The following is a 57,480-nucleotide window of genomic DNA, read 5'->3' on the forward strand; positions in this document are numbered from 1 at the left end:
CACGCGCTTTACGGCGACGAGGATTTTCATGGACGTTAGTCCTCCGCAAGTCTGTTGGACGCCACCAGGGGCGCATGACATTTAAAAGGGGCCTTAGCATACCGGTCGCTTTTCATGTTCGGTAGTGCCTTGGTGGCCGATTTTCAATAAATTGGTCGGGAAAACAGGGCGAACCCCTGTTTTTCCGACCTTGGGCCTGCTTCAGGCAACAACCAGCTGGTTGGAGTAGGCTTCCAGGTGATGATCGTCGTCACCGAACTGGTGGCTGATCATGACCAGACGCTTGGCGTAGTGGGCGCCGTTGTACTCCCAGGTCATGGCGATACCGCCATGCAGCTGGATGCACTGCTCGGCCACGTAGCGCGCGGCGCGGTTGACGATGAACTTGGCGGCGGACAGCTTGGCACTGCGCTCGTCGTTGTCCTTGTCGTCGGCCAGACAGGCGGCGAGGATGGCCATGGAGGTGGCCCGCTCCAGTTCGCTGACCATGTCCACCATGCGGTGCTGCAGAACCTGGAACTTGCCGATCGGCACGCCGAACTGCTTGCGGGTCTTCAGGTATTCCAGGGTCAGGTCGCAGGCGGTGCGCATGGCGCCGACCGCTTCACCGCACAGGGCGGCGATGGCGCGGCCGCTCTGGTAGCGGATGGCGTCATAGGCTTCACCGGCGGTGCCGAGCAGTTCGCCTTCGACGTTGTCGAGGAACAGCTCGCAGCCCTTGCGGCCATCAACGGTGGAGTACACGCGACGGCTGACGCCGGCGGCATTCGGGTCGATGATGAACAGGCTGATGCCCTGCTGGTCGCGCACGTCACCGGCGGTGCGGGCGGAAACCAGGATCTTGCCGGCGGTGTGACCGCCGATGACCACGGCCTTGCGACCGCTCAGGTTCCAGCTGCTGCCGTTCTGGCGGGCGGTGGTCTGCACGTCGAACAGGTTGTAGTGGCTGCTCGGCTCTTCCAGGGCCACGGCGGCCTGCAGCTCGCCGCTGGCGATGGCGCCCAGCAGCTCTTCCTTCTGCTGGTCACTGCCCAGCTGGCCGATCAGGCCACCGGCGAGGATGACCGATTCCATGTAGGGCTCCAGGCAGATGCCGCGGCCCAGCTGTTCCATGATCAGCATGGTTTCCACGCCGCTGCCGCCGAAGCCGCCCAGCTCCTCGGAGAAGGGAATGGCGGTCAGGCCCAGCTCACCCAGCTGCTGCCAGAAGTCGGTGCTGTAGCCGGCTTCGCTGTCGCTGAATTCCAGGCGCTTTTCAAAGGTATAAACGTCGCGAACCAGGCGGGCCGCGGTGTCCTGCAGCATCTGCTGCTCTTCAGTCAGTTTGAAGTCCATGGTCGGCTCCTCAGAGTTCGAGAATCATTTTCGAGACGATGTTCTTCTGGATCTCGTTGGATCCGCCGAAGATCGACAGTTTGCGCATGTTGAAGTAGGTGGAAGCCGGCGCCGCAGCGTAGTCGGCCACCAGGTACTCACCGTCGAAATCGCCTTCCAGTTCTTCCGGCAGGAAGGGCAGGGCGTAGGGGCCCAGCGCCTTGCGCATCAGATGGGTGATGGCCTGACGGATCTCGGTGCCCTGCACCTTGAGGATGGAGCTCTCGGCGCCCGGTACGCCGCCTTCGGAGGCCGCGGCAACGATACGCAGGGTGCTCATCTCGGCCGCCATCAGGGACATTTCCACTTCGGCGATCTGGGCACGGAACAGCGGGTCTTCCAGCAGGGACTTGCCGCCCTTCTGCTGCCTGGCAGCAATCTTCTTCAGGTGGCTCAGGGCCGCCTTGGAGGAGCCGATGCCGGCCAGGCCGGTACGCTCGTGGGTCAGCAGGTACTTGGCGCAGGTCCAGCCCTTGTTCTCTTCACCCACCAGGTTCTCTACCGGCACGCGCACGTCGTCGAAGAAGACTTCGTTGACTTCGTGGTCGCCGTCCAGGGTGATGATCGGGCGCACGGTGATGCCGGGGGTGTTCATGTCGATCAGCAGGAAGGAGATGCCGCGCTGCTGCTGGGCTTCCGGATCGGTACGCACCAGGCAGAAGATCATGTTGGCGTGCTGACCCAGGGTGGTCCAGGTCTTCTGACCGTTCACCACATAGTGATCACCGTCACGTACCGCACGGGTTTTCAGCGAGGCCAGGTCGGAACCGGCGCCCGGCTCGGAATAACCCTGACACCACCAGTCCTCACCGGACAGGATGCGCGGCAGGTACTTGCGCTTCTGCTCTTCGGTACCGAACTTGATGATCACCGGAGCGACCATGTTGACGCCGAAGGGGATGGTGCGCGGTGCACCGGCAGCAGCACTTTCCTCGTCGAAGATGTGCTTTTCCACCGGGCCCCAGTCGGTGCCGCCGTGTTCAACCGGCCAGCCCGGTGCATACCAGCCCTTGCGGGACAGGATCTGCTGCCAGCGCTGGTGGTCTTCCTTGGTCAGGTGCTTGCCGAGCTTCACCTTGCTGGCGATGTCCGCCGGCAGTTCCTGCTTGAGGAATTCACGCACTTCATCACGGAAGGCGATTTGTTCAGCTGAGTAATGGATTTCCATGTTGGGTCCTCGTTGTTGTTCAGCTCACGGGTGCCCGCCGGGGGCACCCGTCGATAAGTCAGAGATCAGCGAACTTGCGTCCTTCTTTGGCCAGTTTCTCGAGCAGCGGTGCCGGCTTCCACCAGGCGCCCAGTTGCTCGTGGAATTCGCAGATGCGGGCGTAGACACGATCCAGACCGATCGCGTCAGCATAGAACATCGGCCCGCCCTGATGTGCCGGGAAGCCGTAGCCGTTGATATAGATGACGTCGATGTCGCTGGCACGCTGGGCAATGCCCTCTTCCAGGATCTTGGCGCCTTCGTTGATCAGCGCGTACATGGTGCGCTCGATGATGTATTCATCGGACAGCGTGCGGCGCTCCACGCCCTGTTCCTTCGAGGCGGCTTCCAGAATGGCCGGCAACTCCGGGTTGGGCAGCGGGGTGCGCGAACCCTTCTCGTAGACGTAGAAGCCCTTGCCGGTCTTCTGACCGAGCATGCCGGCTTCGGCCATCTTGTCGAGGATGGTCGGCAGCTTGTACTCGGCAGGCAGGGTCTGGCGCTGACGGGTACGGATGGCCAGGCCGATATCCAGACCGGACAGGTCACGCATGGCGAAGGGGCCCATGGCCATGCCGAACTTGCGCAGGGCAGCATCAACCTGCTCGGGGGTGGCACCCTCTTCCAGCAGGAACTCGGACTCGCGGCCGTACTGGAATACCATGCGGTTGCCGACGAAACCGTCGCATACGCCAACCGGTACGGCGACCTTCTTCAGTTTCTTGCCGATGGCCATGGCGGTGGCCAGCACTTCGTTGCTGGTCTGCTCGCCGCGCACCACTTCCAGCAGGCGCATGACGTTGGCCGGGCTGAAGAAGTGCAGGCCGACTACATCTTCCGGGCGCTTGGTGAACCGGGCAATCTGGTTCAGGTCCAGCGAGGAAGTGTTGCTGGCCAGGATGGCGCCGGGCTTGCAGTGGGCATCCAGAGCCTCGAAGACCTTCTGCTTGACACCCATGTCCTCGAAGACGGCTTCCACCACCACATCCACGTCGGCCAGGTCGGCGTAGTCGGTGATGCCACTGACCAGCGCCATGCGCTTCTCCAGCGCCGCCTCGGTCAGGCTGCCGCGCTTGACGCTCATGCCATAGGTGTCACGGGCGCGCTGAATGGCGGCGTCGCGGGCTGCTTCGCTGATTTCCAGGATCTTGACCGGAATACCGGCGTTGGCGAAGCACATGGCGATGCCCACGCCCATGGTGCCACCGCCGATCACGGCGGCGGACTTGATGTCGCGCACCGGGGTATCGGCCGGCAGACCGTCGACCTTGGAGGCCTGACGCTCGGTGAAGAAGGCGTGTACCAGCGCAGCGCGCTGGGGCGATGCCAGACATTCGGCAAACAGCTCACGCTCGCGCTTGAGGCCTTCGGCCAGCGGCAGGGTGAAGGAGGCCTCGACAGCGGATACGCAGCGCTGGGGCGAGAACAGACCCGGAGTCTTCTTCTCGATCTCGGCACGCTTGGCGGCGACCAGGGCAGCGTTGTCCACGCCTTCCAGCTTGTCGGTGCGCTCGCCGGTGCGGCGCGGGCCCTTGCCTTCGGCAATCAGCTTCTCGGCGAAGGCCAGACCGGCGGCCAGCAGGTCGCCTTCGAACAGTTCATCCACCACGCCCAGTTGTTCGGCTTCGGTGGCGGCAATGGGGTTACCGCTGACGATCATGTCCAGGGCCTTCTCCACACCGACCACACGCGGCAGGCGCTGGGTGCCGCCGGCGCCGGGCAGCAGGCCCAGCTTGACTTCCGGCAGGCCGACCTTGGCGTCCTTGCGGGCGATCCGGTAATGGCAGCTCAGGGCCACTTCCAGGCCACCGCCCAGGGCGGTGCCATGGATCACGGCGATGCTCGGCTTGCTGCCGGCCTCGATCTCGTTGACCACTTCCGGCAGGCTGGGGGACTGCGGCGGCTTGCCGAATTCCTTGATATCGGCGCCGGCGATGAAGGTGTTGCCGTCACATACCAGAACGATGGCCTTGACCTCGGGATCAGCCTCGGCGGCATTGAAACTGTTCTGCAATCCGGAGCGCACGGCGACACCGAGGGCGTTGACCGGCGGATTGTTGACTCTGACAACGGCAACGGCGCCTTGCCGTTCCAGTGTGACGACCTCAGACATGCTGAACCTCCTCTGATCCTTTCAAATGCGTTTCATTGAGCGAAATAATGAAACCATGTTTCGCATGGCAAAATACAAAACTTGCAGAGCGTTGTCGATGCCCCCCGCTAAATGGTGGGGCATAAGGGGCGTTGATGATCAGACGCCCAGTCTTTCGATGTCCCGGGCCAGGATGGCCAGCTGATGTGCCAGCTGGTTCTTGACCTTGTCCTCGGATACCAGATAGGTCGGTGCGCCGCAGGTCAGGGCCATGAGGGTGCCGTCCTGCAGGTGCAGGGGTACGCCGGCGGCATTGACGTTGCGGTCCCAGTCGCCGAGGGACAGGCAGAAGCCGTACTTCTGATAATCGGCAAAGGCCTGCTCCAGCTGCTTCTCCAGCTCCGGCCAGTTGTCCGGGTTGCGGCTGGCCAGCGAGCTCATCACATGGCGCCGTTCCTCTTCCTTCATTGCGGCCAGATAGGCGCGGCCGGCGGCGGTAGTGGCCAGAGGCAGACGGACGCCGACGTCCATGCGCAGCGAGGTCACTTCGGCGGGGCGACAGTTCTCCACGTAGATCATGGACAGGCGATCGCGGCAGGTCAGGCCGACCGAGGTGTTGGTGTTGCGGGCGAACTCGTCGAGGTAGGGCTTGGCCAGCTGTCGGACCCGCAGGTTCGATACATAGGCATAACCCAGCGCGAGCACGCCGGAGTCGAGCTGGTACTTCTCCAGCTGCGGGGAATAGGAGAGATAACCGAGCTTGGTCAGGGTGTAGGTCATGCGCGAAACCGTGGGCTTCGGCAGGCCGGTAATCCGGGCGATATCCTGGTTGCCCATGACCACCGCGCCCTGGCTGAAGGCCCGCAGGACATCCAGTCCGCGCGACAGCGCCTCGACAAATTTGCGGTCCTTTACCGGGCTCTGCTCGATCTGATCGTCGTTCATTGAAAATGCGTACCTTGATAGATGTATCCGTGAAGTCTTTATTGTTATTTCGCTACGCGGAATTTACCTGAGTGCAGACATCCGGAGGCAGATTGTTTTGATTTGTTCAGATGATTGCACAGCTAAGGCGAATAGAATAGCATCTTTTTGGTATTGCGTTTCGCACAGCAAAATAATAGTCCAATAAAGAGGTTCCGATGTCCAGTCCTGAATCCTGCGTTGTTGCCCGCCAGCTGGCCGAACTCGGCCACACCAACCTGTATCACCTGTTGGAGCAGGCCTGTCGTGATTATGGGGACAAACCGGCATTCTCCTGCGGCGCGGATTCGGTGAGTTTCATCGCCCTGCGCGAGCACGCCGATGCCTTTGCCCGCTATCTGCGGCACGAGGTCGGGTTGCAACCCGGTGATCGTCTGGCAATCCAGCTGCCCAACCTGGTGCAGTACGTGGTCACCATCTTCGGCGCGCTCAAGGCCGGACTGGTCATCGTCAATACCAATCCCCAGTACACCGCCCCCGAGACCCGCCACCAGTTCAGCGACGCCGGTGCCCGTGCCGTGGTGGTACTGGACAAGCTGGTTCCGCTGGTCCGTGGCATCCAGGCGGACACGCAGATCGAGCATCTGATCGTGACCAGCGTGGATGACTGGCGCAACCCCCAGGAGCAGAGCGACGCCGCCGACGTGAGCCGTTTCATGAAGGCCCTGGCCGTCGGTCGAACCCTCCCGGAGGTCGAACCCGAGCGTGGTCTGGATGATATCGCCGTACTGCAGTACACCGGCGGCACCACCGGCGTCTCCAAGGGCGCGATGCTCACCCACCGCAACCTGCTGTGCAACGTCCTGCAGGCGGTCAGCATCATCCAGCCGGGTGAAGTCCAGTACGGCAACGAAACGCGGGTGTCGCCGCTGCCGCTGTACCATATCTTCGCCTTTACCGCGAACTGCCTGGCCTCGGTCTTTACCGGCTTCAACAGCGTGCTGATCACCAACCCCCGCGATCTGGACAGCATGATTGTCGACATGAAGCGGCATCGGGTCACCCTGCTGACCGGCATCAACTCCCTGTTCGTGTCGCTGATGGCGCACCCCGAATTCGACAGCCTGGATTTCAGTCACCTGAAATGGGTCAACTCCGGCGGCGCGCCGCTGAACGTGGCTGTGGCCGAGCGCTGGTTCGAGCGCACCGGTGCTGTGGTCCGTGAAGGCTTCGGCATGACCGAGACCTCGCCGGTGGTGGTCGCCTCCACCGCCAACACGCCCTATAAGGAAGGCTTCATCGGTCAGGCGGTAGTAGACACCGAGATGAAGATCGTTGATGACAACGGCAACGAGCTGCCCTCCGGCGAGGCCGGTGAGCTGTGGATCCGCGGCCCCCAGGTCATGCTCGGCTACTGGCAGCGTCCCGAGGCCACCGCGGAAGTGCTGACCACGGACGGCTGGCTGAAGACCGGCGACATCGGTGTGATCGACGAGGACGGCTTCCTCAAGCTGGTCGACCGCAAGAAGGACATGATTCTGGTCTCCGGTTTCAACGTCTATCCCAATGACGTGGAGGACGCGGTCATGCGCCACCCCGGCATCCGCGAGTGTGTCGCCGTCGGCGTGCCCGATGAGCGCAAGGGTGAAGCGATCAAGCTGTATGTCAGCCTGCATGACCGCAATCTGACCGAGGCCGAGATCATCGCCCATTGCCGCGAGCAGCTCACCGGGTACAAGGTACCGAGCTTTGTCGAGATCCGCGAAGATCTGCCCAAGTCCACGGTTGGCAAGCTGCTGCGCCGGGTGCTGCGCGACGAAGCCAGAGCGCAGGCCGGCGCATGAGCGCGCTGACTCTGACCCTCGCCGAGGGCGTGGCGGAAATCGCCCTGGACGATGGCAAGGTCAATGCCCTGTCGGAGCAGATGCTCGAGGCTCTGCTGGCCGCCATCGATCAGGCCCGCGCCGCAGATGCGGCGCTGCTGATCTACGGCCGTGCCGGTGTCCTGAGCGCCGGCTATGATCGCAGGCTGATCGCCGCCGGCGGCCCGGCCTGTGATGCCATGCGTGCCGCCGGTGATCGTCTGACACTGGCACTGCTGGATTACCCGGCGCCGGTGGTGATTGCCAGCACCGGCCATGCCATGGCCAAGGCGGCCTTCATGCTGCTGCTGGCCGACTACCGCATCGGTGCCGCCGGTGCCTTCAATATCGCCCTGAACGAAGTGGCCATCGGCATGACCATGCCCGATGCCGCCATGCCCCAGGCGCGTCGTCTGGCACCGCAATGGCTCAACCGCTGCGCCCTGCAGGCCCAGGTGCTGGACCCGCAGCAGGCGCTGGAGGCGGGGTTCTATGATGAGCTGGCTACCGGCGGTGAGTTGCTGGAGCGGGCCAGGGTGAAGGTGCGGGAACTGGCGGCACTGGATCGCAAGGCTTACCGGGAGACCCGTCTGTTGCTCAACGCCCCGTTGCGGGCGGACGTGATGGCGGCGCTGACCGGCGTTCGCGGCTGATCACCCGGACCGGGCCAGGGCGCCCGGTCCTTCCTTTCTCTATTCCTTGAAATACACTGACTGGGTACTGGTCAGCAGCAGTACGCCATCCTCCGACCACAGGTGGGCGATCTGGTCGGCATAGTTGCGATGCAGCCGGGTAGCCCGCGCCTGCCCCAGCAGGAAGCCGCTGGCCTGCAGCAATTCCTCGCTGGTGGCGTGGAAGTAGTGGGTCATGCTCACGGTACCCGAGGGCGTAAAGCTCTGGCGCAGCAGGAAGACCCGCGGCGCGAATACATCCCCCAGGGCGGTCAGGGAGGCGAAATCCAGCGCCCGCTCGGGGTAGTCGCGCACCCACAGCAGGGACTCGGTCTCCGGCTCATCCTCGGGGCGGCGGGAGAAGGGGACGCCGCGCACGAAACGGAAGTCGTACTGCTTGAACCAGTTGCGGATGCTCAGATCGACGCGCTGCAGGCTGGTCGGTGCGGGCGCCTGGGGCGCGGCCAGCTGCTGTTCCGACAGGGTCTCGCGGCGGTTGGCGAAGAAAGCGGTGGCGCTGGTGACCACCTCGCCGTTCTGCTTCTGCAGCAACAGCCAGTGCTGGGTCGAGCGATTGGTGCGCAGCGGCGTGGCCTCAACCTCGAAGTCGCCATCACCCACCGGGCCGGCAAAGTTCACCGTCAGCGACACCGGGTCCCCCAGACGTTCGGGGTGCTGCAGTACCGCATTGAGCAAAATGGCCGCAGTCAGTCCGCCAAAGGGGCCGACCATGTTCTTGAAGGCGTCGCTGGTGCTTCCTTTATATAGATTGGGCGCAACCGGGGTCAGGGCAATGGCCTGATCGAAGGCATGGCTACTCATTGTTGATTATCCGTTGGCAGGCTTGCTGAGGGTCCCATGCTAGGGGGCGCGGGAAGGGGCGGCAAGGTGATATGACGGCGTGAATCCGCCGTCATACACGGGCTGAGGGCCGCGATGGGCGAGCCGTCTTTCGCTCGCCCAGGGCGTATCAGCCGCGCTGGTAGGTGCCGACCAGACGGTTCATGGCCAGGGTGTGGGGCTCGACCCTGGCGAGCAGTTGCCACATGTCCAGGCCCTCATCCAGATTCGGCTCGCAGTCCAGCGCCAGAATCCAGAAGTAGTACTTGTGCTGACCATGCCCTTCCGGCGGCATGGGGCCACCGTAGGCGCTCTTGCCGAAGTTGGTCGGGCCATCGGTGTGCTGCTTGAAGCCCTCCAGCAGCGAGGTCACATCGGCGGGAATGTTGTAATGCACCCAGTGCACGAACCCGTAGGTGCCATTGGCTGATACCAGCGGCGCATCCGGGTCATGGCAGATCACCGCGAAGCTTTTGGTACCGGCCGGCGCACCGCTCCAGCTCAGCGCGGGGGAGACGTCCTCGCCCTCGCCGGTGTGCTTGCGCGGAATGGCGCCGTCGTTGGCGAAGGCGCTGCTGGTCAGTTGCAGGTCGAGATTCAGGGCAAAACCCATGGGATACCTCCAGGTTGGCGTGAAAGGTCGGGATCAGCGGATCAGGCTGCTGAGCAGCCAGAGGCCGAGCAGCAACCAGATGACACCACGGATCAGACGTTTCTTGATCAGTGAGCTGAAGCCCAGATAGATGAGGAACAGACCCAGAACCACAAAGGCGATGCTGAGCAGGCTGCTGTCCACCCCCAGCGCCCGGGAAAAACCATTGACGAACGCGCTGCTGGCGCCGCTGAGCAGGTTGAACAGCCAGGACAGGGCATCCACGATCAGCCGGACCAGGGTGCCGAAGGCCTGACCGAGCCATTCGAAGGGGTTGGTATCTACATGCATCGGAGCGCTTCCGGTTCTGTTAGCGGGCAGGGGGTAACCATAGCAGAGGTTGGGGGGTGGTCAGAAGGCCGGTGCTGGCTGTTCCCTTCCCTCACCCCCGAACCCTCTCCCGCAAAGGGGAGAAGGGAGCAGGTCGCCGTTACCCGATAAGCACGAGGTAACCCGACGCACGGCCTTCCCCCCTTGGTCCTCGGAGGAAGGGAGACAAGGGCGGTCAGACCCGCTCGATCACCGCTGCCACACCCTGGCCCAGGCCGATGCACAGGCTGACCAGCGCGTAGCGCTTGCCGGTACGCTCGAGCTGGCGCAGGGCGGTCAGGGTCAGGCGGGCTCCGGAGGCGCCCAGCGGGTGGCCGACGGCGATGGCACCCCCGTTGGGGTTCAGGCGCGGGTCGTCGAAGGCGATGCCCAGCAACTTGGCGCAGCCCAGCACCTGGGAGGCGAAGGCCTCGTTGATCTCGATCACGTCCATGTCATCCAGGGTCAGACCGGCGCGGGCCAGTGCCTTCTTGCAGGCTTCCACCGGACCCAGACCCATGACCCGCGGGGCAACGCCGGAAACTGCGCCGGCGAGGATGCGGCCGCGGGGCTTGACGCCGTATTTCTCACCGATGGCCTGGCTGCCGATGATCAGCGCGGCGGCACCGTCGTTGACCCCCGAAGCGTTGCCCGCAGTCACTACACCGCCTTCGAACAGCGGACGCAGACCGGACAGGGCGGCCATGTCGCTGGACGGGCGCGGGTGTTCGTCCTGATCCACTACCTTGTTCGGCTTCTTGCGGCCCTGGGGAACCTCGATGGGGTGGATCTCCTCGGCGAAGAAGCCCTCGGCACGGGCCTTCTCGTACAGTGCCTGGCTGCGGGCAGCGTAGGTGTCGGCCTCTTCCCGGGTAATGCCCAGCTCGGCAGCCACGTTATCGGCGGTCTGCGGCATGGTGTCGTCACCGTACTGCTTCTCCACCTTGGGGTTGGGGAAGCGCGCACCAATGGTGCTGTCGAAGGCGCGGAAATCCCGGGAGTAGGGGCTTTCGCTCTTGGCGATGACGAAGGGGGCACGGCTCATGCTCTCGGCGCCACCGGCGACGAACAGCTCGCCTTCACCAGCCTTGACCGCCCGGGCGGCATCGAGGATGGCGGCCAGGCCGGAGCCGCACAGGCGGTTGACGGTCACGCCGGCCACTTCCTGGGGCAGGCCGGCCAGCAGGCCGGCGTGGCGGGCCAGGTTGCGGGCATCTTCGCCGGCCTGGTTGGTGTTGCCCATGACCACGTCCTCGTAGTCCTTGCCGTCGAAGGGGTTGCGTGCCACCACGGCACGGATCACCTCCGCCAGCAGGTCGTCCGGACGTACCGGAGCCAGGGCGCCGGCGTGGCGGCCGAAGGGGGAGCGCAGTCCATCATAGATATAGGCAGTCATCGAATTACTCCTGGAAATCGGGGGTGGTCAGGGGCAGGTCCAGCTGTACGCGGCGGCGCAGCCAGGGGCTGGGCCGGTAGCGCGGCTCGCCGTACACCGCCTGCATGTTGTTGAGTACGGTCAGTACCGCCTGCTTGCCGTAGTGTTCGCCAAAGCCCAGCGGGCCTTTCGGGTAGCCGAGGGCGAGCTGGATGGCGCGGTCCAGGGTGTCGGGGGTGGCGATGCCCTTTTGCGCGATCTCGCAGCCGAGGTTGACCACGCTGGCGATCAGCCGCTGGATGACAAAGCCGGGGGAGTCGTTGATCACTTCCACAGGTACGCAGTCGGCGCCGAGTGCCTGACGGGCCTGGGCGACCACATCGGCGTTGGCCGCGGGCTGGCGCATCAGGGTGCGGCGCTTGTCCCAGTTGGCGAAGCTGTCCAGTGCCAGAGTGCGCTCGGCGGGCAGGCCCAGACGGGTCAGGGCGGCGGTGCAGTCCTCGCCCAGCGGGGTGATCAGGCAGATCGCCTCGGCGGAGGGTTGCTCGCCGGTTTCCAGGGTGGCACCGGCGCTGGCCAGTACCTGGGCTACCTGGTTGCGCAGTGCCTCGTCATCGCTCTGCAGCCAGTAGGGGCGGCTGAGCAGCACGCTGCCGACGGCCGGTTCAGGCTGCTCGATCTTCTGGCCATCTTCATAGCGGTAGAAACCCTGGCCGGTCTTGCGGCCCAGCAGGCCGGCGGCAACCCGCTGCCCGGCAATGAAGGACGGGGTATAGCGTGGATCATGGTAGAACTGCTCGTAGACCGACTCCATCACCGCGTGGGATACGTCCAGGCCGGTCAGGTCGAACAGCTCGAAGGGCCCCATGCGGAAGCCCGGGCCGTCGCGCAGGATGCGGTCGATCTGCTGTACCGTGGCCACGCCTTCGCTGAGCATGCGCAGGGCTTCGGTACCGAAGGCGCGCCCGGCATGGTTGACCAGGAAGCCGGGGGTGTCCGGGGTGATCGCCGGGAAGTGTCCGGCCTTCTCCGCCAGCTCCACCAGACCCTTGATGTAACGCTCGTCGGTACGCGAACCGCGGACCACCTCGACGATCTTCATCAGCGGTACGGGGTTGAAGAAGTGGAAACCGGCCACCCGCTCGGGGCGGCTGCAGCCGGCGGCGATGCGGGTTACCGACAGGGAGGAGGTGTTGGTTGCCAGCAGGCAGCCTTCGCTGACGATGGCTTCCAGGTCGGCGAACAGCTTCTGCTTGACCTCGAGGATCTCGACGATGGCCTCGATCACCAGGTCGCAGTCCTTCAGGTCGGTCAGCGCTGCGGCGGGCTGCATGCGCGCGCAGGTGGCCTCGAACTCCGCCTCGCTCAGCTTGCCCTTGGCCAGCTGACGCTGCAGCAGGTTGCGGTTGAACGCCAGGGCATCCTCGATGGCCTCAGCCCGGGTATCGAACAGCAGTACCTGCTGGCCGCTGCTGGCGAACAGCTGGGCGATACCTCGGCCCATGGCGCCAGCGCCGATCACGCCAATACGATTGAACATGGAAGGACTCCTCGGTACTCTCTGGTTATCTTGTTTCGCTGAGCGAAACGATATTTCGTTTAAAGAGTTGCGAGATTAAATCCTGCGAGTGCCCAGTGCAAGTCGACCTGCGCATTACACTTATGGTCCGGCATAAGCCACAGCAACCCTCATTATCCGCGCTGCTGCACCATGGCATACTGCACCCCGGTGTCAGCATGGCGCAGGCCAACCTTCGACGAGATTCTCATCCATGAGTGAAGACCAGAAACTGGTAGTTCAGAATTCGGTGACCGGTTTTTTTCAGGAGCTCGGTGGTGAGCTGCTGGAGTTCGAGCCCGATCGGACCGTCATCGGCCTGACTCTGGAAAAGCGCCATCTCAACAATGCCGGCAACCTCCATGGCGGCGTGGTCGCCAGCCTGCTGGACGTGGCCATGGGCCTGTGCGGCACCTGGGCCGCCGATCCGCAGGACCGCCGGGTGGCCATTACCCTGTCGATGAATGTCAACTTCAGCGCACCGGCCGGCGAGGGCGAGCGCGTCCGTGCCGTGGCCAGCTGCCGCAAGCAGGGGCACAAGATTTTCATGGCCAGCTGCGACCTGCTGGATGAGGCCGGCAATCTGCTGGCCTTCGGCGAGGGCGTGTTCAAGAAGGGTGCACTGCGCAGAGATCTGCCGTGATCACCTGGCTGCTGCCTCTGGGTGTTGCGCTGGAGCTGCTGGCGCTGGGCGGGCAGTGGCCGCAGCTCAGCTGGGTCGCCGCCGCAGCCATTGCTTCCTATTATCTGCTGAATTTCCGGCGGCTGCTGATCTACCCCCGGGTGCTCGGCCTGATCACTCTCGGCTCGGTGCTGTTGCTCGCGGTGCTCGGCACCGAGCAGGAAACCTGGGGGCAACTGGCCGCCTCCGGGGCCTACTATGCAAGCTTTCTCGGGGCCCTGGGGTTGATGCAGCTGCTGGCCAGACACCTGCCCCATCTGCGCGAGATGCACAAGGCGCTGCTGGCCGGCCCGGGCCTGTGGCTCTATCCCCGCTACGTGCTGACCGCCGGCAGCATCGGCTCCATCCTCAACTTCGGCATGATGGCGCTGCTCTGCGGCACCCTGCAGCAGCATCTGCAGCGCTACGATCTGGATGAACAACGCCGGCGTGCCGGGATGCGTACGGTCATGATAGCCACCCTGCGCGGCTTTGCCCTGGTGCCGCTGCTGGCGCCAACCAGCGTGACCATTGCCATGCTCACCCGGGAAATGCCGGATATCAGCTGGTCCGGGATGCTGCCCTATGGCCTGGCGGCCTCGCTGATTCTGCTGCTGGTGGGCTGGCGACGGGAGAATCCGGCGCTGGTCGCCCTGCGCGACGAGATCGGCGACAGTACCCCGGCAACCGGTATGGGTCAGTTGCTGATCGGCTCCTTTCTCGGGCTCGGTGCCATCGGTCTGCTGTCCTGGATGACGGTGCTGACGCCCTCCCAGGCGGCGATGATCCTCATCCCGCTGGGCATCGGCCTGTATGTGCTGTGGCGCGAGCGCTCCCCAGCCGAGGTGCTCAGGCAGGTCTCCGGCAACCTGGTGACCATGCACAACGAGATGTTCATCTTCGGCTGCGCGGCCGTGCTTGGCGGTGTGCTGGGGGCGCTGGCGCCGCTGGATGGACTGGCGGACTGGCTGGCGCAGGCTCCGCAGTACAACGCGCTGGTGGGGGTGGCCAGCCTGTTCGGCATCATAGGCCTGGCGATGATCGGCATCGCGCCCATTGTGTCGCTGGCGCTGATGGTCGGTCTGCTGTCACGGCTGGCCGAACTGGGTGTACCCATTCTGACCCCGGCGCTGGGTCTGATGTGCGGTTTCTCGATCGCCATGATCTTCTCGCCGTTCGGGCCCTCGACGCTCATTCTGGCGCGCTTCAGCGGCTCGCGGGCCAGCGAGGTGGTGTTCGGCTGGAATGGGCGCTTCGTCGCCACGGTGCTGCCGTTGCTGCTGATCCTGCTGCTGGTCACCCACTGGCTGCAGGGCTGAACACCTGCGACGGGGCGGTCTTGGTACAATGGACTGCCTGCTGTTGCCTTGAAGGAAGCCTCGATGCCGGAACTCCCAGAAGTCGAAACCACCCGCCGCGGGATTGCCCCTCACCTGCTGGGTCGGCGGGTGACCCGGCTGATCGTCCGCGATGCCCGCCTGCGCTGGCCGATCCCCGAGGATCTGGGGATCCAGATCGAGAATCAGACCTTCACTGCGGTGCGACGCCGGGCCAAGTACCTGTTGCTGGATATCGGTGGCGGTACCCTGATCAGTCATCTGGGCATGTCCGGCAGCCTGCGGCTGGTGCCCGCCGATACGCCTGTGCTCAAGCATGAGCACGTGGATATCGAGCTGGATTCGGGCATGACCCTGCGCTACACCGACCCGCGGCGCTTCGGCGCCATGCTCTGGCAGCGCGCCGGCATGGAGCATCCGCTGCTCAGCCGTCTCGGACCGGAGCCGCTGTCCGATGAGTTCACCGGCGAGCGCCTCTACCAGCTGTCGCGCAAGCGCAGCATGGCGGTCAAACCCTTCATCATGGACAACGCCGTGGTCGTCGGGGTCGGCAACATCTATGCAACCGAGGCGCTGTTCGCCGCCGGTATCGATCCCCGGCGCGAGGCAGGACGGATCAGCCGGGCGCGCTACCTGGCGCTGGCCGAGGAGATCCGAAAGGTGCTGGCGCGAGCCATCGACAGCGGCGGCACTACCCTGCGTGACTTCATCGGCGGTGATGGCAAACCCGGGTATTTCCAGCAGGAGCTGTTCGTCTATGGGCGCGCCGGCCAGCTGTGCAAGCTGTGCGGCACCACCCTGTCCGAATGCCGCCTGGGCCAGCGCAGCAGCGTTTTCTGCCGGCGCTGCCAGAGCTGAGTGGCGGCGGAAGTGTGCGCCGGGTAGCGCTTTGCCACTCGGCAGATTTTCTAATATGCTCAAAGAGCCTACAATGGCGCTGTCGGCACTTCGGGACGGAGTGCCTGAACATAATAATGCCGATTATCGGGCTCACACTCAGGGATACCACTATGCGCCTGTTACGTCACATCACTGCTCTGTTCGCCGGCATGCTGCTCGCCGGTAGTGTCATGGCCGCCGAGGCCAATTACGGTTATCAGGAACACGTCGAGAATCCGGGCATCTTTGCCATGGTCGGTGACCTGATCATTGCCCGCCCGATCGGCGCGGCCATCACAGCAGTAGGTGCGGCGGCATTCGTCGTGAGCCTGCCGTTCACCGCGCTGGCCGGCAATACCGCCGAGGCCGGTCAGGAGCTGGTCGTGCGTCCCGGTCGGGAAACCTTCATGCGCTGTCTGGGCTGCACCAAGGCCGGCTACGGTCGCAAGCAGCGCGACGAGAATCTCTGACAAGGCACTGCGCACCGGGTAGTGCGGTAGTTGGAGCCCGTCTGAACGCTGTCGGGGCGGTAATGGAAAGATCGATCGGGCGGATCTGGTTTCCGGCTCTGCTGCTGTTGTTGCTCGGTTTGATGATCTGGAGTACCGAATTGGCCACCCTGGCAGCCGGGGTCGGCCTTTTTGTCATGGGTATCGGACGACTGGAGGAGGGCTTCCGGGCCTTCTCCGGCGGTGCGCTGGAACGCTGGCTCAAGTGGAGTACCAGCGGCCTGTGGAAGAGCCTGCTGGTGGGCATAGTCAGTACCGCCGCGGTGCAGTCCAGTACCCTGGTGACCCTGCTGGGGATTGCCTTTCTCAGTGCCGGCCTGATCAACACCCTGGGTGGTGTGGGTCTGACGCTCGGCGCCAACCTGGGTACCACCTCCGGCGCCTGGCTGATTGCGCTGGCCGGCCTCAAGCTCAACATGGCGCAACTGTCGATGCCGATGCTGGCCTTCGGTGTCTTCCTCGCCCGGCGCGAGGAAGCCGGCTGGCGCGGTGGTGGCCTGGCGCTGCTGGGCATCGGCCTGGTGTTTCTCGGCATTGACCTGATGAAGGCCGGCTTCAGCGGCTTCGAAGGGGCCTTCGATCTGGCCCGTTTCGCGGTCGATGGGTGGGCCGGCGTCTTCCTGTTCGTGCTTATAGGTGCGCTGGCCACTGTCATCATGCAGTCCAGCCACGCCACCCTGGTGCTGACGCTGGCGGCCCTGGCGGCGGGCCAGGTGAATTACGACAACGCCCTGGCGCTGGTCATAGGTGCCAACCTCGGTTCCACCGCCACAGCCCTGTTCGCCGCCATTGGCAGCAATAATGCCGGACGCCGGATTGCCGCTACCCACCTGATCTTCAACCTGGTCACCGCCGGCGGCGCCCTGCTGATGCTGCATCCGCTGGTGGCAGCGGTCGAGTGGCTGGCGCAGCTGGCTGGTCTGGGGTCGGATGAGCACATGCTCAAGCTGGCCATTTTCCATACCCTGTACAACGTCTTCGGCCTGGCATTGACGCTGCCCTGGGCACTGTTGCTGGTCCGCCTGCTGGAGCGCTGGCTGCCCGACGAGCCGCGACCGCCCGAAGCGGAGGGCCTGCTCAGCGAGCGGCCGCGTGCCCACGGACTCTATGTCAACGATTCGGCGCTGGTGCATGCCGATACGGCGCTCAAGGTACTGGGCCAGGAGCTGCAGCATCTGGCACAGCTGAGTCGGCAGGTGGTGGGTGCGGCCATGTATCTGCCCGGCAATCTGGCCGAGATGAGCGCTGTCCAGTTGCATCAGGCGGTCCGGCAGCCGGTGCCGATGGAGCTGCGCGAGGATGCCGACGCCCTCTACGAGCAGCATATCAAGGGGGTCTTCGCCGATATGGTGGACTTCATGTCCAGGCTGGACGTGTCACTGCTGCCCGAGCAGCAGCACGCCCTGCTCAATACCACCATGGCGGCGCGGGATCTGGTGACCGCGGTCAAGGCAGCCAGGCATCTGCAGGTAAACCTGCGCAAACATATCGACAGTCCAAATCCGGTCCTGCGCGAGGCCTATTCCCGCCTGCGGGAACAGTCCGGTCTGCTGTTGCTCGAGCTGCGCGATTGGGCCAATCATGCCGATAGCGATGCGGCGTATCTGCTGCAGGAGAGTGATGCCAGAGCAGCGCTGTTTACCAGTGACTTCCAGCGCACCCTGCAGCAGCAACTGCGCAACCGTGAATTGGACGGCTGGCAGGCCACCTCGCTGCTGAACGATCTGAATTACCTGGACCGCATCCGCCGTCACCTGCTGCGCGGTCACGCCGGTCTTGGACAGGGGGTGCCGGTGAACGACGAGGAGCGTCTGGAGCAGGCGGTCAATCTGGCCTGACCGGCAGGCGGACGCTGGCCTGACCTTCACCCCGGGGGTCGCTGGCGGCGCTCAGCTCGCCCCGGCGCTTGTTCCAGTGCACTGCCTGCATATCGCCGTAATCTCGACCTACAGGTTTGAGTTCATGGCCCAGCTCCTCCAGCTCCCGGCGCTGGTCGGCACTGAACGCGGCGTCCTCGATCTGGATGTGGTCGGGCAGGTACTGGTGGTGAAAGCGCGGACGGCTTACCCACTGCTGCACCGGCCGCCCGTCCATCGCCTCCAGCACGCCCAGCAGTACCATGCTGATGATGCGGCTGCCACCGGGGGTGCCGAGGATCGCCAGCTGTTCATCGTTCTCCAGCATGGTCGGCGTCATGCTCGACAGCGGTCGCTTGCCCGGGGCAATGGCGTTGGCCTCGCTGCCGGCCAGTCCGTAGCTGTTCTTGCCGTCCGGATCGGCGGCGAAGTCATCCATCTCGTTGTTCAGCAGCACCCCGGTGCCGGGCACGGTGAAGGCCGCGCCGAAGGGCAGGTTGATGCTCAGGGTGGCCGCCACCGCATTGCCCTGGCGGTCGATCAGGGAGAAGTGGGTGGTATTGGTGCCTTCCACAAAGCCCAGCGGTTCGCCCAGCTCCAGACTCGGCGTGGCCCGTTGCGAATCAATCGAGGAGGCCAGTTGACGGGCATGCTCGCGGGACAGCAGGCGTGCCACCGGCACCTCGACGAAGTCGCTGTCGCCTAGCAGCAGGGCGCGGTCGCGGTAGCTGCGACGCATCAGCTCGACCAGCTGGTGGGTGCGCAGGGTTGAGCCCGGCGCGGCCTGTGGCAGGAGTTCCAGCCCTTGGAGCATGCCGGCCAGGGCAATACCGCCGGCCGAGGGCAGGGGCGCGCTGATGATCTCGAAGCCCCGGCTGGCAAAGCGCACCGGCTTGCGTTCAATGACCCTGTAGCTGTCCAGGTCCGCCTGCTGCCAGATACCGCCGGCTGCGCGTACCCCTTTGATCAGACGGGCAGCGACCGGGCCGCGGTAGAAACCACCCAGACCCCGCTCACCGATGGCGCGCAGGGTGGCGGCCAGCTCCGGCTGACGAATCAGCTCGCCGGCCGCAGGAGCCTGATTGTCCCTGAGAAAGATACGCGCCGTTTCCGCATCCTGCTGCATGGCCTGCAGGCGGAAACCGACCAGGGTGCGGTAACTCTCGCCCACCGCAAAACCTTTCTCGGCGGCGGCCACCGCCGGCGCCAGACTCTGCTGCAGGGGCAGCTGTCCGTAGTGCTGCGCCAGATGCACCAGCGCCGCCGGCAGACCCGGGATGCCTGCGGCAAGGGGGCCATTGATCACCCGTTGCAACTGGTTGTCGCCATCCAGATACAGGTCGCGATGGGCTGCCTGGGGCGCGGTTTCCCGTGCATCGAGAAAGCGGTAGTCGGTGCCCTGTTCGCCGCTCAGGCGCAACAGGAAGAAGCCGCCACCACCGATGCCGGAACCGTAAGGCTCGACCACCGCCAGGGTGGCGGCCACGGCAATGGCCGCATCGAAGGCGTTGCCGCCCTGATCCAGAATGAGATGACCGGCCTCGGTGGCCGTGGGGTGGGCGCTGGCGACGGCCTGCTGATCCGGCGCCGCCGCCTGTACCGCCTGGCCCAGTAACAGCGCCAGCAGCGGCAGGGCGGCCAGCGCCTTCATTTGTCGCTGACCAGCAGCTCGTACTTGGCCATCAGCTGCTCCCGGCTCTCGACCCGGTTGGGGTCCAGCGGAATGCAGTCCACGGGGCAGACCTGCTGACACTGGGGCTCGTCGAAATGGCCGACGCACTCGGTGCACAGGTCCGGGTCGATGACGTAGATTTCCTCGCCCTGGGAAATGGCCCCGTTCGGGCATTCCGGTTCGCAGACGTCGCAGTTGATGCAGTCGTCGGTAATCATCAGGGCCATGGGCTACTCCGGAATAAAGCGGGTCAACCCTGGTAGCGCTTGAGCAGCGCTTCGTGCACCACCGGGTGGACAAATTTGCTGACATCCCCACCCAGCGAGGCGATCTCGCGGACCAGGGTAGAGGAGATATAAGAATACTTCTCCGACGGGGTCAGGAACAGACTTTCCACATCAGGCGCCAGCTGGCGGTTCATGTTCGCCAGCTGGAACTCGTACTCGAAATCCGATACCGCGCGCAGACCACGCAGCAGCACGTTGGCCCCGACTTCGCGGGTGAAATGCGCCAGCAGGGTGGAGAACCCCACCACTTCGACATTGCTGTGCTGCTTGAGCACTTCCCGAGCCAGCTCGACGCGCTCCTCGAGGGAAAAGGCCGGGTTCTTCTTCGGGCTGGCCGCCACGGCGACCACCACACGGTCGAACAGCTTGGCCGCACGGCCAACCAGATCCATATGGCCCATGGTGATGGGGTCGAAGGTGCCGGGGTAAAGAACAGTATTCATTGGCGTTATCCTGCCTGTGGGTACCGGAGGGCGAATGGTAGCCTACTGGCCCCGTCGCTGCCACAGGCTGTACCACACCTGGCCGGCCTTCTTCTGCCGATGCAGGTGCCAGTTGGCCGGGTGGGCGAGCTGCTCGGGCGCGCTTTCGCTTTCGGTGTAGATGAGGGCTTCAGCGGTGAGCCAGCCGTTGGCTTCCAGGGCGGCACAGGCCGGCTCCAGCAGGTTCTGGTGGAATGGCGGGTCGGCAAACACCAGGTCGAAGGGCTCGGGCGGCGGGCTGGCCAGCAGTGTCAGGGCGTCCTGCTGGCGCACCTCGGCCCGGTCGCAGTTCAGGGTCTGCAGATGTCCGCGCAGGGTCTGCACCACCTCGCGGCTCAGGTCACAGGCCAGAACATGCCCGGCGCCGCGGGACAGGGCCTCCAGCGTCAGTGCTCCGCTGCCGGTGAACAGGTCCAGGCAGCGGGCGCCTTCCACGCGGAAGCTCAGCCAGTTGAACAGGGTCTCACGGACCCGGTCCGGGGTCGGCCGCAGGCCCGGCTGCTCGATGAAGGTGAAACGGCGGCTGCGCCACTCGCCGGCGATGATGCGCAACTGGCTGGGACGAGACTTGCCGGGCTTCATGGGGTGGGCTCCGCTGCGGTTGCCGGGACGCTCAGGGCGTCTTCTTCGGACTGCACTTCTTCGTCGAGCTGTTCTTCGGGTTGCGGCACAGCAAGGGCCGCCGGCCCGACGGTTACCACCAGCCGCCGCTCGGGATCGAAATGCCGGGCGAAGGCCTGGCGAATGTCTTCGGTGGTCAGGGCCTGCACCTGATCGAGGAACAGCTGCAGGTGGTTGAGCGGCAGTCCGTAGAAACCTATGACTCCGAGCTGGCCGACAATGGCCGCATTGTTGGCCGTGCTCAGCGGGAACTCGCCGCTGATCTGCCGGCGGGTACGTACCAGCTCCGCCTCGGTCGGCCCTTCGCTGATGAAGTGGTCCAGACTCGCGTGGATGACCTCCAGGGCCTGATCCACCTGGTCGGCGCGGGTCTGCATGCTGATCATGAAGGGGCCGGTGGCCTGCATCGGGATCAGATTGCTGCTGACCGAATAGGACAGGCCGCGGGTCTCGCGGATCTCCTCCATCAGCCGCGAGCCGAAGCCGGAGCCGCCGAGTATCTGGTTGCCGACGTACAGGGCTACGTAGTCCGGATCATGCCGGCTGATGCCGTGCTGGCCCACCAGTACATGGGTCTGCTGGCCATTGAACTCGATATGCCGGTGGCTGCTGGTGATCGGCTCGGGAGCCGGGGTGGACTCGGCGGCCGGTCCCTGGGGCAGGGCGTTGGCCAGCCGTTGGGCAATGCGTTCGGCCCCGGCGCGGTCGATGTCGCCGACCAGGGCGATTACCGCATTGCCAGAGCTGTAGTAGCGGCGGTGGAAGTCCTCAAGATCGGCAATGCTGATGCCGGTCAGGCTCTCCGCTGTGCCCTCGGGCAGGCTGCCATAGGGATGCTGCGGGTAGAGATCGGCCCAGAAGGCCTCGCTGGCCAGTGCCCCCGGGCGCTGCAGCCGCAGCCGCTGGCTGGCCAGCAGCTGGTTGCGCAGGCGCTCGAAGGCGTCTTCGGGAAAGCTCGGGCGCGACATGACCTCGGAGAACAGGGCCAATGCCGGATCGAGCTTGTCCTGCTCGGTCAGGGTACGCAGGCCGACCAGCGCCATGTCCCGGTGCGAGCTGTTGGTGAAGCGTGCTCCCAGCTGTTCGAAGGCGGCGGCGATGGCGCCGGCATCCTTGCTGCCGGTGCCCTCGTTGAGCATGCCGTTGGTGAGCATGGCCAGGCCCGGCTGGTCCCCGTCGCGGCTGGCGCCGGCGGCGAACAGCACCTGCACATCCAGCATCGGCAGCTCGGACGCAGGCATGAAATACACCCGCGCGCCCTGTTCGGTCACCCAGTGCTGCAGGTCCAGGTTGCGCCGCGCCGGAGCCTGATCAAGATCGATACGTTGCAGCGACTCCAGTGCCGGCAACAGCTCGCTGACGGCATCCTCCGGTTCGGCGTCCGCCGGCCCGGTCTGTTCGGCTGGTACCCCGGTCACTGGCTCGGGTGACAGTGGCGCGGGGGCAGGTTCGTAGAGCTGCCACAGCACCACGGCCAGTACAACGGCAGTCAGCAGTGCGGCGATCCAGCGCCGGGTGGTATTGGCAGCCATCAGGGCGTCTCCTCGGTCGCGGTGGGCAGGATATGGGCACGGGTGAGGCGCTCGGGGACCAGATAGCGGCGGGCAACCTCGCTGATCTGCTCGGGGGTGATGGCCTGCAGCGCGGCCACATCCTCGTCGAGCAGGGTCCAGGGCAGGCCGATGCTTTCCAGCTTGCCGATCTCGTTGGCCTGATGGCTGATGCTGTCCTGGGCGTACACCAGTCCGGCGGTCATCTGTGCCTGGACGCGGTTCAGCTCCTGCTGGCTCGGCGGGGTCTGCTGCAGTTGTTCGATCTGTTCACGAAGCGCCTTCTCCAGCTGGTCCAGATCCACCCCACGGGCCAGATTGGGAATGCCGGAGAGCAGGAACAGGCTGTCACCCCGGACAAAGCCGTCGTAATCGGCCGAGGCCGAGGTGGCGATGGCCGGCCCGCGCTCCAGATTGCTGGCCAGACGGGCGCTGTAACCGCCGTCCAGTACTGCGGCCAGCAGGCGCAGGGCGTGCACTTCCCAGGCCTGTTCGGCGGTGCTCAGGCTGGGCACGTTGAAGCCCAGGAGAAGGCTCGGCATCTGCACCGGCAGGCGTAGGGTCAGCTGGCGCTCGGCACCGCCGGGCAGCTCCAGCGGCGCCCGGGCATCGGGCGCCGGCTTGTCTGGCAGGGGGGCGAAGTAGCGCTCCACCAGCTCGCGCACCTGCTCGAGCTGGACGTCACCGACGATCACCAGAATGGCGTTGCTCGGCTGGTAGTAGCGATCGTACCACTCGCGCATGTCGCCCACGGTGAGGCGGTCGAGGTCGTGCATCCAGCCGATTACCGGCTGGCCGTAGGGGCTGGCCATGTAGGCCTGGGACAGGAAGCGTTCGTAAGCCAGGCTGTTGGGATTGTCCTCGACCCGCAGACGGCGTTCTTCCTTGATCACTTCCATTTCCCGAAGGAACTCGTCCTCGGGCAGCGTCAGCTTGTGCATGCGCTCGGCTTCCAGTTCCAGCGCGATGGGCAAGTGTTCGCGGCTGAGTATCTGGTAATAGGCGGTGTAGTCGCGCCCGGTAAAGGCATTCTCCTGGGCCCCGAGGCTGCTCAGCAGTCGCGAGGCCTGGCCCGGTGCCAGGCGTTCGCTGCCCTTGAACATCATGTGCTCGAGGGCGTGGGACAGGCCGGTGCGGCCGGGCGGTTCGTAGCTGCTGCCGACCCGGTACCAGAGCTGGGACACCACCACCGGCGCGCGGTGGTCCTCACGGACGATGACCTTGAGGCCGTTATCCAGGGTGAATTCGTGGGTAGGCTGCCGGCCTTCGTCTGCCAGCGCGCTGCTGGTCAGACCGACCAGCACCAGCAGCAGAGTGGTCAGCAGGGAGCGCAGTGGCGTATGCATGTTGGATCCTGTGGCTTACGAGGGTCGCGGAAGTGGGGTAGGATAACCCAACCTTCCACGCGCAGGCCAAGGGGGAGCCCGAACGCCAGCGCCAGACTCAGATAGTGACAGTCAATGTTTGGTTCCAAAGACAAGCCAGAACATCCACAGCAGGATCCCGAGCGCAGTGACGACGGCAAGAGCGGTCGCAAGGGCCTGTTCGGCTGGATGCGCCGCAAGGGGGATGACGCCCCTGGCGAGGCGCCTGCCCAGCCCCCCGCACCGGCTGAGGCAGTGACCGAAGAGAAGCCCGCCGATAAGCCCGCCGCCACCGGCAGCCATGATCAGAGTGCGCGCCAGGCCGCCGCCGAGCTGTTCTCGGGGCTGGCCCAGACACCCGCCGAGCCGGCGGAGCAGCCGGCCGCTGAGCCAAAGGGCTTCTTCGCGCGCATGCGCGCCGGGCTGTCCAAGACCAGCGCCAACCTGGGCGAAGGCATGGCCAACCTGTTCCTCGGCGAGAAGGAAATCGATGACGAGCTGCTCGAGGAAATGGAAACCCGCCTGCTGATGGCCGATGTCGGCATCGAGGCCACCACCCTGATCATGGAATCCCTGCAGCAGCGGGTGCGCCGCCGCGAGCTGTCCAACCGCAACGCCCTGTACCGTGCATTGCAGAACGAACTGGAGCGCCTGCTGACGGATGTGGCCAAGCCGCTGCAGGTGGACGCCGGCAAGAAGCCCTACGTGATTCTGGTGGTGGGGGTGAACGGCGTGGGCAAGACCACCACCATCGGCAAGCTGGCCAAGCGCCTGCAGGGCGAGGGCAAGCAGGTGATGCTCGCCGCCGGGGATACCTTCCGCGCCGCCGCAGTCGAGCAGCTGCAGGTGTGGGGCGAGCGCAACAATATTCCTGTGATTGCGCAGCACACCGGCGCCGACTCCGCCTCGGTGGTGTTCGATGCCCTGCAGGCCGCTCAGGCCCGCGGTGCCGACGTGCTGATTGCCGACACCGCCGGGCGTCTGCACAACAAGGACAACCTCATGGACGAGCTGAGGAAGGTCAAGCGGGTCATGGCCAAGCTCGACCCCGATGCACCCCACGAGGTGCTGCTGGTGCTGGATGCCGGCACCGGGCAGAACGCCATCAGCCAGACCCGGCTGTTCGATCAGGCGGTGGACCTCACTGGCCTGGTACTGACCAAGCTGGACGGCACCGCCAAGGGGGGCGTGATCTTTGCGCTGGCCAAGCAGTTCGGCCTGCCGATCCGCTATATCGGCGTGGGCGAGCAGATCGATGATCTGCGGCCCTTCACCGCGCCGGAGTTCGTCAAGGCGCTGTTCGGGCGCGAGTAACCGATGATCCGCTTCGACCAGGTCAGCAAGCGCTATCCCAACGGTCATCAGGGGCTGGACAACCTGAGCTTTCACATACGCACCGGGGAGATGGTGTTCATCACCGGTCACTCCGGGGCGGGCAAGAGCACCCTGCTCAAGCTGATCATGTGCATGGAGCGCCCGAGCTCCGGGCATGTCTTCGTCGGTGGCCAGAACCTCAAGGACCTGCGCAGTCACGATATTCCCTACCTGCGTCGGCAGGTCGGGGTGGTGTTCCAGAACCACCAGCTGCTATTCGACCGCACCGTGTTCGATAACGTCGCCCTGCCGCTGATCATCAATGGTACCCCGCAGGACGAGATCGGCCGGCGGGTGCGGGCAGCGCTGGACAAGGTCGGCCTGTTGAAGAAGGAAAGCCTCTACCCCATCGCCCTCTCCGGAGGGGAGCAGCAGCGGGTCGGCATCGCCCGGGCGGTGGTGCACAAGCCGGCGCTGCTGCTGGCCGACGAGCCCACCGGCAACCTGGACCCGGCGCTGTCGGCGGAGATCATGGCCCTGTTCGAGGACTTCAACCGGGTCGGCGTGACCGTGATCATTGCCAGTCACGACCTGCCGCTGATTGCCAAGCTGGATCACCGCATGCTGACCCTCAGTGAAGGGCGACTGCTGGCGGACGGGAGCTGAGATGGCCACCAATCAGAACCAGAACAAGGCAGCTGACAAGCGCCAGGGCAAGACCGCCAGCGGTGCGGCCCGTTCGCGGCACAGCTGGCGCCATCCGCTGCGCAGCTGGGCCAACAGTCACAGGGACAGCGCCCGCCTGGCACTGCACCGGGTTACCGATTCCCCCTTCAGCACCCTGATGATAGTGCTGGTGATGAGCATAGTGCTGGCCTTGCCCATGGGGCTGGCGGTGCTGATCGACCAGGTCGAGCAACTGGGCATCGACTGGCAGCGCGCGGCCCAGCTGTCGGTCTACCTTGAAGACGAGGTGGATGCCGCCGAAGCCGGGCAACTGCAGAGCAGGATCGACGAGCTGCCCGGTGTGGCGAGCACCCAGCTGCTGGACAAGGAACTGGCGCTGGCGGAATTCCAGCAGCACTCCGGGCTGGGCGAGGCCCTGCAGCAGCTGGCCTACAACCCGCTGCCGAACGTGATACTGGTGATGCCCGAGAGTATCGAAGGCGGCTCCTCGGCCCTGCGGCCACTGCGTGATCAGCTGGCACAGCTGCCCGGCGTCGACGAGGTGCAGATCGACCTGCTGTGGGTCGAGCGGCTGACCGCGGTGCTGAAGATGTTCGAGCGCTTCACCGGCGGGCTGACGATATTGCTGATCATCGCCCTGTTGCTGGTCATGGCCAACACCATCCGCCTGGCGATCGAGAGTCGCCGCGAGGAGATCCTGGTAGTGAAACTGGTGGGCGGCACCGATGCCTTCGTGCGTCGTCCCTTCCTGTACCTTGGGGTCTATTACGGCATACTGGCCGGGGCACTGGCCTGGCTGCTGCTGATTGCCGGCCTGAGCTGGCTGAATGTCACTGTACGCGAGGTGGCCAGTCTCTATCAGAGCGACTTCGTACTGAGCGGCATGCCGGTCATCGATGGCCTGACGCTGCTGGCCGCGGCCATGCTGCTGGGGCTGGCCGGTGCCTGGCTGGCCGTAGGTCGGCATATCCGCGAGATTCAGCCACAGTAACCGATGGAATCGGGTAACTGATTGATTTTAAAGGTATTGATCGGGGTGTTGCGGAACTTTTCCGAGCATTCCCTGTCAGAGCCCTGAGTGATACACTGCGGTGTCGGCCAAAGCGCCCAGGCGCTACCGGCCCGTCCCGACCGGACGTGAAACGGTCTTACGAATTTTCTGGAGTCCAAACATGAGCACTGCTTTGCAGCCCGTACATAACCTTTCGCCAGGTGCCAACCTGGAGGCCTATGTTCAGACCGTAAGCAGCATCCCGGTACTGAGTATCGAGGAAGAGCGCGAGCTGGCTGACCGTTTGTACTATCAAGAAGATCTGGACGCAGCCCGTCAGCTGGTCATGTCGCACCTGCGTTTCGTAGTGCATATCGCCCGCAGCTATGCCGGCTACGGCCTGGCCCAGGCCGACCTGATCCAGGAAGGCAACGTCGGCCTGATGAAGGCGGTCAAGCGCTTCAACCCGGAAATGGGTGTGCGCCTGGTGTCCTTCGCCGTGCACTGGATCCGCGCCGAGATCCACGAATTCATCCTGCGCAACTGGCGCATCGTCAAGGTGGCTACCACCAAGGCCCAGCGCAAGCTGTTCTTCAACCTGCGCAGCGCCAAGAAGAAGCTGGCCTGGTTGACCCACGACGAGGTCAACGCCGTGGCCGAGGATCTGGGTGTGGCGGCCCGCGAGGTGCGCGAGATGGAGAGCCGCCTCTATGGTCAGGACCTGGGGTTCGACGGCGCCGATGACGACGATGACGACGCCAGCTACGCCCCTGTGCACTATCTGGAAGACAAGCGTTACGATCCGGCGGTGCAGCTGGAGAACGCCGACTGGAGCGAAAGCTCCACCCAGCAGCTGCAGCAGGGCCTGGCCCAGCTGGATGAACGCAGCCGGGATATCCTCTACCAGCGCTGGCTGGCCGAGGAAAAGGCCACTCTGCACGAGCTGGCGGCCAAGTATAAGGTCTCCGCGGAGCGGATCCGGCAGCTGGAGAAGAACGCGATGACCAAGCTCAAGAAGCACATCGACGTTGACGACGCGGCCTGATCGGGTCGGACGGCATACAGGGGCATCCAGTGGGATGCCCCTTTGTTTTTGGCAAAGAGGAATTGCATGAATCCGAGATTGGCCCTGCGTGTCGGCACCCTGCTGGCGGCGATAGTGCTCACCATCCTCGCCTTGGACCAGTGGTGGCAGGAGCGGGAGGCCACCCAGCCCCTGAGCTGGCAGCCGGAGTATCAGGCCAGCCTCTGGGCTCCCCTGCGCAACGGCTCGCTGACACTCGGCGACCTGTCCGCGGTGCTGGGCGAGGGCCGGTTGTGGATGATCAGTGCCGATGGTGAGCCGCGTCTGGTCAGTCGCTATTCGCTGGAGGCCGAGCGTCAGCCATGGGAGGTGACTGCCAGCATTGCCCTGGACCCACAGCAGACCGCCTCGCTGGTGCAGGCCCGGGGCTGGCGTGCCGACATGCCTGACCAGCCGGTGGGTACCGATATCGGCCGCGCCCTGGCCGACTACCCGGTGGAGCGCCTGAGTCTGATTCCGGAGCAGCCGCTCAAGCTGGTGCGCATCATTGCGACCTTCGGCCAGCCCGACTGGCAGATGCCGGTGGAGCAGGGCCAGGCCTGGATCTATGCCCGCCAGGGCGTGGTGGTCGCGGTGGGCGAGGAGCGGGCCCATTCGATCATGTTCGGGCTGCGCGCGGAATAGTTAATCCGCGCTGTTCTTGACTCGCCTCAATGCAAAGGGTGGTGGCTTGCCTTACACTTTCCCTTTGCGAGCGCCGGAGCTTTCTGTCCCGGCAATATTGAGGGCGAGAGACCCATGACCCAGAACATCACCTTCGACCGTGCCCTGATCGAGAAATACGACCGCCCGGGCCCGAGGTACACCTCCTATCCCACCGCGCCCCAGTTTCACCAGGCCTTTGCCATGGATGATTATGTGGCGGCGGCCAAGGCCAGCAATGCCGAGGCGGCGCCGAAGAATCTGTCGGTCTACATCCATATCCCCTTCTGCAAGAGCCTCTGCTACTACTGCGCCTGCAACAAGATCATCACCCACAAGACCGAGCGTGCGGTGGAGTATCTGGAGTACCTCAAGCGCGAGATCGCCATGCAGGGGGCGCTGTTCGACAGCTCCCGCAAGCTGACCCAGCTGCATCTGGGTGGCGGCACCCCGACCTATCTGACCAGCGAGCAATTGGCCGAGCTGATGGACAGCCTGCGCGAGCACTTCAATCTGGATGACAGTGACGAGCATGAGTTCTCCCTGGAGGTTGACCCACGTACTGTTGCGCCGGTGCAGATCCACCAGTTGCGGGCACTGGGCTTCAACCGCCTGAGCTTCGGCGTGCAGGACTTCGATGAGGCGGTGCAGGCCGCGGTCAACCGGCTGCAGAGCGAGGAACAGACCCGGGAGCTGGTCAGGGCGGCGCGGGAGGCCAGATTCAGGTCGGTCAGCGTGGACCTGATCTACGGCCTGCCGCTGCAGACGGTGCAAAGCTTCGATGCCACCCTGAGCAAGATCATCGACATGCGCCCCGACCGCATCGCTGCCTACAGCTATGCCCATCTGCCGGAGCTGGTGCGCGCGCAGAAACTGATCCGACCCCAGGACATGCCGCCACCGGAGCGCAAGCTCGAACTGCTGGAGCTGACCATTGCCCGGCTGACCGCAGCCGGATACGTCTACATCGGCATGGACCACTTTGCCCTGCCGGACGACGAGCTGGTACTGGCCCGGGAAAACGGTACCCTGCAACGCAACTTCCAGGGGTATTCCACCCACGCCGACTGCGATCTGATCGGTATCGGCGTGTCCTCCATCGGCAAGGTGCACAACACCTACAGTCAGAGCGTGAAGGAGCTGTCCCAGTATTATGCGCGCCTCAACGAGGGGCTGCTGCCCATCCAGCGTGGCTACACCCTGACCGAGGATGACCGTTTGCGCAGGGAAGTGATACTGGATCTGATGTGCCAGGAGCGCATCGACTTCGGCAAGTTCGAGGACCGCTACCAGATCGACTTCAGGGCGTATTTCGCCGATGCCCTGGCCCAGCTGGAGGAGCCCCTGACGGACGGGCTGGTGGCCATCAACGAGGATGGGTTGGTGCTGCTGCCGGAGGGCAAGCTGATGCTGCGCAACGTCGCCATGGCCTTCGACGCCTATCTGGGCACCGGGCAGAAGGGGCGCTTCTCCCGTACCGTCTGATCTGCGGGCCGGGTCAGTTCCGGCCCAGAACCATCCTCTCGAATTCCTCCAACGGCATGGGCCTGCCGAACAGATAGCCCTGGAACTGATGGCAGCCGCGCTTCTGCAGGGCAGCCTGCTGTTCCGTGCTCTCCACACCCTCGGCCAGTACCGACAGGCCCATGCGCTCGGCCAGCAGTACGATCATCTGCGCAATCTCGGCGCTGTTGCTGTCCTGCAGTATGCCGTGCACGAAGCTCTGGTCGATCTTCAGCTGATCCAGCGGCAGCCGATTCAGATAGTTGAGCGAGGAGTAGCCGGTGCCGAAGTCATCCAGGGAGAAGCTGACGCCGTGCTCCTTGAGCTGCTTCATCTTGTCGATGACGCTTTCTATCTCCTGCGCCAGGGCGCTCTCGGTCAGTTCCAGCTTGAGTCGCTGTGCCGGAGCGCCGGTCTCGGCCAGAGCACTGAGCACCCGATCGACGAAGTCGGCCTGAGCCAGCTGGTTGGCGCTCACGTTCACCGCCAGGGTCAGGTGTGCCAGGCGCGGGTCATCCGCCCAGTGGGCCAGCTGCCGGCAGGCGGCCAGCAGCACCCAGTTGCCCAGTGGCAGTATCAGACCATTCTGTTCCGCCAAGGGTATAAAGCGCCCGGGGGAGATCATACCCTGCTGCGGATGCAGCCAGCGCACCAGGGCTTCGGCACCCAGGATGCGACCGTCATCATCCACCTGTGGCTGGTAGTGCAGGACAAACTGGTCCTGTTCCAGTGCGATGCGCAGACCCGCATCGATCTCGCTGCGTTCGCGCACCTGCTCGGGCATGCTGGTATCGAAGAAGCACCAGTCGCTGCTGCCGCTGATCTTGGCCTGGGACATGGCCAGATGCGCGTTGCGCAGCACCTCGGCGGCGGACTGGGATTCACCCGGGCCGAACAGGGTGATGCCGATGCTGGCGGACCCGCGGTACTCCGCCTGGTCCAGCTGATACGGCCGGCCCAGCGCCGCCAGCGCCGCCAGCGCGACCTTTTCCGCCTGGTGTGCAGCGTCGACCTGATCGGTGCTGAGGTTGTCCAGCAGAATCACGAACTCGTCACCGCCCAGTCGTGCCACAGCCTCCTGATGGGGTACGCAGGCCACCAGTCGATTGGCCACCTGTTCCAGCAGCAGGTCGCCGGCGGTATGGCCATCGGTATCGTTGAGGGTCTTGAAATTGTCCAGATCCACTACCAGCAGCGCACCGAAGGTATGCAGCCGCTGGGCGGCGGCGTAGGCATGTTCCAGGCGCTCGAGGAACAGTCGGCGGTTCGGCAGCTTGGTCAGCGAGTCGTAGAAGGCCAGGGTGCGCATCTGCTCCTCGGTGGCCTTTCGCGCCGAGATGTCCGACAGGGATGCAACGTAGTGGGTGGTTTCCCCGGCTTCGTTGCGCACGGTGCCGATCGACAGCAACTGGGGATAAACCTCACCGTTCTTGCGCTTGTTCCAGATCTCACCCTGCCAGGAACCCTGAGTGTTCAACCCGTGCCACATGGCCTCGTAGAAGGACTTGTCGTGCCGACCGGACTGCAGCAGGCTGGGCTTGCGACCGACGACATCCTGCGGCTGGTAACCGGTGATGCGGCTGAAGGCCTCGTTGCAGCGCAGGATGCGCAGCTCGGCATCGGTGATCAGCATGCCCACCTGGGATTCGAAGGCGCGGGCGGCAATACGCAGATCCTCCTCGACCTTCTTGCGCTCGGTAATGTCCCGGGCCGCGTTGAACACCAGCGGCTGGCCGTCGATCTCCAGCGGGACACTGGTGACTTCCACCGGGAAATCATGGCCATCCTGGTGACTGAAACGGGTTTCAAAGGTGTTGGTGCGATTGTAACGCAGCGCCCCGGTGATCAGCGTGCGCAGCTCTTCGGCGGTGTGCAGGGCGTCCCACTGCTCTACCTTGCGCAGGGTGTTGCCAAGTGGTGGGTAGCCCAGCATCTGGAAGAAGGAATTGCTGGCCTCCAGCAGTCGGCCCTCCTCGTCAAGGATGTGGATGCCGTCACTGGCGTGCTGCAGCAGCATGCGGCTGCGCCGGTTGGCGTGGTAGCTGGTTCTGACCTGGCGCCACAGCAGCTGGGCTCCCAGAGTGGTTACCAGGAAGAACAGCAGGCCCAGCCCCATGGCCTTGTTGCGGTCATGGCGCCAGATGGCCATATAGTCCTGCTCGCCCAGACCGGCGACCACAATCAGCGGCAACTGCTCCAGTCGTCGGTAGGCATCGGTACGGGGGATGCCATCGGCTGTGCCCCGGCTGTAGAACAAGCCGGTCGCTACGCCCGAGTCCATGAGGTCGGTGAGCTCCCGGGAGCCGCCGATCGATCCGGTCTGGCCGGGTGGCGCGTCAAGCGGGGGATGTCGGGCAACGAGTCGCCTGTCCAGATCCCGTATCAGGGCGATGCCATTGGGGCCAAGGTCCAGGTCCGACAGCAGGCTGGTAAAATAACTGGCTTCCACTGCAGCGGCCACCACACCGCCGAAGCTGCCGTCGGCAAGATGATAGCGGCGCAGGACCACCAGTACCCACTGGCCGGAGATCGGACTGCGCACCAGAGGTGTGATGATCTGCCCCATGTCCGCGCTCTCGTGCAACTGGTGGAAGGCGTCCAGCTGCGCGAAGCTGAAGCCTTGGCCAGATTCGGGCGCCGCCGACAGCACCCGGCCGTTGGCATCGGATACATGCAGGCGGGCGATATGACCTATCCAGCCCTCCCGGTCCCGGACCAGCTGTCGCAGCTCCTCGGGGGGTAGCTGACGGCCGGCGGCCAGCTCGCGATCAAGGTAGTACTGCAGCTCCTCGACAACCAGCACGATTTCCCGGGCAGCGCCGGTGATGCTGTGGTCCATCATCAGTGCCAGGTTGGTGACATTGGTACGCACCTGGTCGATGGTGCGCTGGTAGGACGCGTTGAGGGTATAGGACAGCAGCCCGAACATGAACAGGTTCAGAACGACCACGGTGACGAGCAGCACCAGTGCCAGGGACTTCAGATTCTGCCGCATCGTCCAGTTCCGGAGAAAAAAGGGCCTATCAGGTTTGACGGCCGATTATATCGTCGATCCGCTGCGCTTGCCTCAATAACCGCTGCTTTCAAAGGGATAATCTTCGCGCGGATGGTCATCGCCAGTGCCGCGCTGACGCTGTGGCAATTGACCGTCGTAGGCCCATTGGGTACTTTGTCAAACGGCCGTTTGAAAAGCGCATCGTGCCCGCGCCTTGTCGGCCGACATTCCGGAACCCTTATTCCAACAAGAAACCGCAGTACGGAGTTCGTCATGACCGCAGCATCCGCCCCCATCGACATCCGCACGGAAAAGTTCACCCTGCTCGCACGCGACGGCTATCCGCTGGGCGTCAATCGCTATCATGCGCCGGGCAGCGCCCTGGGCAACCTGCTGGTGGCCGGCGGTACCGGGGTACCCCAGCGTTTCTATCGACGCTTCGCCGAACATGCTGCCCGTCGCGGTTTCAATGTCATGACCATTGACTTCCGTGGTACCGGTGAATCCCGCCCGCGGCAGCTGAAGGGCTTCGAGATGAGCTACCTGGACTGGTCGGAGAAGGATCTGCCCGCCGCGGTGGACATGCTCAGCCAGGAAGACCTGCCACTGTACTGGGTCGGGCACTCCTTTGGCGGGCACGCCATCGGCATGCTGCCCAACCACGATCGCCTCACCGCCTGCTATTGCTTCGGCAGTGGTGCCGGCTGGGCCGGCTGGATGCCCCTGGCCGAAAGATGGAAGATACGGCTGTTCTGGCATGTGCTCATGCCACCCATCGTCGCCTGGAAAGGGTATATGGCCTGGAGTCTGCTGGGCATGGGCGACGATCTGCCGCTGGGGGTGTATCGGGACTGGAAGCGCTGGTGCGGCTACCCGCATTACTATTTCGACGACCCCCAGATGACGCACGTGCATGAGCGCTACGCAGGGGTACGCACCCCCTGCGCCTTCGTCACCTCACGGGATGACCCCTGGGCCCCGCCGCGGTCCCGGGATGCCTTCGTCAAGGGTTACCGCAATGCTCCGCTGACCCTGTATGACATCGAGCCGGCACCGGGCAACCCGCCGATCGGTCATATGGGCTACTTCCGCAGTGAATCACAGCCATTCTGGGATGCGGCGCTGGACTGGCTGCTGGAGGCGGGCAGTCAGGCGCCGGGGCAGTGCGCCAGCGCCGTTTCGCGCTGACTCTTGATATCCGGGTCGGCGTTGCCGACCCGGTACCACCTGACCTCAGTTGGCAGGGATCCAGCCGGCTTCGGTCTTGGCCAGCATGATGTTGGTGCGCTCGACCGAACGGCCGACGATGGGGGCGGTGGAATCGACTTCCACATCACAGCGGTAGACGTCGGTGCGTGCTTCCTCGCAGCCATGCACCGTCACCTTGTGCAGCTCGACTTTCATGTCCAGACCGGCAAAGCTGGTCAGATTGGCAAGCTTATCCACCTCTGCCTGCAATACTGCCTTCACCTCGCTGTCGGACGGCCCCTTGGAACAGGCGGTCAGCAGCACCAGAGAGACGCCCAGGAGAACTCCATGGCTCAATTTCATCGTTATATTCCTTGTGTTGGGGTACAGGCAGATTGCCGGCGTGCCAGTGTACAAGTGTTTCAAGGGTTTTCAATATGATGCAATCGGCGGGCAGCCTCAGGCTGCTGCATACCTCGGACTGGCATCTGGGCCGCACCCTGTACGGCAGGCGCCGTTATGGGGAGTTCGAGGCCTTTCTCGACTGGCTGGCCGAAACCCTTCGGCAGCAGCGCGTGGATGTACTGCTGGTGGCCGGGGACATCTTCGATACCACGGCGCCGAGCAACCGCGCCCAGCAGCTGTACTACCGCTTTCTCTGCCAGGCCGCGAACGCCGGCTGCCGGCATGTGGTCATCGTCGCCGGCAACCATGATTCGCCGTCCTTCCTCACCGCGCCGCAGGAGTTGCTGCGGGCGATGAACGTGCATGTGGTGGGCAGCACCTCCGAGGACATTGCCGAGCAGGTGCTGACCCTGCATGGCCCTGATGGCGAACCGGAACTCATCGTCTGCGCCGTGCCCTATCTGCGGGATCGGGACATCCGCCAGGCAGCGGCCGGCGAGAGCGTTGCAGACAAGGAACGCAAGCTGCAGGACGGGATTCGCGAGCACTACGATGCCGTGGCCAGATTGGCGGAAGATCGGCGGACAGAGCTCGGCGCGCACCTGCCGATAGTCGCGACCGGTCACCTGTTCACCGCCGGCGGTCAGACCATCGAGGGTGATGGCGTGCGTGAGCTGTATGTGGGGTCCCTGGCGCATGTCCACGCCAGCCTGTTCTCGCCGAGCTTCGATTATGTCGCCCTCGGCCATCTGCACGTACCGCAGAAGGTCAACGACTCGGAGCACATCCGCTACAGCGGCTCGCCGCTGCCCATGGGCTTCGGCGAGGCGCGCCAGCGCAAGAGCCTGTGCCTGGTGGATCTTGCCGTGCAGGAGGGGCAGCGCCAGACCGGCATCGAGCTGCTGGAGATACCCGTATTCCAGCGCCTGGAACGGATCACCGGGGACTGGCCGGCGATTGCCGCGCGGCTGGCCGAGCTGGTTGCTGTCGGCTCGGACGCCTGGCTGGAGATCATCTATCAGGGCGAGGAGATCGTCAGCGACCTGCGCGAGCGTCTGGACAAGGCCACCGAGGGCAGCGCCATGGAGATACTGCGGGTCAAGAACAGCCGTATCGCCGAGCGGGTGCTGGGCCGGATGCACGAACAGGAGACGCTGGACGATCTGGATGAGCAGGAGGTGTTCGAGCGCTGCCTCGATCAGCACGAGGTAAGCGAGGAGCAGCGGGCGGATCTGCGCCACGCCTACCGGGAGGTGCTGCAATCGATCCACGAGGATGACGCCGGGGCCCTCGGAGGGACCCACGGATGAGGATCCTGCAGCTGCGTTTCCAGAACCTCAATTCGCTGGTGGGGGAGTGGCAGATCGACCTTGCCGATCCCGCCTTTACAGCCGACGGCATCTTTGCCATCACCGGGCCGACCGGCGCGGGCAAGACCACCCTGCTCGACGCCATCTGTCTGGCGCTGTACGGCAGCACCCCGCGTCTGGGCCGGGTGACCAACAGCAGCAACGAGATCATGTCCCGCCAGACCGGGGAATGCTTCGCCGAAGTGACCTTCGAGACGGCGGGCGGCCGCTACCGCTGCCACTGGAGCCAGCGCCGGGCGCGCGGGCGTATCGACGGCACCCTGCAGGCGCCGAAACACGAGATAGCCGATGCCGACAGCGGCAGGATCATCGAATCGAAGCTGAGCCGGGTCGCCGAGCAGGTGGAGCTGGCCACCGGCATGGATTTCGAACGTTTCACCCGCTCCATGATGCTGGCCCAGGGCGGCTTCGCCGCCTTCCTGCAGGCCACCGCGGACAAGCGTGCGCCCATTCTCGAACAGATCACCGGCACCCGTATCTACAGCGAGATATCCGTGCGCGTGCACGAGCGTCAGCGTTCCGAACGTCAGGCGCTTGAGCTGCTGCAGGCGGAGACCGCCGGCATAGTGCTGCTGGACAGCGAGCAGGAACAGCAGTTGCGCGAGCAGCTTGCGCTGCGCACCGCCGAAGAGCAGACCCTGGCCTCCGACGTGGAAGTGACCCGCCAGGGCATCGACTGGCTGACCGGTCTGGCCAGCCTCGAGCGCGAGCTGCTGCTGCTGGCCGAGCAAAGCGAAAACCTGCGCCGGGAGCAGCAGGATTTCGAACCCCAGCTCAAGCAGCTGGCCCTCGCCATGCAGGCCATGCTGCTGGATGCGCCCCACGCGACCCTGCGTACCACCCGCCAGCAGTTGCAGCAGGACCGCGACACCCTGGTCCGCGAGCAGGCCCGGTTACCGGAGCTGGAGCAGGCGGCCGGGCAGCAGCAGGCGGCGCTCGACAAGGCGGTGCAGCACTGCGAGAACAGTCGCCGCCAGTTGCAGGAAGCCGCCCCGGTACTGGAGCAGGTCCGCAGTCTGGATCAACGTTTGCAGGAGCAGCGCCGGCTCATCGCCGCCGAACAGCAGGGCTGCACGGCGGACCGGGCGGCACTGGAACAGTTGCACGGGCAGCGAACGCACCTGCAGGCACAACTGGACCAGGCCGGGCAGACGCTGCAGGAAGTGCAGCAGTACCTGTTGCAGCATGCCCGGGACCAGTGGCTGGTCGGCGGGCTGGCCGGGGTGCGGGAGCAGCTGGATGGGTTGCTGGAGCGCCAGCAGGAACTGGGGCGGCGGGAGAACGAGCTGGAGGCGGCCACCCTGCAGCACCGGCAGGCCAGTACCGAACTGGGAGCGCTGCGAGAGCGATACCGACAGCAGGAGAAGGCGCTGCAGGAAGCCGAGCAGACCACCGTCCGGGCGCGGGAAGCGCTGGACAGCCTGCTGCAGGGTCGCCTGCTGCGCGAATATCGCGCCGAGCGGGACGCGCTGCAGCGCGAGCGGGTGCTGCTGCACCGCATCGCCCGGCTGGAGGATGAGCGCAGCCGGCTCGCCGATGGCAAGCCCTGTCCCCTCTGCGGCGCCACCGACCATCCCTATGCCCGGGGCAACGTGCCCACGCCGGATGCCGCCGAGCGGAGGATTGCCGAGCTGGACAGGCTGATTGCCCACGCGGAGGAGCAGGAGGCGCTGATCCGCCGGCTGGAACAGCAGGAGTTGAAGGCCCGTACCGACTTCGGCGAGATTCGCGCCACCGGCACCGCCGCCAATCATACCGAGCAGAGCGCCGGCGAGCGGGTCGCCGCACTGTCTGCGGCCCTGCAGGGGGCCAGGGAGGAGTTCGCCCGCCGCCGGCAACTGCTGACCGAGCGGCTGCAGCCGCTGGGTATCGACAGTCTGCCGGAGGGCGATCTTGCGCCCCTGCTGCAGCAGCTGGAGCAGCGCCTGGCGGACTGGCAGGCGCGGGTTGCCAGCCAGACGGAGATCGAGCGGCGCATCGGCGAGCTGAACAGCGAACTGCGCCATCAGCAGACCCTGGCGCAGGCCGCCGAGGGAGCACTGGCGCAGCGGGACCAGCGGCTGCAGGCGCTGCAGCAGGAACAGCAGGGGCTCGTCGACCAGCGCCGGGCCCTGTTCGATGGCCGCGACCCCGGCACCGAGGAGCAGCGCCTGCGCCGGGCGGTCACCGACGCCGAGCAGGCGGAGAAAACCGCGCGGCAACACCACGCGGCGCTGCAGCAGCAGTGGCACGAGCTGCGCGCCCATGTGCAGTCCGTGCAGCAGCGCATCAGCCGCTGTGAGCCGGAGCTGCGCCAGTTGGAAGAGGATTTTGCCGAGGCGCTGGTGCAGGCCGGCTTCGGGGATGAACAGGCCTATCTGGCGGCGGTACTGCCGCCGGCTGAGCGGGAACGTCTGGGTCGTCAGGCCCGGGAGCTTGAGCGGCGCCACACCGAGCTGGAGGCGCGCATCAGCGACCGCCGTCAGCGCCTCGCAGCGGAGCAGGCCCGCCAGCTGACCGAGCAGACGCTGGAGCAGCTGACCGGGGAGCTGGCAACCCGGGAGGCATCGCTGGCTGAGATGCGCGAGCTGTGCAGCGGACTGCGCCACCGCCTGCAGGACAATGACCGCGCCCGGGAACGCCTGCAGGAACGACAGCAGGCCATCGAAGCGCAGCAGGCCGAGTGCCGACGCTGGGATGCCCTGCATGCCCTGATCGGCTCGGCCGATGGCAAGAAATACCGCAACTTCGCCCAGGGCCTGACCTTCGAGATGATGGTCGGCCATGCCAACCGCCAGCTGCAGAAGATGACCGACCGCTACCTGCTGGTACGCGATGCGGAGCAGCCGCTGGAGCTGAACGTGATCGACAACTATCAGGCCGGCGAAGTGCGTTCGACCAAGAACCTGTCCGGTGGGGAAAGCTTCATTGTCAGCCTGGCGCTGGCCCTGGGGCTGTCGCAGATGTCCAGCCGCAATGTGCGGGTCGATTCGCTGTTCCTTGACGAGGGCTTCGGCACCCTCGACGAGGAGGCGCTGGATACCGCCCTGGACACCCTGGCCGGGCTGCAGCAGGAGGGCAAGCTGATCGGCATCATCTCGCACGTGCAGGCACTGAAGGAGCGCATAGGCACGCGCATCCGGGTCTACCCCGGCACCGGTGGGCGCAGCCGTATCAGTGGTCCGGGCTGCCTGCAGATCGTCTGATGCAGGTACTGACCCCTGCCGCAGCCGGGGTGACCGGCTGCGGCAACAGGGCAGGACCTCAGGCGGCCGCGTCGGCGGTACGGCGGTTGTGCACTGTCCAGAGTCCGATCAGGCCGACCACGGCAATGGCGATGCCCATGGGCTTGCTGTAATCCAGCGGCAGGTTCAGGCCGATGGGTGCGGTGGCGATGTAGGACAGGGTGATGGCCGTGCCGATCACCGCCGGAATGCTCACTATCCAGTGGAAGGTGCCCCGATCCATCAGGTACTTGGTCGCCAGCCACAGCACGCTGGTCGACAGCAGCATGTTGGAGAAGGCGAAGTAGCGCCAGATCAGCGAGAAATCCAGGTGGGTCATCAGGTAGGCCACGCCGAGAATCGGTGCGGCCAGCGCGAGGCGGCGCATGGCTGACTGCTGGATGTTGAAGGCATCGGTAATGGTCAGGCGCAGCGAGCGGAAGGCGGTGTCACCCGAGGTGATCGGGAAGATGGCTACCGCCAGGATGGCCATGACGCCACCCAGTACGCCCAGATAGCCGGTGGCGACATGGTTGACCACCAGCCCCGGGCCGCCCTGGTCGAGCATCGCCTTGAGTTCCGGATAGCCGCCCGGAAACGCCGCGATACCGGCCAGCGCCCAGACGCAGGCGACCATGCCTTCGCACATCATCGCGCCGTAGAAGATCGGGCGCGCATATTTCTCGTTGGTCAGGCAGCGGGCGATCATCGGCGACTGGGTGGAATGGAAACCACTGATGGCACCGCAGGTGATGGTCAGGAACAGCAGCGGCCAGACCGGCAGCCCTTCGGGATTGGGCGCCAGGAAGTCATGTTCATGATGGCCATGGAAGTAGGCGAACACATCGCCGACCTGGGGCAGGTTGGGGGCTTCCAGCAGCAGCGCCAGGGCCACCAGGGTGGTCATCACTATCATCAGCAGGCCGAACAGCGGATAGAGCCGGGCGATGATCTTGTCGATCGGCAGCAGGGTGGCCAGGAAGTAGTAGGCGAGGATGATCAGCACCCAGGCGGCATTGTTGCCAAGCAGGGTGCCCTCGAACACCGACAGGTTGCTCAGCAGTCCGGCCGGACTCATGATGAAGACCACGCCGACGAAGAACAGCAGCATGCAGGTGAATACCAGCATGAAGCCCTTGAAGATGACGTTGTAGTAGTGACCGGCGATCTCGGGCAGGCTCTTGCCGTCTTCCTTGAGGCTCATCACCCCCGAGAAGTAGTCATGCACGGCACCGCCGATGACGTTGCCGATGACGATCCAGACCAGCGCGACGGGGCCGTAGAGGGCGCCGAGAATGGGCCCGAAAATGGGACCGATACCGGCGATGTTCAGGAACTGGATCAGGAAGGCACGGCCGGGACTCAACGGTACGTAGTCCACCCCATCGTGGAGACGCTGTTGGGGCGTGACATTGGCGGGATCTATCCCCGCCTGCTTTTCCACGAAGGGACTGTAGAAGCGGTAACCGAGCAGCAGGATGGCAAGGCTGAGGAAGAATAGGAGCATCTTGTAACCTCGATTCTCATTTGGAGGAGGCCCTGCGCTGAACTGCGCTGGCCTGAAGTGCAGATCACCCCCCAGCTTAGCGCGGGGAGTGATTACAGGATACTAGCCTATGGTCGAGGACAGGACGCGCGCCGGGGCTACCAGGTGCTGCGCGGATTCACGCTGGAGTTACGTGGCCTGTTGTATTCGAACTGTCCGGTCCCGGTCTCGATGCCGGTCGTGGACAGTTCCTCGGGTTCCCAGTCGGGTTCGGCGGCCGGGCTCTTGGCGAGGCCCACGGCGGGCATCAAGGGCTCGGTGGGCAGGGGCGGTGTGTCAGGCGTCCGGAGCGATCTTGCCGCTTCCTCGGCGGCCCGCTGTCGCTCCCGCTTGAGCTCTTCCAACTGGTATGCATGGTCGCGTCGCCATTCTTCCCCGCGAAACAATTCGTCTGTCCCTGGTAATTGCGCCAGAACCGCCGGAGCAACAGCCATCGTGACTACCGCAAGCATCAGTCTCACCCGATGTCCCTCCTTCGTCTATCAGCGTTGTTATCGGTCGCAGCGTAATGGCGAACCGCTGCGCACCGTTTCTCAGGACAATCTGATCGGGGCGAAATTCCCGGAATGCAAGTCCCCCGCTGAAAACTTTTCCGGCAGCCGCTGACCACGGTGGTGCGGACGAAGCCGGAGGGCTCAGAACGCCGTGGTCAATGCCAGCCGGAACAGATTGCCACTGGGTTGCACGCCGCCGCTGCCCGCCTTGACCGAGTATTCATGATAGACCGCGCCCTTGAGCTGCAGCCCGGTATCCGGCCAGCGGTAGCCCAGTTCCAGACCGGCGGCATGGCGCTCGGCCTTGTTGTTGTTGCCGGCGCCGGTATCGGCCTCCAGCTGCCAGGCATCATAGCCGGCCAGGCCCACTTCCAGGCCGCTGTCCAGACGGTGGGACAGCGCCCACTCCACCAGCCAGCTGTCGCCGGGGGTGATGCCGGTATCATCCTGCTCGCCCTTGATCTCGTAGCGCGACAGGGCCGATACCGACCAGCGGCGCTCGGGGTCGAAGTGCCAGGCGCCGCCCAGGGTCAGCATGGTCGCCGGATGGCCGCGGCCGATGGTGGCCGGGTCACGGGGATCGTGCTCGGCGGTATCCAGCCAGAAGCCGGCAGCAAACACCGTATCCCACTGCGCGCCATGCCAGCCCAGCACCACAGGCCCCAGGTAGACGTCACCCACGCCGCTCTCGCTGCTGTCCACGCCCAGACCGCGGAACCTCAGCGATGTGCGCTGCACCGGCACTATCGCCTCCACGCCGTAGTTGGCGCCGAGGAAGGTCCTGTCGGTGACGTACAGCAGGCGGTTGGCGAAGGCGGTGACACTGCCGGTGTTGTTGCCGGGCAGATCATCGCCACGGGCGTCGGCGACCTGGCGAATGTCGTAATGCACCAGATAGGCCCGGTAGTACAGACCCTGCACCGGCGGCATGAAGGCGCCGCCGCTGGCTTCGATGCCGGGCACGTAGTGGCCGTTGGCGGCGAGCAGCGGCAGGGGAGCCGACAGGGTCAGAAGGGACAGAAACAGGCGGTTGAGGGTCAGTCGCATGGCCGGGTACCAGTATCAGAGGAACAGGAAGCGCGCCGCAGGATAGGAGCGTCCTCATACCGCGGCTATTAGGCTTTCCTCTAATGCAAGATAGGCCGGTTTATGGCAGGACGCGAAACGCCAGCTCACCGCGGGTGGCAGTCAGCAGCTGTTCCTGCAGCCCGGTGAGGGTGGCTTCGGGCAGGCGCATGATCAGGGTGACGCACCCGGCATGCCGTACCTCCAGCAGTTCGCCACCGGCCTGGGCGAGCAGGTGGCGTGCGGTACTTTCATGGGCATAGGGCAGCTCGCAGTGGACTTGCACCAGCGCCACCGGGGCCACCTTATCGGCCTGTTGCAGGGCCTGGGCCACGGCATCGGTATAGGCGCGGACCAGGCCACCGGCTCCCAGCTTGATGCCACGGTAATAACGCACCACGGTGGCCAGCACGCCGTCGAGCTGCTGATGACGCAGCACCTCCAGCATCGGTCGACCCGCAGTGCCCGAGGGTTCGCCATCATCCACTGCCGCGCTGTGCCCACCCGCCAGCAGCGCCCAGCAGACGTGGGCGGCATCCGGGTGCTCGGCACGCAGTTCGGCTACCCGCAGCTGGGCGCTGGCGCGGTCGGCAACCGGTTCGACACAGGCAATGAAGCGGCTCTTGCGGATTTCCAGGGTGGCGTGAACGGGCTGGGCGAGGCTGTACATGGCATCAGGGGGTTGAGGCTGAGCCGCGAGTATACGCCAGAAAGCGGCACGGGCGGCCGAGCCGCCCGGCCCAGCGGTGCCCTGTCAGCGTGCGAGGATCACACGCCCGTCACGGATCGAGGCCCGCACCGGCTGCTGGCCCAGCAGCACTTCATAGGGCGAGCGGCCCTGGAGTATCACGCAGCGGGCGGGCAGTCCGGGCCGAAGGCAACCTTCAGGCCGGCCGCCAGCAGTTCCGGCACCCGGGTCAGGCCGCGGCGTTTGGGGTAACTGTCGAAGCGGCCCTGCAGGTGCAGGCTCTCGGTGGGCCGGGTTCAGACTGCGTCGCTGCCCTGATGTTGACGCACCCAGTCGATCAGCTCGTCAAGGCCCATGGGGCGGGAGAAGTAGTAGCCCTGGAATACATCGCAGCCGTAGCCCCTGAGCAGTTCGAACTGTTCGCGGTTCTCCACGCCCTCGGCCACCACCGTCATGCCCAGCTCGCTGGCGGTGGCGATGATGCCGCGGCAGACGGCGGCGTCCTTGCGGTTGGAGATGACATTGTCGACGAAGTTGCGGTCGATCTTGACGCTCTCCACCGGCAGATCCTTGAGATAGCTGAAGCTGGAATAGCCGGTACCGAAGTCGTCGATGCTGGTGGTGATGCCCATCCGCTTGAGGGTGTTCAGGGTCTCGATGGCGGCATCGCTGTTGCGCATGAGGATGCTCTCGGTGAGCTCGAGCTCCAGACAGCTGGCGGGCAGGGAAGTGCGATAGAGGATATCCTGCAGGGAGGCGAGGAATCCCGGACGGTGGAACTGCAGGGGCGACAGGTTGACAGCTACCCGATGGTTGAGCAGCCCCAGGTCCAGCAGCTGTCTGGCATCCCGGCAGGCCTGGGTGATGACCCAGTGACCCAGGTGCATGATCTGCCCGGTTTCCTCGGCGATGGGAATGAACCTGGCCGGCGAGATGAGTCCCTTGATCGGGTGGCGCCAGCGTACCAGGGCCTCCAGCCCGCAGAACCTGCCGTACTGGTCCACCTTGGGCTGATAATTGAGGAACAGCTGGTCATCGCGCAGCGCCTCCTGCAGCTCGTTGCGCAGGGTTACCCCGGAGGACAGCTTCTCGTCCAGATCGCCGGAAAAGATCACATAGGCATTGCGACCCTGCTGCTTGGCCTTGTACATCGCCATATCCGCCTGCTGCAGCATTCTCGTCGGCGCATCCAGATCCTCGGGCAGGAAGCTGATGCCGATACTGGCGGTGACGTGCAACTCGTGGCTGCCGACCCTGTGCGCCTGGCCGACCTCGTGGAGAATGCGATCAGCGACCAGCTCGGCCTCCCGTTCGGTTTCCAGGTTGGGCAGCAACAGGACGAATTCATCGCCGCCGAAACGCGCCAGGGTATCGGTGGGGCGGATCGCGCAGCTGAGGCGGCGGGCCACGTTGATAAGAATCTGATCACCGATACGGTGCCCGAGGGTATCGTTGATGGGCTTGAAACTATCCAGGTCGATGAACATGACTGCCAGCTGCTTGCCGCTGCGCTGGGCCAGCTGGATATCGTGTTCCAGGCGGTCCTCCAGCAGGGCGCGGTTGGCCAGGCCGGTGAGCGCGTCGTGGGTGGCCTGGTAGGCCAGCTGGCGTTCGTGCTCCTTCTTCTCCGACACGTCCTTCATGATGACGGTGTAGTGGGTAATGCCGCCGTCCTCGTCCTTGATCGGCGCCAGGGACAGCTGGTTCCAGAAGGTCATGCCGTTGCGTCGCAGGTTGCGCACGGTGAAGGTCGCGGCTTCGCCGTTGGCGATGGTGGTGCGGATCAGCTCGACATCCCGGGGCTCCTCCATCGAGCCGGTAATCATCGACAGGGTGCTGGCGCGCGCTTCCTCCCGGCTGCACCCCGTCATGCTGGCGAAGGCGGCATTGACGAACACCACCGGCATCGCCGGATCCCGTACATCCACCACCAGCACGGCATTGTCGCTGGACTCCAGACTGCGGGTCAGCAGTCGCTGGTTCTCCTGGGCCTGCAGGCGTTCGGTAATATCCTTGACCACCGCGTACAGCCCGACCACGGCGTTGTTGACCAGCACCGGCATGAAGGAACATTCGTAGTCACGCCATTGACCGGAAATGTTCAGGAACTTCACGCTGAAGGTCTGCGCACTGCCCTCGATGGTCCGCTGGAAGGCGGCATCGAAGGTTTCGAAGTCCCGGCGGCTCATGGCTCTGCCGGTGACCACGCTCTGGTAGTGGAGTTCACCCAGGTCCTGGTCATTGATGCCGGTGATGAATTTGGCCCGGTCATTGAGCGCGACATAGCGCCCTTCACGGGTGAACTCGAAGACCGCGTCGGGTGACTGGTCGAACAGCGAGCGGAAGCGCTGCTCCTCGGTATGCAGGGCTCTGGTGCTCTGGCGCTGCTTGACCGCCACGATGCGGCCGATGGTCAGTAGATAGCTGACCAGCAGACCCAGAACCAGGATCGAGGGAATCAGCATGCCCGGCAGCGCCCGCATGCTGGCCGGGCCGGCGGAGGCGGTAACGGTCAGGGTCGGCCCACCCGGCAGGGTGACACTGGCGTGCTCGAACACCTCCAGCCTCTGGGCATGTTTCAGTGAGGGGCTGTCGGGCCGGGAGACCAGAGTGAAATCGAACTCGTTGTCGGACGCCGGAGGCACCGGCTGCCACATGGGATCCAGGTCAAAGGTGGCGAAGAACAGCGCCTCGGTGGAGCCCTCCGGCACTATCATCAGCACCGCATGCAGCGGACGGCTGTTATCCGGGATGTGCCAGGCGGCAGCCAGACCCTGGGCCCGCATACTGTTGATCCACTGCGCCATGGGCGGGTTCGCCATCTGCCGCGCCAGCCAGTGCTGTTCGCCGGTATTGCTGCTTTCATGGAGCAGGGTCCGGCCGTCGCGGCCCAGCACCAGCAGGGATTTCAGGGCGGTGATATCGGTGAAGTAGCGCTTGAGTTCGGTGCGCTGCAGGGCGGCGGGCACTTCCAGATTCAGCGCAGCCCAGCGGTCGGCCAGTCGCCCGATCAGCCCGGCTGAGGAAGCCAGTTCGTACTCGAGCATCCCGGCATAGTGCTGCACCAGCGCGCGTGCCGAATTGTGGCGCTCCTGATGAATGCCCCAGCTGGCCATCACCAGCAGAAAGAAGGTGCCGAAAACGGCCAGAGCACCGCCACTGGCGGCGGAAAGCTCCATGCGTTCGATCTGGGACCAGGGCAGACGGCAGAGGAGCGCCAGTGCTGCAGCAAATACCACACAGAATATGGCGCCGATCCGGGTGAAGCCGATGATGAGCGGGGGGCTCTCCCCGCCGCCGGCGAACAGGAACATCAGCAGTACATAGCCGCCGATGGCCATGCCCATGCAACTGATCAGCAGGGCGAACAGCCGACGCAGGCGGGTCTCGGTACCGATCAGGCCGCCCAGCCCCCACAGCAGGGAGCAGACCATCGGCGCTATCTCGCCGCTGGACTGCGCAGCCGGTGCCATCAATCCGGCGACCGCGAGCAGCTGACGCACCGCGTAATAGCCGCCGACGATGGAAAGCAGGGATCCGGACAGATAGCGCAGCGGTCGTGATTGCAGCATCAGCGACAGCATTACCAGGCTGCCGAGTAGCAGTACCACCGAGCCGCGCATGGTCACCATGAGGCTTTCGGGAATTGCCAGGCCGGGCCAGACATGGCCGACGAATCCGAGCAGCCCGGTCAGCAGTCCGCTGATGAACAGGACGTAGAGCCAGACCTGCAATCGGAGATTGTGCGTGGTACTGATCATGGATGCTGTGTCCCCCCGCTTTTCAGGTTAAAGCGCTTTCGCCAGTTGATCCACGGCCACCGCCAGCTTTTCATCAATGATGTGCAGGTACTCGGTCCAGTCATTCACATGGTTGAGCTCTGCCCGGCCATCGGAAATCCCCCGCAGGGCGATCAGCGGCAGGTCGAAGCGCATGCAGGCGCGCAGGCAGGCGTAGGTTTCCATATCCACCATCTGCGCGGCGACGCTGTCATAGGCTGCGCCGGAGACGATATTGGCCCCGGTGGAGAGCGTCGCCTCCGCAATGCCGGGAATGCGCAGGGGCAGGGGCAACACCGCCGGCAGACCGAGAAACGGCGTGACGCCCCGCTCGAAACCCAGCGCCGAGGCATCCATATCCCGATAGGCCACCGAAATCGCCTGATAGATGCCGGTCTGCTCCAGCACCCGACTGCCGGCTGAGCCCAGCGACACCACCAGATCCGGAAGCTCGCCCCGCGCAGCCATTGTTGTCAGGGCCGTTGTGAGCTGTACCGCCGCCTCCACAGGACCTATCCCGGTCAGCAGCGGGATGAAACGCTGCTGCAGATGCGGACCATACTCGGCGCGGTCGGCCATCACGAACAGCACGCGACGCCCGCTCAGGGTGGTCAGCGGGGGCGGCTGCAGATACTCCAGGTTTTCGGTAACAAATGAACTATTCATGATGGGGGAGCCAGTAAGGAAATAACCGGGCCGCAGTTTACCCTGTCGGAAACATCAATAGAGCCTGTCCGGGCGCCCCGGGCCTGCTCAGCCCGAGCACACCCGGTTGCGCCCGCCGCGTTTGGCCTGATACAGCCGGGCATCTGCCTCGGCCAGCAGGTCCGTCGGTCGGCGGCAGTAGCCCTTGAGCTCGCTGGCCACCCGGCGCAGGTATTCGTCGCCCATGGCGTGGCCGAGCTGGTCATTGACCTGCTTGAAGTGGTCCAGGTCCAGCATCAGCACGCTCAAGGGACGCCCGGTACGCCTGTGCAAGGCAAAGGCCAGCGCCACACGCTCATCAAACCGCCGCCGGTTCGCCAGGCCGGTCAACCCGTCGGCCATGCTCATGCGTTCCAGCACATCCACCGCGCCGCTGCGCAGGGCCTGATAGAAGGCCTTCTTGCCCTCGTCCAGGGGCAGGGCATGCAGACGTCAGAGGGTGGGGGAATAGCAAATTCGGGCGGGGGCTGGCCAGCGGGGAAGGGAGCTTCGCAATAGGTCGTGATTCCCGGAGACGCTGCGGCGTGCTTGCTTCGGTCACTGGTCGGCGAGCGGGTGCTCGCCAACTCAGGGCACAACCCTTCGGGGTGTAGCGCGCCCTGCGTTACGCCTGCCTCTGACATCAATCCTGCGGTGTGATACTCACCCCCTGCTCGGCAAACACCTCCTGCGCCACCTTCAGCGCATTCAGCGCCCGGGGAAAGCCCACGTAGGGAATCAGGTGCATGATGCATCCAGCGATCTCATCCGCCGTCAGCCCCACATTCAGCCCGGTAATCACGTGCATGCCGATCTGCGGCGTACCCTGGGCCACCAGTGCGGAAATGGTGGTCAGCACCTTCTGCTTGTTATCCAGCCCCGGTCGGGCATAGATATCACCAAAGGCGAACTCCACTACCAGCCGGGTCAGGTCCGGCGCAATATCCCTGAAGCTCTCACCCACTTCCATGTGCCCGGTCGGGCTGTTGGCATCGGCCACCGTCAGCTCCTTCAGCTTGTCCATGCCCTTCTGATAACGATCAGTGCTCATCTCGATCTCCTGTTCAAATAGATGGATACAGGGATCATACCCGGCATGCAGTCCCACTGCTTGTCGCGCCTTCACATACCCTCTACCATCAAGCCGATCCGCCATCATTCAAGGATGGTGCGATGCGTCTTTCGAGTTCTGCCGTTTCAGCTGCCCTGCAGGGCTTCTGCGTGCTGTCCGGCGCGTCGGCTGGGTGAGCTGGCCGCGGTTTTATGTTATCCAGCCCAGTATCAGCGGGAGGAGCGCACAGCGCCTGGCTCCTTCCCAGCATGTCAGGAGATTCGGCGTGACGATCAAAACCATCATTGCAGCGATCGCCCTTGAGCATGGTGAGCAGCAGGTAGCGCGCCGCGCGATCCGGCTTGCCGCCGCCCACGGGGCCAAGCTCGTACTGGCCCATGCGATCGAGAGCCTTCCGGAGTCCGATCCCGGACTTCCGACTCCAGCCAACGAGAAAGCCATCGCAAGCATGCTGGAAGCAGAGGCTATCGCTTCACTCAGGCAGCTGGCCGAGCGCGCGGCGGTTCAGGTAGAAGTCGAGGTGGAATGCGGCAAGGCCGACCAGCTTATCGAGCGCCTGATACGCGATCACGCTGCCGACCTGCTGGTTATCGGGCCAGGAAGGCCTCAGAATCTGCGCGAAAGAATATTCGGCTCGACCGCTGACCGGGTTGTGCGCGTCGGCTTATGTCCGGTCTTGGTCGTCAAACGCGCAACTGACGAGCCGTACCGGCGTGTGATCGCGGCCGTTGACTTCTCGCCGATGTCGTTTGCGGCAGCACAGACCGCGGCGCAAATAGCCCCGCCGGCGAGACTTGAGCTTATACACGCTTTCGAAATCCCGCATACGTTCGAGCAGGCCATGCTGAAAGTGGGAACCTCTCAGGCCGAGCTCGACCGGTATCGTGAAGCCAAAGCACAGACTGCCTACGCAGAATTGCGTTCCGTCCGCGCAGACCTGGCAGTGGCAGGAAAAATTCGGGTCGTTCGCGGTGATCCTGCCACAGCGCTGGTTCGAGTCGCGAGGAGCGGAAGAGCAGACCTCATCGCGCTCGGCATTCAGGGAAAGAACGCAGTATCCCGATTGATTCTGGGCAGTGTCGCGCGCCGCGTGCTCGCGGCTTCCTCGTGTGACGTGCTTCTGGCAGGTGGTGCCATGTCGAGAGATTGACGACTGACTGAGCAGGTTATAGCCGAGATGGTGAATAATGATGGCGATTCCCGATGCCGGAGGGTATCCAGTGCGCGGTGCAGCAACTGAACAGCTGGCTGGACAAGACACAGCGCACATCACACCGCAGAGCACTCTGGGTAAGGCTATCAGCTACCTGTCCAACAACTGGCTCAGGCTGACCCGCTACCTGGAAGGCGGCCACAGATGCCACAGAGGGCGGAGCGTATCGCGTCGAGGATCTGACTCTTTATTTCGAGTTGGAGCGTACTGAAGAGAATATGGCGCCCCGACAGGATTTGAACCTGTGACCCCTGCCTTCGGAGTGCAATCTGGTACAGCGAGGCGAGTCTGTTTTGCTAGGCGTAAATCGGTTCTAAGGTGCATGGTATCTGGCTTAGGGTAAAAAAGCCACGCTGATTGACCAGTTGAGAGAGCAAGCCCCGATTGACATGATGTGTGCAGTCTTTGATATCAATCGTTCCTGTTATTACGAACACCGCCAGAGGGTACAGCGTGTCGATGCTGAACGGGTAGCCCTGAGAGCCCAGGTTAACGAGCTGTTCAACAAAAGCCGCAGCTCCGCAGGTAGCCGTACCATACAGGGCTTACTGAACGATCAGGGCGTCGACATCGGTCGTTTCAAGGTGCGCCGGCTGATGGGCGAGCTGGGCTTGGTCTGCAAGCAGCAGGGGCCTCACGCGTACAAACGAGCAACAGTGGAGCGGCTGGATATCCCTAACCGACTGGATCGGGAGTTTGACGTGGCACAGCCTGATCAGGTTTGGTGTGGTGATATCACTTACATCTGGACGGGGCAGCGCTGGAGCTATCTGGCGGTAGTAATGGATCTGTATGCTCGTCGGGTGGTCGGTTGGGCTATGTCTGATACCGCCGATGCAGATCTGGTTGTTCAGGCTCTGGATCATGCCTGGGAACAGCGTGGGCGCCCTCAAGGGGTCATGTTCCACTCTGATCAAGGGTCGCAGTATGCGAGTCGCAAGTTCCGGCAAAGGCTCTGGCGTTACCGCCTGCTGCAGAGCATGAGCCGTCGTGGCAACTGCTGGGACAACGCGCCCATGGAGCGTCTGTTCCGTAGCCTGAAAACGGAATGGATACCGCCGATGAGTTATCACAGCCTGGCCGCTGCCCGGAAGGATATCAGTAACTACCTGATGGGATATTACAATCAGGAGCGGCCCCATGCCTTCAATGGTGGGATCGCACCGGTAGTGGCAGAAGAAAAACTTAAAACACTGTCCGGAATCAGTTGACCACTACATCTGATGACCTACCTGGTCAAGGACAAGCAGCAACACTTGCGGATCAAGCCTGCAGGCGCGAGAGCTTACCGTACCAGTTGCATACGCTAGTTGGCGCCCTGAATGTGCTTGGTTGGCCAGTACATGAGTGTGCACCATGGGCTAAGTCAAGGTATCAATCCTCTTTTGCCTCTATCCTGCCAAATCCGCTTTAACCTGATAAAGTCGGCTTTGATTTCGAATTAACAGGTTAGCGCATGACCGATAGATGGCTGAGCGTAGAGGAAATCGGCGAACACTTGGGCGTGAGTAAGGACACTGTCTATGCATGGATCGCAAAGCGGCACATGCCCGCGCACAAGGTCGGGCGGCTCTGGAAGTTCCAGAAGGCTGAGGTGGACGCGTGGGTTAAAGCTGGCGGTGCCAGTGATGATGTCGCCTCGGAGTCGACGCATGGCTGATCCATACCGCTTGTCATTCACCACAGGTGGGCTCTTCATTCAGGAGTCACCGCCTGTGGCTGAGCTTTTCCTCATGAAGCGTGACTGGCAAGAGGCTCGTGATCAGGTTCGTCAGATGAATCTATTGCAGGTACGCACTGCAGCAGCTGCCACGCGCATTAGTAAAGAGATTGTCGCCCGATTGGAGCACCTGGATGTAGGTGAGCTTGAGGCCTTGGTTGAGGGGAATAGGAAAGATCAGGGGTACCTTCTCTGGGCTGCGTGCTCTCGACGCTACGCTTTTATTAGCGAATTTGCGACGGAGGTGCTTCGTGAGCACTTGCTTCTGAGACGGATGGTGCTGTCCCCTATCGACTTTGACGCCTTTTGGAGCAGGAAAGCTCTGTGGCACGGTGAATTAGATCAGATTGCTGAGTCGACACAGAAAAAGCTAAAACAAAATCTATTTCGAATGATGCGAGAGGCGGATCTGATTGGTGATTCGCTACAAATTCAGCCGGCCCTATTGTCGCCGGCGTTGGCCCAGCTGCTGGCCAAAAGGGGTAAGGAAGAGTTGCTTATCTACCCCGTAACTGATCAGGAGATTACGCGTTGGCTTCAATGAACCGGAAAATCAGCGAGCAGCCAATGGCCGTTCGCTTCGATCATTTGCTAGGCGTAATCAGTGGTCAGCGTTTCCTTGAAATGAGGGGGTTGAACAACGATCTGCCCTTTTACATCTGCGAGTTCAAGGCTGCTGAGGCTGTGGAGATGGAGCGTGTGCGCCGGCAGTTGGTAACTCGGTTGGCGAGCATGAGTATTCCCTGTCTTCAGGGAAGAGGCATCCAGGTTCTGGAAGTCAACCTGTATGACTTGTCCATTGAGCTGCTCAAGGCCCGAGAGGGCAGTAGTGAGCAGGGCTGCCTCTGGGATGACCTACTCGCCATTGAGCCTGAGGTAGAGAAAGAGCAGCTGTTGGAGACTCTGCAGAACGTCTTGGGCATCGAGGAGTATCTGATCCCCGCTATCGGTGAGCGACTAGCGGCTGCTGAGTACGACGTTTTATTCCTCTCCGGCATCGGTGAGGTGTTCCCCTACATCCGTTCACACAACGTGCTGAACAACCTGCAAAGCACTGCCAAGTCCAAGCCTACGGTTATGTTTTTCCCTGGCGAGTACCGATACTCGCTGGAGCAGGGGGCTTCGCTGGAGCTGTTTGGCTTGCTGCATGACGATAAGTACTACCGCGCATTCAACATTTTCGAGACACAGGCCTGAGGAAGCAGTAGATGGAACTCAACGGCATTTTCCTGAACCCCGTCAGTCGTCCTATTGAAGGGGTGATCAAGGCTGATGATGAAGCCAGCCTGTATAACGAGCTGAGCGAGTATGTGCTGACCGACGAGGTCGCCAAGCGCCTGGAACACTTTCTTGACGCTTACACCGACTATCACGGCGCCAATGGCGTGTGGGTGTCAGGCTTCTTCGGGTCGGGTAAATCTCACTTGTTGAAGATGCTGGCGCTTCTGTTGGAAAACCGCCGCATCGATGGCTCCTCTGCCCTGGATATCTTCCTGCCCAAGATCCACGAAGACGATGCACTGCTGCGCAGCAAGCTCAAGCAGGCTGTCGCCATCCCCTCGAAGAGCATCCTGTTCAACATCGACCAGAAGGCCGACATCATCAGCAAGACGCAGATCGACGCCTTGCTGTCGGTCTTCGTCAAGGTCTTCAACGAGATGTGCGGTTACTTCGGCAAGCAGGGCTACATTGCCCAGTTCGAACGTGATCTCGACAGCCGCGAGCAGTTCGATGCTTTCAAGGAGGCCTACCAATCCATCGCCAAAAAGCCCTGGGAGCGTGGTCGTGAGCAGGCTCTGCTGGAGTCTGGCAACATTGCCAAGGCCTATGCGCAGATCACCGGTGAAGATCCGACTCTGGCCAAGGGAATCCTCGACAAGTACCGCACCCAGTACAGCGTCTCCATCGAGGACTTCGGCAATCAGGTCAAAGCCTGGCTAGACAAGCAGCCAGCCAATTTCCGTCTGAATTTCTTCGTCGATGAGGTAGGCCAATACATCGCCGAAAACACCAAGCTGATGACCAACCTGCAGACTGTCGCCGAAAGCCTGGCGACTAAGTGCCAGGGGAGGGCTTGGATCATCGTTACCGCCCAAGAGGATATGAACTCCGTGCTCGGGGACATGAGCAAGCAGCAGAGTAATGACTTCACCAAGATCCAGGCTCGCTTTGCTAACCGTCTCAAGCTCACCAGCGCTGACGTGGCTGAGGTGATCCAGAAGCGTCTGCTGACCAAGAATGATAGCGGTGCAGATCTGCTGAAAACTGTTTACGACCAGCAGTTCAATAACTTCAAGACCCTGTTCGAGTTCGCCGATGGCGGCCAGCATTACCAGAACTTCCGAGATCTGGAGCATTTCACCTACTGCTATCCGTTTGTGCCGTATCAGTTCCCGCTGTTCCAGTCGGCCATCCGTGGCATTTCTTTGCACAATGGCTTTGAAGGTAAGGCCAATTCGGTAGGTGAGCGCTCCATGCTCGGCGTGTTCCGAGAGGTGGCCATCGCCATTGAGAACGAACCAGTTGGCCAGCTCGCCACCTTCGACCGAATGTTTGAAGGCATTCGTGGCGCGCTGAAAAGCGCAATCCAGAGCGCGATCAACAACGCCGAGCGTCACTTGGGGGACGAATATGCCATCCGTGTATTGAAGGCTCTGTTCCTGGTCAAGTACGTCAAGGAGTTCAAGGCCACCCTGCGCAACCTCAGTGTGCTGATGCTGGAGCGTTTCGGCGAGGACGTGCCTGCCCAACGCAAGAAGCTGGAAGCTGCCCTTAACCTGCTTGAGCAGCAGACCTACATTCAGCGTAACGGCGACCTCTACGAGTACCTCACTGACGAAGAGAAGGACATTGAGGAGGAGATCAAAAACACCGAGGTGGAGTCTGCGGATATCCTCAAGGAGTTGGAGGTTTTGCTGTTTGATGGGGCAATCAAGCAGCGCAAGATCCGCTACGAGAACGGCCAGGACTACTCCTATACCCGCAAGATGGATGATCGGGTGCTCAGTCGGGAGCATGAGCTCACCATCCATGTCGTAACACCGCTCAGCGACAACTTCGACAATCTCACCGTGCAGCGCATGCAAAGCATGGGGCGTGATGAGCTGCGTGTCGTGCTGCCTGCAGATGCGCGCTTCATGCAAGATCTGACCATGTACAAGCGCACGGAGACGTACATTCGTCAGAACAGCAGCACTCAACAGGAGGCTGTCAAACGAATCCTAGACTCCAAGAGCTTCCAGAACACCGAGCGCCTTGCGGATATCCAGGAGCGTGCCAAGCACCTGTTGGCAGGTGCCCAGCTGATCATCAATGCGGCCGATATAGAAGCCCCCAGTACCGATGGTCAGACACGAATTCTGAAAGGTTTCTACCAGCTCATCGAGACCACCTATCCGAACCTGCGCATGTTGCGGGATGTGCCGTTCAGCGAGGCTGATATTGGCAAGTACCTACGCCAGGGGCAGGATGGACTGCTTGGCAATGATGCTACCAGCCTGAGTGAGCCCGAGCAGGAGCTGTTGGCTTTTATCCAGACCAATGCTCGCAGTGGCGTTCGCACCACGGTCAAGAGCTTGCTCGAGCGCTTCGAACGCAAGAGCTACGGTTGGTACTACGCTGCAATTCTCTGCAACCTCGCCCTGCTTTGCGCGCGAGGCAAGGTAGAGGTGCGTCAGGACAGCAATCCCCTGGAAGGGGATCTGCTGGAGCGCAGCCTGCGCAATACCAATGCCCACGCTACCCTGGTGTTGGAGCCGCAGATCGAGTTCAGCGCGTCCCAGGTACGTGCATTAAAGGATTTCTTTGCGGATTTCATCGGCGAGCCGGCCAGCAGCAATGAAGCCCGCGCTCTGGCGCGTGAAACCATAGATGCCATCAAGGAGCTGGAGATCGATCTGGCTGAGTTGCACGGTCAGAAGGTGCAGTATCCCTTCCTCAGTGCCTTGGACGGTGTGCTGGCGACTCTCAAGGAAATAGCTGCCAAAAATCCAGCTTGGTTCCTGACGGATCTGTCCCGCGCAGAGGATGCGCTGCTAGAGGCCAAAGAGCAGATCATCGACCCTGTGCAGCGCTTTATGAAAAGCCCGCAGAAAGAGATCTACGATCAGGCTCGTCTGCTGGTGCAAGAGCAGCAAGAGAATTTTGCCTATGTCGGCTCGGCGGAAGTTGACGCCATTCGAGCCGTGCTCGCAGATGCAAAGCCCTGGCAAGGCAATCGTCTTCAACAAGCTCGGCAGCAGTTGGAGGCGCTTCAGCTTGCCATTGCCAACCAACTGGCCAGTGAGCAAAGGGCCAGTGAGCAGTTGCTCGATGAGCTGGAGCAGCGCCTGCAGGGGGCTGAGGGGTACGGAGCTCTCGACGCGGCGCAGAAACAGCAGCTCTCAGCACCCTTTGCGCAGGCTAAGCAGCAGCTGAAAGGGCAGAAGCTCATTGCGGTTATTCGTGACCAGCGTAATCGATTCGAGGACGAACAATACCCTCAGTTGTTGCTCAAGCTGGATCAGTTTGCGCGTCCAAAACCGGCTCCTGCTGAGCAACCCTCGTCATCTACGCAGCCCGAGAACACTGAAACGCTCAGTGCTGATACGCCTGAACAGCCGATGCTGAAAGTGGCGGAGCCGCGAATTGTGCAGTCTCGTCACATCAAAGTCGGCTACGCAAAGCCCTGGTTGACCAGTGAAGCCGAGCTGGACGAATACCTGCAGAAGCAACGTGAAGCCTGGCTGAAAGAAATCCAAGCCGGCAACCGAGTGCAGATCTGACACGGAATAAATACAACTGGCCCGTCAGGTGCGAGGCCAAGTCTAGGGCCGTTCGGTTGAATGGCTGAGTGGGGGATAGATGGATACCAGCAAACTCAAGAAATTTGCCCAATTCGCGCGTCGCATCTTGCTTGATCAGGTGAGTGGTAAGTTGGACGTGGTACTGGCACCGCAAAGTGCTGCACGCCGCGAGCGAGCCCAGGTAGTGGCTGAGCTGGAAAAACTGATAAGTAGCTCCGGTCGCGAGCATGTGGAAGAGCGTGTTGCCTACACCTGGTTTAACCGCTTCTGTGCCTTGCGCTTCATGGACGTAAACCGCTACACCCGCATCGGTGTGGTGTCTCCAGCTGAGGGGCAGTTCCAGCCTGAGATCCTGGCTGAAGCCAAGATGGGGCATATTGACGAGGAGATGGTGCCGAGTCAGAATCGTCAGAAGGTCCTGGATCTGCTAGCGGGCCGCGCACCAAGCAACGACTCGCAAGGCGAAGCCTACCGCCTGTTGGTAGTTGCTGCGTGCAACGCTTGGCACCAGTCGATGCCCTTCCTGTTCGAGCGCATCGATGACTACACCGAGCTGCTGATGCCCGACGATTTGCTTTCGGGCAACTCTATCCTGGCCTACACGCGGGAAGCCATGACGCCTGACGCCTGCAAAGATGTTGAGGTGATCGGCTGGCTGTACCAGTTCTACATCTCCGAGAAGAAGGACGCGGTGTTCGAGGGGTTGAAGAAGAATCAGAAGATCACTCCAGAGAACATCCCGGCTGCCACTCAGCTGTTCACCCCGCACTGGATTGTGCGCTATCTGGTGGACAACTCGCTGGGCCGACTCTGGCTGCTCAACCGGCCCAACTCACGGCTGGCAGAGCAAATGGAGTACTTCATCCCGCCAGAGAAGCCTGAGAGTGATTTCCTCAAAATCACCGGCCCAGAGGACATAAAAGTCTGCGATCCGGCGTGCGGCTCCGGTCACATGCTCACCTACGCCTTCG

At 63.5% G+C, this 57,480-nt stretch carries 47 protein-coding genes, 1 tRNA gene and 2 pseudogenes (1 of these 50 only partly in view); 24 read left to right on the forward strand and 26 right to left on the reverse strand.

What is annotated here, in order from left to right; translation table 11 throughout:
- Positions 1-201: 201 nt before the first annotated feature.
- From VF673_RS03405 to VF673_RS03420, 4 genes are all read right to left on the reverse strand, one after another.
- Positions 202-1,335 (reverse strand): acyl-CoA dehydrogenase family protein, encoded by a 1,134-nt coding sequence (locus tag VF673_RS03405; RefSeq protein ID WP_440290900.1) that lies wholly within the window; start codon positions 1,333-1,335, stop codon positions 202-204.
- Positions 1,336-1,345: 10 nt separating this feature from the next.
- Positions 1,346-2,542: an acyl-CoA dehydrogenase family protein gene (locus VF673_RS03410; RefSeq protein ID WP_090540937.1), complete on the reverse strand. Its 1,197-nt coding sequence runs from the start codon at positions 2,540-2,542 to the stop codon at positions 1,346-1,348.
- A 58-nt stretch (positions 2,543-2,600) separates the two neighbouring features.
- A complete protein-coding gene (locus tag VF673_RS03415) occupies positions 2,601-4,694 on the reverse strand; it encodes a 3-hydroxyacyl-CoA dehydrogenase NAD-binding domain-containing protein (protein WP_440290901.1) in 2,094 nt (697 codons plus the stop codon).
- A gap of 138 nt (positions 4,695-4,832) precedes the next feature.
- A complete protein-coding gene (locus tag VF673_RS03420; protein WP_090540933.1) occupies positions 4,833-5,618 on the reverse strand; it encodes an IclR family transcriptional regulator in 786 nt (261 codons plus the stop codon).
- Positions 5,619-5,815: 197 nt separating this feature from the next.
- Here VF673_RS03420 and VF673_RS03425 point away from each other — a divergent pair, with 197 nt between their 5' ends.
- The gene (locus tag VF673_RS03425; RefSeq protein ID WP_440290902.1) at positions 5,816-7,441 is read left to right on the forward strand and encodes an AMP-binding protein; all 1,626 of its coding nucleotides are present in this window, start codon (positions 5,816-5,818) and stop codon (positions 7,439-7,441) included.
- Entirely contained in the window at positions 7,438-8,112 is a 675-nt protein-coding gene (locus tag VF673_RS03430) for a crotonase/enoyl-CoA hydratase family protein (protein ID WP_273126183.1), read from the forward strand. Before VF673_RS03425 ends, VF673_RS03430 begins: the two co-directional genes overlap by 4 nt.
- A gap of 39 nt (positions 8,113-8,151) precedes the next feature.
- Here the strand turns inward: VF673_RS03430 and VF673_RS03435 are convergent, their stop codons facing one another.
- From VF673_RS03435 to VF673_RS03455, 5 genes are all read right to left on the reverse strand, one after another.
- On the reverse strand, positions 8,152-8,952 hold the full coding sequence (locus VF673_RS03435; RefSeq protein ID WP_440290903.1) for an acyl-CoA thioesterase: 801 nt from the start codon (positions 8,950-8,952) through the stop codon (positions 8,152-8,154).
- Positions 8,953-9,100: 148 nt separating this feature from the next.
- Positions 9,101-9,583: a YbhB/YbcL family Raf kinase inhibitor-like protein gene (locus VF673_RS03440; protein WP_440290904.1), complete on the reverse strand. Its 483-nt coding sequence runs from the start codon at positions 9,581-9,583 to the stop codon at positions 9,101-9,103.
- A gap of 33 nt (positions 9,584-9,616) precedes the next feature.
- Complete coding sequence (locus VF673_RS03445) at positions 9,617-9,913, reverse strand: hypothetical protein (protein ID WP_090540924.1); 297 nt, start codon at positions 9,911-9,913, stop codon at positions 9,617-9,619.
- Positions 9,914-10,127: 214 nt separating this feature from the next.
- Positions 10,128-11,327, reverse strand: a complete 1,200-nt coding sequence (locus VF673_RS03450) for a 3-oxoadipyl-CoA thiolase (RefSeq protein ID WP_090540922.1) — start codon at positions 11,325-11,327, stop codon at positions 10,128-10,130.
- 4 nt (positions 11,328-11,331) lie between these two features.
- Positions 11,332-12,846: a 3-hydroxyacyl-CoA dehydrogenase gene (locus VF673_RS03455; protein WP_440290905.1), complete on the reverse strand. Its 1,515-nt coding sequence runs from the start codon at positions 12,844-12,846 to the stop codon at positions 11,332-11,334.
- A gap of 232 nt (positions 12,847-13,078) precedes the next feature.
- Between VF673_RS03455 and VF673_RS03460 the strand changes: the two genes are divergently transcribed.
- The 5 genes from VF673_RS03460 to VF673_RS03480 all read left to right on the forward strand — a co-directional run bounded on the left by VF673_RS03460 (position 13,079) and on the right by VF673_RS03480 (position 18,088).
- Entirely contained in the window at positions 13,079-13,507 is a 429-nt protein-coding gene (locus tag VF673_RS03460) for a PaaI family thioesterase (RefSeq protein WP_440290906.1), read from the forward strand.
- Entirely contained in the window at positions 13,504-14,844 is a 1,341-nt protein-coding gene (locus VF673_RS03465; RefSeq protein ID WP_273126175.1) for a hypothetical protein, read from the forward strand. Before VF673_RS03460 ends, VF673_RS03465 begins: the two co-directional genes overlap by 4 nt.
- Before the next feature lie 63 nt (positions 14,845-14,907).
- Entirely contained in the window at positions 14,908-15,720 is an 813-nt protein-coding gene (mutM, locus tag VF673_RS03470; protein ID WP_440290907.1) for a bifunctional DNA-formamidopyrimidine glycosylase/DNA-(apurinic or apyrimidinic site) lyase, read from the forward strand.
- Positions 15,721-15,911: 191 nt separating this feature from the next.
- The gene (locus tag VF673_RS03475) at positions 15,912-16,211 is read left to right on the forward strand and encodes a multidrug transporter (RefSeq protein ID WP_235818661.1); all 300 of its coding nucleotides are present in this window, start codon (positions 15,912-15,914) and stop codon (positions 16,209-16,211) included.
- 62 nt (positions 16,212-16,273) lie between these two features.
- Positions 16,274-18,088, forward strand: a complete 1,815-nt coding sequence (locus tag VF673_RS03480) for a Na/Pi cotransporter family protein (protein WP_440290908.1) — start codon at positions 16,274-16,276, stop codon at positions 18,086-18,088.
- On the opposite strand, the gene ggt is transcribed toward VF673_RS03480, so the two are convergent.
- From ggt to VF673_RS03510, 6 genes are read right to left on the reverse strand one after another with little or no spacing between them, the layout of a single operon-like run.
- Positions 18,075-19,757: a gamma-glutamyltransferase gene (gene ggt, locus VF673_RS03485; protein WP_440290909.1), complete on the reverse strand. Its 1,683-nt coding sequence runs from the start codon at positions 19,755-19,757 to the stop codon at positions 18,075-18,077. The two genes, VF673_RS03480 and ggt, sit on opposite strands and share 14 nt — an antisense overlap.
- Complete coding sequence (locus VF673_RS03490) at positions 19,754-20,005, reverse strand: YfhL family 4Fe-4S dicluster ferredoxin (RefSeq protein WP_090540906.1); 252 nt, start codon at positions 20,003-20,005, stop codon at positions 19,754-19,756. The genes ggt and VF673_RS03490 overlap by 4 nt, the downstream gene beginning before the upstream one ends.
- A 23-nt stretch (positions 20,006-20,028) precedes the next feature.
- Positions 20,029-20,508 (reverse strand): pantetheine-phosphate adenylyltransferase, encoded by a 480-nt coding sequence (gene coaD, locus VF673_RS03495; RefSeq protein ID WP_090540905.1) that lies wholly within the window; start codon positions 20,506-20,508, stop codon positions 20,029-20,031.
- Between the two features lie 42 nt (positions 20,509-20,550).
- Positions 20,551-21,129 carry a 16S rRNA (guanine(966)-N(2))-methyltransferase RsmD gene (gene rsmD, locus VF673_RS03500; RefSeq protein WP_440290910.1) on the reverse strand — a complete coding sequence of 193 codons (579 nt, stop codon included), beginning with the start codon at positions 21,127-21,129 and terminating at the stop codon, positions 20,551-20,553.
- On the reverse strand, positions 21,126-22,700 hold the full coding sequence (locus tag VF673_RS03505; RefSeq protein ID WP_440290911.1) for a M16 family metallopeptidase: 1,575 nt from the start codon (positions 22,698-22,700) through the stop codon (positions 21,126-21,128). Before VF673_RS03505 ends, rsmD begins: the two co-directional genes overlap by 4 nt.
- Positions 22,700-24,064, reverse strand: coding sequence for a M16 family metallopeptidase (locus VF673_RS03510; protein ID WP_440290912.1), 1,365 nt, complete (start codon positions 24,062-24,064; stop codon positions 22,700-22,702). The genes VF673_RS03505 and VF673_RS03510 overlap by 1 nt, the downstream gene beginning before the upstream one ends.
- 114 nt (positions 24,065-24,178) lie before the next feature.
- Between VF673_RS03510 and ftsY the strand changes: the two genes are divergently transcribed.
- The 6 genes from ftsY (at position 24,179) to hemN (ending at position 30,285) form a co-directional block, all read left to right on the forward strand.
- Positions 24,179-25,396, forward strand: a complete 1,218-nt coding sequence (gene ftsY, locus VF673_RS03515; RefSeq protein ID WP_090540897.1) for a signal recognition particle-docking protein FtsY — start codon at positions 24,179-24,181, stop codon at positions 25,394-25,396.
- Between the two features lie 3 nt (positions 25,397-25,399).
- Positions 25,400-26,062: a cell division ATP-binding protein FtsE gene (ftsE, locus tag VF673_RS03520; RefSeq protein ID WP_090540895.1), complete on the forward strand. Its 663-nt coding sequence runs from the start codon at positions 25,400-25,402 to the stop codon at positions 26,060-26,062.
- A 1-nt stretch (position 26,063) separates the two neighbouring features.
- Positions 26,064-27,074 carry a permease-like cell division protein FtsX gene (ftsX, locus tag VF673_RS03525; protein ID WP_440290913.1) on the forward strand — a complete coding sequence of 337 codons (1,011 nt, stop codon included), beginning with the start codon at positions 26,064-26,066 and terminating at the stop codon, positions 27,072-27,074.
- Positions 27,075-27,255: 181 nt separating this feature from the next.
- Entirely contained in the window at positions 27,256-28,119 is an 864-nt protein-coding gene (gene rpoH, locus VF673_RS03530) for an RNA polymerase sigma factor RpoH (RefSeq protein ID WP_440290914.1), read from the forward strand.
- A 66-nt stretch (positions 28,120-28,185) separates the two neighbouring features.
- Positions 28,186-28,782 carry a hypothetical protein gene (locus VF673_RS03535; protein ID WP_440290915.1) on the forward strand — a complete coding sequence of 199 codons (597 nt, stop codon included), beginning with the start codon at positions 28,186-28,188 and terminating at the stop codon, positions 28,780-28,782.
- A gap of 114 nt (positions 28,783-28,896) precedes the next feature.
- Positions 28,897-30,285: an oxygen-independent coproporphyrinogen III oxidase gene (gene hemN / locus VF673_RS03540; RefSeq protein WP_440290916.1), complete on the forward strand. Its 1,389-nt coding sequence runs from the start codon at positions 28,897-28,899 to the stop codon at positions 30,283-30,285.
- 13 nt (positions 30,286-30,298) lie between these two features.
- Here hemN and VF673_RS03545 read toward each other — a convergent pair whose 3' ends face one another.
- A complete protein-coding gene (locus VF673_RS03545) occupies positions 30,299-33,298 on the reverse strand; it encodes a bifunctional diguanylate cyclase/phosphodiesterase (RefSeq protein ID WP_440290917.1) in 3,000 nt (999 codons plus the stop codon).
- 273 nt (positions 33,299-33,571) lie between these two features.
- Between VF673_RS03545 and VF673_RS03550 the strand changes: the two genes are divergently transcribed.
- The gene (locus tag VF673_RS03550) at positions 33,572-34,486 is read left to right on the forward strand and encodes an alpha/beta hydrolase family protein (RefSeq protein WP_440290918.1); all 915 of its coding nucleotides are present in this window, start codon (positions 33,572-33,574) and stop codon (positions 34,484-34,486) included.
- A gap of 45 nt (positions 34,487-34,531) precedes the next feature.
- Here the strand turns inward: VF673_RS03550 and VF673_RS03555 are convergent, their stop codons facing one another.
- On the reverse strand, positions 34,532-34,849 hold the full coding sequence (locus tag VF673_RS03555) for a hypothetical protein (RefSeq protein ID WP_273128108.1): 318 nt from the start codon (positions 34,847-34,849) through the stop codon (positions 34,532-34,534).
- Between the two features lie 74 nt (positions 34,850-34,923).
- Here VF673_RS03555 and VF673_RS03560 point away from each other — a divergent pair, with 74 nt between their 5' ends.
- The gene (locus VF673_RS03560; RefSeq protein WP_440290919.1) at positions 34,924-36,201 is read left to right on the forward strand and encodes an exonuclease SbcCD subunit D C-terminal domain-containing protein; all 1,278 of its coding nucleotides are present in this window, start codon (positions 34,924-34,926) and stop codon (positions 36,199-36,201) included.
- Positions 36,198-39,446, forward strand: a complete 3,249-nt coding sequence (locus VF673_RS03565) for an AAA family ATPase (protein WP_440290920.1) — start codon at positions 36,198-36,200, stop codon at positions 39,444-39,446. Before VF673_RS03560 ends, VF673_RS03565 begins: the two co-directional genes overlap by 4 nt.
- A gap of 58 nt (positions 39,447-39,504) precedes the next feature.
- On the opposite strand, the gene VF673_RS03570 is transcribed toward VF673_RS03565, so the two are convergent.
- From VF673_RS03570 to VF673_RS03605, 8 genes are all read right to left on the reverse strand, one after another.
- The gene (locus tag VF673_RS03570; protein WP_440290921.1) at positions 39,505-40,971 is read right to left on the reverse strand and encodes a carbon starvation CstA family protein; all 1,467 of its coding nucleotides are present in this window, start codon (positions 40,969-40,971) and stop codon (positions 39,505-39,507) included.
- 137 nt (positions 40,972-41,108) lie between these two features.
- Positions 41,109-41,471 (reverse strand): hypothetical protein, encoded by a 363-nt coding sequence (locus VF673_RS03575; protein WP_440290922.1) that lies wholly within the window; start codon positions 41,469-41,471, stop codon positions 41,109-41,111.
- A gap of 174 nt (positions 41,472-41,645) precedes the next feature.
- Entirely contained in the window at positions 41,646-42,551 is a 906-nt protein-coding gene (locus VF673_RS03580; protein WP_440290923.1) for a SphA family protein, read from the reverse strand.
- A 100-nt stretch (positions 42,552-42,651) separates the two neighbouring features.
- The gene (locus tag VF673_RS03585) at positions 42,652-43,239 is read right to left on the reverse strand and encodes an IMPACT family protein (RefSeq protein ID WP_440290924.1); all 588 of its coding nucleotides are present in this window, start codon (positions 43,237-43,239) and stop codon (positions 42,652-42,654) included.
- A 314-nt stretch (positions 43,240-43,553) separates the two neighbouring features.
- Complete coding sequence (locus tag VF673_RS03590; protein WP_440290925.1) at positions 43,554-47,018, reverse strand: putative bifunctional diguanylate cyclase/phosphodiesterase; 3,465 nt, start codon at positions 47,016-47,018, stop codon at positions 43,554-43,556.
- A 27-nt stretch (positions 47,019-47,045) separates the two neighbouring features.
- The gene (locus tag VF673_RS03595) at positions 47,046-47,702 is read right to left on the reverse strand and encodes a 5'-methylthioadenosine/S-adenosylhomocysteine nucleosidase (protein WP_440290926.1); all 657 of its coding nucleotides are present in this window, start codon (positions 47,700-47,702) and stop codon (positions 47,046-47,048) included.
- A gap of 87 nt (positions 47,703-47,789) precedes the next feature.
- A complete protein-coding gene (locus tag VF673_RS03600) occupies positions 47,790-48,089 on the reverse strand; it encodes a GGDEF domain-containing protein (protein WP_440290927.1) in 300 nt (99 codons plus the stop codon).
- A 274-nt stretch (positions 48,090-48,363) separates the two neighbouring features.
- A complete protein-coding gene (locus VF673_RS03605; protein WP_440290928.1) occupies positions 48,364-48,771 on the reverse strand; it encodes a carboxymuconolactone decarboxylase family protein in 408 nt (135 codons plus the stop codon).
- A 286-nt stretch (positions 48,772-49,057) separates the two neighbouring features.
- Here VF673_RS03605 and VF673_RS03610 point away from each other — a divergent pair, with 286 nt between their 5' ends.
- Together VF673_RS03610 and VF673_RS03615 are read left to right on the forward strand one after the other, a co-directional pair.
- Complete coding sequence (locus VF673_RS03610; protein ID WP_440290929.1) at positions 49,058-49,942, forward strand: universal stress protein; 885 nt, start codon at positions 49,058-49,060, stop codon at positions 49,940-49,942.
- Positions 49,943-50,025: 83 nt separating this feature from the next.
- Positions 50,026-50,144, forward strand: a pseudogene (locus VF673_RS03615) (IS66 family transposase); the annotation flags it as partial.
- 80 nt (positions 50,145-50,224) lie between these two features.
- On the opposite strand, the gene VF673_RS03620 reads toward VF673_RS03615, so the two are convergent.
- Positions 50,225-50,289 (reverse strand) — tRNA-Arg (locus VF673_RS03620).
- A gap of 69 nt (positions 50,290-50,358) precedes the next feature.
- Between VF673_RS03620 and VF673_RS03625 the strand changes: the two are divergent.
- From VF673_RS03625 to pglX, 6 genes and pseudogenes are all read left to right on the forward strand, one after another.
- Positions 50,359-51,216 (forward strand): annotated as a pseudogene (locus VF673_RS03625) (IS3 family transposase); the annotation flags it as partial.
- Positions 51,217-51,461: 245 nt separating this feature from the next.
- Positions 51,462-51,665 (forward strand): methylation-associated defense system helix-turn-helix domain-containing protein MAD1, encoded by a 204-nt coding sequence (mads1, locus tag VF673_RS03630; protein WP_102082566.1) that lies wholly within the window; start codon positions 51,462-51,464, stop codon positions 51,663-51,665.
- Positions 51,658-52,269, forward strand: coding sequence for a DUF1819 family protein (locus tag VF673_RS03635; protein WP_440290930.1), 612 nt, complete (start codon positions 51,658-51,660; stop codon positions 52,267-52,269). The genes mads1 and VF673_RS03635 overlap by 8 nt, the downstream gene beginning before the upstream one ends.
- On the forward strand, positions 52,266-52,922 hold the full coding sequence (locus VF673_RS03640) for a DUF1788 domain-containing protein (RefSeq protein ID WP_440291138.1): 657 nt from the start codon (positions 52,266-52,268) through the stop codon (positions 52,920-52,922). The genes VF673_RS03635 and VF673_RS03640 overlap by 4 nt, the downstream gene beginning before the upstream one ends.
- Before the next feature lie 11 nt (positions 52,923-52,933).
- Positions 52,934-56,488 (forward strand): BREX system P-loop protein BrxC, encoded by a 3,555-nt coding sequence (gene brxC, locus VF673_RS03645; RefSeq protein WP_440290931.1) that lies wholly within the window; start codon positions 52,934-52,936, stop codon positions 56,486-56,488.
- Between the two features lie 79 nt (positions 56,489-56,567).
- Positions 56,568-57,480, forward strand: the 5' portion of a protein-coding gene (gene pglX, locus VF673_RS03650) for a BREX-1 system adenine-specific DNA-methyltransferase PglX (RefSeq protein ID WP_440290932.1). The gene runs 893 nt beyond the window's last position; the window shows 913 of its 1,806 coding nt (coding positions 1-913); the start codon lies at positions 56,568-56,570; its stop codon lies off the right edge, out of view.

Origin of the sequence: Halopseudomonas sp. Lyrl_26 (assembly GCF_051948695.1) — a bacterium.
In the GTDB taxonomy this organism is placed as follows: Bacteria; Pseudomonadota; Gammaproteobacteria; order Pseudomonadales; family Pseudomonadaceae; genus Halopseudomonas; species Halopseudomonas formosensis.

Coding starts and splice junctions, on each gene's coding strand:
- VF673_RS03555 (WP_273128108.1), bottom strand. CDS start 34,849: ATGAAATTGAGCCATGGAGTTCTCCTGGGCGTCTCTCTGGTGCTGCTG.
- VF673_RS03460 (WP_440290906.1), top strand. CDS start 13,079: ATGAGTGAAGACCAGAAACTGGTAGTTCAGAATTCGGTGACCGGTTTT.
- VF673_RS03570 (WP_440290921.1), bottom strand. CDS start 40,971: ATGCTCCTATTCTTCCTCAGCCTTGCCATCCTGCTGCTCGGTTACCGC.
- VF673_RS03595 (WP_440290926.1), bottom strand. CDS start 47,702: ATGAATAGTTCATTTGTTACCGAAAACCTGGAGTATCTGCAGCCGCCC.
- VF673_RS03585 (WP_440290924.1), bottom strand. CDS start 43,239: ATGTACAGCCTCGCCCAGCCCGTTCACGCCACCCTGGAAATCCGCAAG.
- VF673_RS03600 (WP_440290927.1), bottom strand. CDS start 48,089: ATGAGCATGGCCGACGGGTTGACCGGCCTGGCGAACCGGCGGCGGTTT.
- VF673_RS03480 (WP_440290908.1), top strand. CDS start 16,274: ATGGAAAGATCGATCGGGCGGATCTGGTTTCCGGCTCTGCTGCTGTTG.
- VF673_RS03605 (WP_440290928.1), bottom strand. CDS start 48,771: ATGAGCACTGATCGTTATCAGAAGGGCATGGACAAGCTGAAGGAGCTG.
- mutM (WP_440290907.1), top strand. CDS start 14,908: ATGCCGGAACTCCCAGAAGTCGAAACCACCCGCCGCGGGATTGCCCCT.
- brxC (WP_440290931.1), top strand. CDS start 52,934: ATGGAACTCAACGGCATTTTCCTGAACCCCGTCAGTCGTCCTATTGAA.
- VF673_RS03435 (WP_440290903.1), bottom strand. CDS start 8,952: ATGAGTAGCCATGCCTTCGATCAGGCCATTGCCCTGACCCCGGTTGCG.
- hemN (WP_440290916.1), top strand. CDS start 28,897: ATGACCCAGAACATCACCTTCGACCGTGCCCTGATCGAGAAATACGAC.
- VF673_RS03430 (WP_273126183.1), top strand. CDS start 7,438: ATGAGCGCGCTGACTCTGACCCTCGCCGAGGGCGTGGCGGAAATCGCC.
- VF673_RS03410 (WP_090540937.1), bottom strand. CDS start 2,542: ATGGAAATCCATTACTCAGCTGAACAAATCGCCTTCCGTGATGAAGTG.
- rsmD (WP_440290910.1), bottom strand. CDS start 21,129: ATGAAGCCCGGCAAGTCTCGTCCCAGCCAGTTGCGCATCATCGCCGGC.
- VF673_RS03475 (WP_235818661.1), top strand. CDS start 15,912: ATGCTGCTCGCCGGTAGTGTCATGGCCGCCGAGGCCAATTACGGTTAT.
- VF673_RS03550 (WP_440290918.1), top strand. CDS start 33,572: ATGACCGCAGCATCCGCCCCCATCGACATCCGCACGGAAAAGTTCACC.
- ftsY (WP_090540897.1), top strand. CDS start 24,179: ATGTTTGGTTCCAAAGACAAGCCAGAACATCCACAGCAGGATCCCGAG.
- VF673_RS03535 (WP_440290915.1), top strand. CDS start 28,186: ATGAATCCGAGATTGGCCCTGCGTGTCGGCACCCTGCTGGCGGCGATA.
- rpoH (WP_440290914.1), top strand. CDS start 27,256: ATGAGCACTGCTTTGCAGCCCGTACATAACCTTTCGCCAGGTGCCAAC.
- VF673_RS03545 (WP_440290917.1), bottom strand. CDS start 33,298: ATGCGGCAGAATCTGAAGTCCCTGGCACTGGTGCTGCTCGTCACCGTG.
- VF673_RS03580 (WP_440290923.1), bottom strand. CDS start 42,551: ATGCGACTGACCCTCAACCGCCTGTTTCTGTCCCTTCTGACCCTGTCG.
- VF673_RS03510 (WP_440290912.1), bottom strand. CDS start 24,064: ATGCATACGCCACTGCGCTCCCTGCTGACCACTCTGCTGCTGGTGCTG.
- VF673_RS03490 (WP_090540906.1), bottom strand. CDS start 20,005: ATGGCCCTGATGATTACCGACGACTGCATCAACTGCGACGTCTGCGAA.
- VF673_RS03425 (WP_440290902.1), top strand. CDS start 5,816: ATGTCCAGTCCTGAATCCTGCGTTGTTGCCCGCCAGCTGGCCGAACTC.
- ggt (WP_440290909.1), bottom strand. CDS start 19,757: ATGAAGGCGCTGGCCGCCCTGCCGCTGCTGGCGCTGTTACTGGGCCAG.
- VF673_RS03415 (WP_440290901.1), bottom strand. CDS start 4,694: ATGTCTGAGGTCGTCACACTGGAACGGCAAGGCGCCGTTGCCGTTGTC.
- VF673_RS03445 (WP_090540924.1), bottom strand. CDS start 9,913: ATGCATGTAGATACCAACCCCTTCGAATGGCTCGGTCAGGCCTTCGGC.
- VF673_RS03560 (WP_440290919.1), top strand. CDS start 34,924: ATGATGCAATCGGCGGGCAGCCTCAGGCTGCTGCATACCTCGGACTGG.
- VF673_RS03455 (WP_440290905.1), bottom strand. CDS start 12,846: ATGTTCAATCGTATTGGCGTGATCGGCGCTGGCGCCATGGGCCGAGGT.
- VF673_RS03565 (WP_440290920.1), top strand. CDS start 36,198: ATGAGGATCCTGCAGCTGCGTTTCCAGAACCTCAATTCGCTGGTGGGG.
- VF673_RS03420 (WP_090540933.1), bottom strand. CDS start 5,618: ATGAACGACGATCAGATCGAGCAGAGCCCGGTAAAGGACCGCAAATTT.
- VF673_RS03450 (WP_090540922.1), bottom strand. CDS start 11,327: ATGACTGCCTATATCTATGATGGACTGCGCTCCCCCTTCGGCCGCCAC.
- coaD (WP_090540905.1), bottom strand. CDS start 20,508: ATGAATACTGTTCTTTACCCCGGCACCTTCGACCCCATCACCATGGGC.
- VF673_RS03440 (WP_440290904.1), bottom strand. CDS start 9,583: ATGGGTTTTGCCCTGAATCTCGACCTGCAACTGACCAGCAGCGCCTTC.
- VF673_RS03635 (WP_440290930.1), top strand. CDS start 51,658: ATGGCTGATCCATACCGCTTGTCATTCACCACAGGTGGGCTCTTCATT.
- ftsX (WP_440290913.1), top strand. CDS start 26,064: ATGGCCACCAATCAGAACCAGAACAAGGCAGCTGACAAGCGCCAGGGC.
- VF673_RS03405 (WP_440290900.1), bottom strand. CDS start 1,335: ATGGACTTCAAACTGACTGAAGAGCAGCAGATGCTGCAGGACACCGCG.
- VF673_RS03590 (WP_440290925.1), bottom strand. CDS start 47,018: ATGATCAGTACCACGCACAATCTCCGATTGCAGGTCTGGCTCTACGTC.
- ftsE (WP_090540895.1), top strand. CDS start 25,400: ATGATCCGCTTCGACCAGGTCAGCAAGCGCTATCCCAACGGTCATCAG.
- VF673_RS03505 (WP_440290911.1), bottom strand. CDS start 22,700: ATGGCTGCCAATACCACCCGGCGCTGGATCGCCGCACTGCTGACTGCC.
- mads1 (WP_102082566.1), top strand. CDS start 51,462: ATGACCGATAGATGGCTGAGCGTAGAGGAAATCGGCGAACACTTGGGC.
- VF673_RS03640 (WP_440291138.1), top strand. CDS start 52,266: ATGAACCGGAAAATCAGCGAGCAGCCAATGGCCGTTCGCTTCGATCAT.